Here is a 56,169-nt window from a genome sequence, read left to right as displayed (position 1 = left end):
GTACTGACACTGCTGGGGCTGATCGGGGCGTTCGTCCTGATCTCGGCCGCCCCCGCACGTGCCGGTGAGAACACCTTCGTCGAGGTGACACCGAACAGCGCCCAAGCCGGCAGTCGGGTCACCGTCCGGGCGAACTGCGACAACGACAACAACAGCCGGCAGTCCAGCGTCCACTCCGACGCGTTCGGGTCGGTCACGCTCAGGCCGGACAAGGGCTTCCTGACCGCGCAGGCCTCCATTCCGCGGGACAAGCAGGCCGGTGACTACCCGGTCGACCTGCGCTGCGAGAACGGGCAGACGGCCTCGACCACCCTGACCGTGCTGAACATGGCCTCGCCCAGCAAGGGACCGGCGACCGGGGGCGGCGGGACGGCCGGCGGTCGCGGCACCGGCTCGCTGCTGGTGCTCGGCGGCGTGGCGCTGGTGGGCACCGCCATCGCGCTCGGCATGGCCGGCGGTCGGCGTCGGACCGGAGCCGGCTCCTGAGCCGGACGACCAATGACCCGCAGATCCGCGCGGGCGCGGCCGAACCGCCGCGCCCGCCTCCGGGCCGGACCGGCGCTGCGCGCGTCCGGCCGGCTGGTGGCCCGTGCCTCCCGCCGACTGCAACGGGTCGCCGGGCAGGCCGGGTTGGCCAGCGTCACCACCACCGATCCGGCCGCCCAGCCGCTGCCACCGAGGCGTCCGGCCGGAACACCGTCGCCGTTGACCCGACGCCGCTTCGGTACGGGCCCGGGGCTGCCGGTGCTTGCCGTCGCCACCCTGATGGTGCTGATCGTGGCGATGCTCGGCGTCGAGCAGGTGACCGGCATGAGTCTGTTGCCGGACCGGATCAGCGCCGGCCTGCGCCAGCCGCCGAAGAAGTTCCCGGTGCTGTCGTCGAGCCGTCCGACCAGCCTCGCCATCGAGAAGATCGACCTGCGGGCGCCGGTGCACGACGTGGGCATCGCCCCGGACGGCACCATCGCCGTACCGGACGCGACCCGCGCGCAGGAGGCCGGCTGGTACGACCAGGGACCCACCCCTGGCCAGTACGGCCCGGCGGTGATCGTCGGACACGTCGACACCACCAGCGGGCCGGCGGTCTTCCACCAGCTCCGCGAACTGCGCTCCGGTGACCAGATCGAGGTCACCCGCACCGACCAGAGCGTGGCGGTCTTCGAGGTGGATTCGGTGGAACGGTTCGACAAGGGTCGACTGCCGGTGGACGAGGTGTACGGCGACTTCAGCCGCCCGAGCCTGCGGCTGATCACCTGCGGCGGTCAGTGGGTCGGCGGTGAGACCGGCTACTCGGACAACGTGGTGGTCTTCGCGTCGCTGGTCAAGGCACGGAATGGCTGAGGCCCGCCGTCGAGGTAGTCGGCGAGCCGTCCGGCGCCGGTGAGCATGGCCTGACCGCGCTCGGTGAGTCGTTTCCGCCACTGGCTCAGCGATCCGGCGAGTGCCTCGGTGCCGCCGGCTTCGCGTACCCGACGCAGCACTGTGGCGATGTGGTCGAGCCGGTAGCCGCCCCTGCGGAGCAGGTGGGCGAGTTCCGCGTCGCGGACGTCGTCGGGTGCGTAGACGCGGTGCCGGCTCCCGGGGTCGCGCTGCGGACGCAGAACTCCGGCCAGCTCCCACTTGCGCAGGGTCGCGGGTCGCAGACCGAGCCGGTGTGCCACCACGCTGATCGGTACGGCAGCTCGACTCTGCGGTGGGGACTCTGCCCCGACGAGCGTCGCGACCGCCGTCTCGACCGCGTCCAGGGTTTCCCGGTCCCGGTGCAGCAGGCGATGACTCTGGTCGATCGTGCGCAGAGCCGTGTCGATCTCGCCCCGGTTGACGGCGCGCATGATGTCGCCGCTCGCCGCATGACCGTGGCCCGCGATCAGCGCCAGGTAGGCGCTCAACGCCTTGGCGTGCGCCTCCGTGAACCGGCGGTAGCCGTTCGGGGTGCGTTCGGCGGGCGGCAGGACGCCCTCCCGCTCGTAGTTGCGGACCGCCTGCGCGGAGAGTCCGTGCCGACGCGCCAGGTCGACCGGCCGGTACATCGTGCCGTTTGAGGGTTCGTCAGCCTCCACCGCGCTCCTTCGCTGGAAAGCTTAAACGGGTGGTTCAACGATACGGTTGATGCAATGACCACCCTTCTCGACCTGCTCGTCGGGTCACCGTCCCTGCTGGCGCTCGGCGAGCCGACGCACGGCGAGTCCGCCTTCCTCCAGCTGCGCAACGAGGCCTTCCTGACGCTGGCCGAGCATGGCTACCGGTCCATCGCGCTGGAGAGCGACCGGGCGGCGGGACTGGTCGCTGACGAGTTCGTCCAGGGCGCGGACGTGCCGCTCGACCGGGCGCTCACCGAGGGTTTCAGCCACGGGTTCGGCAGCGCACCGGCCAACCGTGACCTGCTGCTGCGCATGCGCGAGTGGAACGCCGGGCGGCCGGACCGTGAGCGTCTGAGGTTCCACGGCTTCGACGCCCCGCTGGAGATCGAGGGCGCCCCGAGTCCGCGACGCCACCTCACCCGGGTGTGCCACTTCCTCGGTATCGACCGGGAACAGGAGATCGATGCCCTCGTCGGGGACGAGGCGCGGTGGAGCGACACTGCCGCGATCTGGGAGCCGGGCAGGTCGGTCGGGCGCTCGACCGACGCCCAGCGGCTGCGGGTGATCGCCGACGACCTGCTGACCGAGCTGTACCTCCAGGCGCCCCGGCGAGCCGAGGGCTGGCGGGCCGCATTCGTCCACGCCACGTCCGCGGTCGCCCTGCTGCGCTACCACGCCACGGCTGCCGCGCCACTGCCGCCGGGGGAGCGCTTCGCCCGCCTGGCCGGGGTGCGGGACGCGCTGATGGCCGAGAACCTGCTCGCGATCCGGGCGGCCGAGGCAGACCGTGGGCCGACGCTGGTCTTCGCGCACAACACGCACCTCCAGCGTCACGGAAGCACGATGACGATGGGCGGAACGGAGATGTCGTGGGCGGGTGCCGGGGCGATCGTCGCGTCGCTGCTGGGTGACCGGTACGCGGTGATCGTCGGCAGCGTCGGCGTGAGCCCCGCGCTCGACATCGCGGCACCCGCCGCGTCGACCTACGAGGGCAGGCTCCAGCAGACGGTCGGCCTCCCCGGCTATGTCCGAGCCTCCGACATCGGTCCAGCGGAACGGCGGGAGCACGACTACCGCTACTTCCCACTGGATCAGGCAGCCGTCGAGAACGCCGACGCCGTCCTGCACATCCCGACCGGCGTCGACCCGAGCGTGCTGGCCGCTCGCATCCTCGCGCTCCCCGGCGCCGAGCAGGTGGTGGCGAGCGAGGAGAACGGCTCGCCGGAGGGCGCCTGGGGCGACCGGTTCTTCTACGTCGGTCCGGACCGACGTCAGCCGTTCGCCACCATCGTCGAGCACGACGTGCCCGGCTTCGACGAGGCCTCCGAGCTGGACCGACCGGGGGTCTTCCGGCTCAACCTGGACCTGGGTCGGGCCGAGTTCGAGCGGCTGTTCGGCTTTCCGCCCAAGGCGTTCGAGGACCACCGGGACGCGTTCGACTTCGCCCGGCTGGACACCCTCCTGCCGCACCCCTCCTACGCCCTGTACGCCTTCGGCAGCGTCGTCATGCCCGGCCCGCAGATGCTGCCCGAGATCGACCGGCTGCTCGCCGTCGCGCACGCCCGCGCGGCAGAGCGGCACGAACGCGCGGCACGCCGGACGGTCGACCGGCAGGAGTGAGCCGGTGGGTATTCGCTTCGATCCGGGCCGCGACGAGGGATCAGGCGGCGGCTTCGGGCTCGCGCAGGTCGAGCCAGTCGGCCCAGCGGGGGTCGGGCGCGCGGTGCCCGAGGACCCGCCAGGCGGTGCCCTTCGGCGCGGCCGGCAACGCGTGTAACCGCCAACCCATCTCGGCCGGGGTCTTGTCACCCTTGGTGTGGTTGCAGCGGGCGCACGCTGCCACCACGTTCTCCCAGGCGTGCCGGCCACCCCGGCTGCGCGGGAAGACGTGGTCGATGGTCTCTGCCGGACCTCGGCAGTAGGCGCACCGCCACCCGTCCCGGGCGAAGATCGCACGTCGCGACAGCCCGACGTGCGTGCGGTAGGGCACCCGGACGAAGCGCGTCAACCGGACCACTGACGGCACCGGCAGCGCGTCGCGGGCGCTGTGCAGGATGCCGTCGCCGTCGGCGACGCAGACTGCCTTGGCGGAGAGGACGAGGATCGCGGCGCGGCGCACCGACACGACACACAGCGGCTCGTAGGTGGCGTTGAGGACCAACGCGCCGGAGCCCACCGTGGGTCGTATGTCAGGCATCGCGATCACCCTCCCGGTTCAGCGGCTGCTGGGAACCGCCGCCGACCGGGGCAGGGCACAACGGCCCAACCGGTCGACGTCGGGCCGATCACCGACGTCCGTTGCGCCAATAGTCCCTGATCGGACCCCGGATTGCACGTACTAATCCCGCATGAGGTATGAGGATCATCCGCGTTGGACCCCATCGCCACGCCGACCTGGGAGAAGTCCGGCGTTGCCGGGTACTTTCCGAGACCGTGGTCAGCCTCCGTACCGCCGGATCCACGCCCGACGGCCGTCGCCGACCACTCCCCTCCTGGCTGGCCGGCGGTGTTCGCGACAGCGGCCGCATGCCGAGCACTGCGACAGGTCACCCGGCCGGTGGGTCGGCGGCGGACCCTCCGACCCCTTGCGGTACGAAGACAGGGTGAGTGCCGCCAGCGTGACGCCCCTTGCCCTGTCCGACACCGTTTCGGTGAACTGCCAGGGCAGTTCCTCCTGCGAGTTCCTGTACGAGTTGACCAGGTCGGCGTGGTTCGCCGAGGGCAGTTACTGGATCCTGCTCAAGCCGCTACGGGTGCTGCTGATCCTGGCGCTGGCGATGGTGGCCCGCTGGGCGGTGCACCGGACGATCAACCGGCTGGTCCGGACGACCACCGACGGCGCGGTGCCGACGATGCTGCGCCCGCTGCGCGAACGGGTGCCCAGCGCGGCGGTCGACCCGGCCGAGTTCGTGCCCGAACGGCGACGGCAGCGGGCCGAGGCGATCGGATCCGTGCTGCGCAGTCTGACCACCGCGTTCGTCTTCGGCATCGCCCTGTTGATGATCCTGCGCGAGTTCAGCTTCGACCTGGCTCCGTTGCTGGCCAGCGCGGGGATCGCCGGCGTGGCACTGGGCTTCGGCGCGCAGAGCCTGGTGAAGGACCTGATCGCCGGCCTCTTCATGCTGATCGAGGACCAGTACGGCGTGGGCGACAACGTCGACCTGGGTGAGGCGATGGGCGTGGTCGAGGCGGTCGGTCTGCGCGTCACCACCGTCCGCGACGGTCGCGGGGTGCTCTGGTACATCCGCAACGGCGAGATCATCCGGGTGGGCAACAAGAGCCAGGGCTGGGCCCTGGTGGTGGTGGACCTGCCGATCGGGTTCAACAGCACCGAGGAGGCGACCGCCGTCCTGCGGACCGCCGCGGCCTCGGTCGCGGTGGACCCGGAGCTCTCGCCGGAGATCGTCGAGGCGCCGGAGGTGCTGGGTGTCGAGCAGGTGACCGTCGACGGGGCGGTGATCCGGACGGTGGTGAAGACGACAGCGGACGGGCAGTTCGCGGTGGGCCGGGAGCTGCGTCGGCGGCTCGCGGAGGCGCTGGAGAACTCGGGGATCACCGCGCAGATCGCCGCCGCCCGCATCTTTCCCGGGCTGCCGACCCGGCCGTTGTCCGACAACGAGACCGGTCAGGGCGGCGCCACCTGACCCAGGCGACACTGGCCGCCGATGCAGGGGTCGCGAGCCGCCTGGCCCCTCAGGTATCGTCCGTTCGTTCAGTCGGGGAAGCGACGATCGATCCGTTCGCCCTAGCTAGTTGTCAGACGATCGGGCAGAATCCGGGGCACGCGTTCCCGCCGGGGCGTGATCACATCCTCGCTGATCCGCAGATCTGACGAGTGCTTCCGGCCGGGCTGCCACGAGCGGCCGACCGGGGCCGATGGAGGCGACGGTGCCCGACGAGCGACCTTCCGCGGAAGGCCCCGCCACATTTCGCGAGGTGTTCGCCCAGCACGAGTTTCGGGCCGTCTTCGTTGCTGGCGCGCTCTCCTGGGTCGGCGACTACGTCGCGAAGGCGGCCGTCACCCTGCTGGTCTACCAGCAGACCCGGTCCGTCGCGCTCTCCGCGACCGCCTTCGCCGTCAGTTTCCTGCCCTGGTTGCTCGGTGGTCCCGTGCTCGCCGCGCTCGCGGAGCGATACCCGTACCGACGGGTGATGGTGACGTGTGACGTCATCCGGATGGCGTTGATGCTGCTCATCGCCATCCCCGCCCTGCCCTACCAGGTGGTGCTGGCGCTGATCTTCGCGGCGACGTTGGCCAATCCGCCGAGCCAGGCGGCGAAGTCCGCCCTGATGCCGCAGATGCTCAGCGGTGACCGGCTGGTGCTCGGGCTGTCCCTCAACAGCAGCATCGGGCAGGCCGCCCAGGTCGTCGGGTACGTGTTCGGCGCCGCCGTCGCCTCGATCGACCCGGAGGTCGCGTTGCTGTTCAACGCGGCGACGTTCGCGCTGTCGGCGCTGCTGGTGCGCCTCGGCGTTCGGGACCGGCCGGCGTCCATGGCCCCCGCACACCGCACCCATCTGCTGCGGGAGACCCGCCAGGGTTTCACCATCGTGTTCGGCACTCCGGTGCTGCGGTCGATCGCGGTGCTGGTGTTCAGCGCCATGCTCTTCTCGATCGTCCCCGAGGGCCTCGCCGCAGCCTGGGCCAACGAGGGTGCCAAGGGTGGTCTGAGCACGGGTGCGGCCCAAGCGGTGATCATGGTGGCCAACCCGGTCGGTTTCATCCTCGGCGGGTTGCTGGTGAGCCGGCTCTTCGGGCCGACACGCCGGATGAAGCTGATGCGGCCGCTCGCGGTCTTCGCCCCGCTGGCGCTGGTGCCGGCGCTGTTGAACCCGCCACCGCTGGTGGTGGCGTTGCTGGCCGCCCTCTGCGGCTTCGCGGTCGCCGGCATGCTGCCGATGGCCAACGGGCTGTTCGTCCAGGCACTGCCCAATGGCTTCCGCGCCCGCGCCTTCGGTGTGATGGCCACCGGCGTGCAGGTCATCCAAGGTTTCGCGGTGCTGGCCACCGGGCTGCTCGCCGATCGGTTCCCCATCCCGGTGGTGGTCGGGCTCTGGAGTGCGGCCGGCGTCGTGCTCATGGCGGTGGCCACACTGAGGTGGCCGGACCGGCAGACCGTGGACGACGCGATCGCCGAGGCGTCGGCGGCCAACACCGAAGCACCTCACAGCACGGGGCGCCCCGGCGACGGTGGCACGGCCGGCGCTCCCGAGCCGCGTTCCGGCGACGGACACCGCCGCCACGCGGTCACCTGATTCGCCGGGCCGACGCGACCCGGCCGGGCCAGCAGTCCAGGGCATCCGGGTCCGTCGACCCGGCGTGATCCGACGCACGCCGTGCGGGTCGGGTCGGCTCGGAGCGCACCTGGCAGGATGGAACGGTGAACCCCGCAGGTGAATCCGACCGTCCTGGTGCGTCGATGACCCTCTTCGAAGCGGTCGGCGGCGAGCCCACCTTCCGCAGGCTGGTCGACGAGTTCTACGCCGGTATCGCCACCGATCCCCTGCTGCGGCCCATGTATCCGGAGGAAGACCTGGGGCCGGCCGCGGATCGGATGACCCTGTTCCTGATGCAGTACTGGGGCGGCCCCAACACGTACTCCGCACAGCGCGGCCACCCGCGGCTACGGATGCGGCACGCGCCCTTCCGGATCGGCGCGGCCGAGCGGGACGCCTGGTTGCGGAACATGCGCCGCGCGGTGGACCGGCTCGACCTGGAGCCGGAGATCGACGCCACGCTCTGGGACTACCTGGAGCGGGCCGCGTACTTCATGGTCAACGTCGAGGACGACCCGGCGAACGGCGTCTGACCCGGCCGGCGCGCCCGCTCCGTCAGAGCAGCGCGCCCTCGTCGTGCAGCCAGTCCACGAAGCTGGTGGCCACCGCCGCGCCGCAGTCGAGCATCTCGACCAACAGCGCGTCGTGGGTGCCGGCACCGAGCGGCACCTGGAGCTCGGCGTAGATCGGCAGCTGCCCCCGCTCGGTCGGGTCGCCGATGTACGCCTTGCAGAACCGGCGGGTGTGGTTCCACTCGTTCACCACCCGGTACGCCCGGTCAGCCCAGTCCGGCGGAACCGTGGCGTGCGGGCGTGCCCGCATGACCAGGATCTCGTCCTCCGGCCCTTCGAGGGTGACCAGCACGGCGTGCCGCTCCCACATGGCCAGCAGGTTGCCGTCGCCGTCGGCCAGATAGCGCACGTCGAGCAGGTCGAGTGCGTCGCAGACCCGGCGCAGACTCACCGGCTCGACGGTGGCGGGCATCTCGGTCAGTAGGGGCCGCTCGTTGGCCGGGCAGTCGTCGCCCGGTTGGCGAGGGCTGGGCGGCCCGATTCGGACCGCGCTTTCCATCGTGATCCCGCTTCGGGTTTCCGGATCGCCGCCGTCGGCGGGACCGGGGCGCCATGACCACCACGGCATCGCTCGCGCACCTCACTCCCCAGCGGATCCAGCCGCCTACGGTGCGTTGGATCCGAGGATGGACGGTACCCGGACAGCCGAGTTGAGGCACCCCCCCAACGACCGCCCCAGCCCAGAAGAATGACCAGGGGTCATCCGTTCGGACGAGTACTCAGGGGTGTTACGGCAAGATCCGTGGCCTTCTGCGACCATGCGGCTCCGTATGGTCCCACCAGCCCGACCCAGCGACCCGCCACCCGCACCTGAACGTTGGGCTCGCCGGAACCGGCGGACGGGCCGTCAGCGGCGCCGAGGAAGCCCATCCGAACCACCGCCTGCACCAGCCGCTGCGGCACCTCCACCGGGACGGCGGGTGCGTCTTCCGGAGTGACCACCACCGCCACATGGTCGAGCAGCGCGTCGCGTAGGGCACGCTGGCCCACCGCGCGGCCCGCGACCCCCTGCTCGCTGGCCGTCCGCAGGGTGCCCGCCGCCGCCTGCGCGATCCGGCGCAGCTCGCCGACGGGCAGCACCTCCACCTGCCTGCTCCGCGCCGGGGGCAGCGGCCACCGCCACTGCGCGTCCCGACGCGTCGGCAGAGCCGCGCCACCACGCTCCAGCTCGGCCAGCAACTCGGCGGCGGCCACCGTGACGTCCTCGGCCGGCCCGCCGGTCACCGTGCGGACCACCAGGACCTGCCAGGGCAGCCGGGCCCAGAGGGCGACCCGGTCCGGGCCGCCGGCCGGCCGCAGCCGGACCGGTGCGAGCGGATCCAAGCGGACCAGACGAGCCAGAAAGGCGCCGGCGTCCGCCACCCCGGCGACCCCGTGTGTCGGAGTCACCCCCGCCCGGCCCGGCTCCGCCGTGCCCGGCCGGGTCACACCGGACCTCCGCCCTGCGGGGCGTACGTGAGCAGGAAGTCCCGCTCCTCCGGAGTGATCCGCCGGGGCACCTGTCGGGTCAGGTCGAACGGCACCAGCACCGAGCGGGCACGGCTGGCCAGCACCTCACCGTCGTACAGCTCGTAGGCGACGGTGAACCGGGAGGCCCGGATCTCCTCCACCCACAGCTCGATCCGGACGGTCGGCGCGGCCTCGGCCGTGGCCCGACCCAACGCGTAGTCGACCGGGCGCAGGTAGTCGACCTCGTGCCGACGGATCACCACCCCGTCGGCGAACGAGCCGACCCCCCAGGCCCGGCCGCCGGCGAACATCAACGCCACCCGCGCCTCCTCGTACAGGGTGAGGAAGCGCGAGTTGTTGACGTGGCCGTACGCGTCCAGGTCGGACCAGCGCAGCGTGCAGTGGTAGACGAACCGGTCGGACACCGTTTCCGCCGGTCAGTCGCGGGTCAGCTTGCGGTAGGTCACCCGGTGCGGCCGGGCGGCCTCCGCGCCGAGGCGGTCGATCTTGTTCTTCTCGTACGCCTCGAAGTTGCCCTCGAACCAGAACCACCTGGAGGGGTCCTGGTCGTCGCCCTCCCAGGCCAGGATGTGCGTGGCGACGCGGTCCAGGAACATCCGGTCGTGCGAGATGACCACGGCGCAGCCGGGGAACTCCAGCAGGGCGTTCTCCAGGCTGGACAGCGTCTCCACGTCCAGGTCGTTCGTCGGCTCGTCGAGCAGGATCACGTTGCCGCCGATCTTCAGGGTCAGCGCCAGGTTGAGCCGGTTGCGCTCACCACCGGAGAGCACCTTCGTCGGCTTCTGCTGGTCCGGTCCCTTGAAGCCGAACGCGGCGATGTACGCCCGCGACGGCATCTCGACCTTGCCCACCATCAGGTAGTCCAGCCCGTCGGAGACGACCTCCCAGACGGTCTTGTCGCCGTTGAGGCCCTCACGGTTCTGGTCGACGTACGACAGCGACACGGTGGGGCCGACCCGGACCTGGCCGCTGGTCGGCTCCTCCAGCCCGACGATGGTCTTGAACAGCGTGGTCTTACCGACGCCGTTGGGGCCGATGATGCCGACGATGCCGTTGCGCGGCAGCGAGAACGACAGGTTGTCGATCAGCAGCCGGTCGCCGAAGCCCTTGCTGAGGTTCTGCGCCTCGATCACCGTGCTGCCCAGGCGCGGGCCCGGCGGGATCTGGATCTCCTCGAAGTCGAGCTTGCGGGTCTTCTCCGCCTCGGTGGCCATCTCGTCGTACCGGTCGAGGCGGGCCTTCGACTTGGTCTGCCGGGCCTTGGCGTTGGAGCGGACCCACTCCAGTTCCTCGGTGAGGCGCTTCTTCATCTTGGCGTCGCGGCGGCCCTCGACGGCCAGGCGGGCGGCCTTCTTCTCCAGGTAGGTGGAGTAGTTGCCCTCGTACGGGTAGGTCCGGCCACGGTCCAGCTCGAGGATCCAGTTGGCCACGTTGTCGAGGAAGTACCGGTCGTGGGTGATCGCCATGACGGTGCCCGCGTACTTCGCCAGGTGCTGCTCCAGCCAGGAGACGCTCTCCGCGTCCAGGTGGTTGGTGGGCTCGTCGAGCAGCAGCAGGTCGGGCGCCTCCAGGAGCAGCTTGCAGAGGGCGACCCGGCGACGCTCACCGCCGGAGAGCTGGGTCACGTCGGCGTCCGGCGGCGGGCAGCGCAGCGCGTCCATGGCCAGTTCGAGCTTGGAGTCGACGTCCCAGGCGTCGAGGTGGTCGAGCTCCTCCTGGAGCTTGCCCATCTCCTCCATCAGCTCGTCGGAGTAGTCGGTCGCCATCTGCTCGGCGATCTTGTTGAACCGCTCCAGCTTGGCCTTGGTCTCGGCGACCGCCTCCTCGACGTTGCCGAGCACGGTCTTCGCCTCGTTGAGCGGGGGCTCCTGGGCGAGCATGCCGACGGTGTAGCCGGGCATGAGCCGGGCCTCGCCGTTGCTCGGCTTGTCCAACCCTGCCATGATCTTGAGAAGGCTGGACTTACCGGCGCCGTTCGGACCGAGCACACCGATCTTGGCCCCCGGCAGGAAGCTCAACGTCACGTTGTCGAGCACGACCTTGTCGCCGTGCGCCTTGCGCGCCTTTTCCAGGACGTAGATGTACTGGGCCACGGTGCGGGCTACCTCCGTCGGTTGCTGTCGCTGATCGGCGGCGCGGCGCGGGCTGCGAGGACCGCCCGCCGCCGCCGGCCGGGAGCCGGCCGCGCGCACGCCATCGTCAATCCTGACAGGTACGACGCGCTTCGCCCACATCACCCCGCCCCGGGAGTACGCAGGCGCGCCTCCTTGCCCGGCCCGGTATCACCAACTAGCGTTTCGAGTATGACCAAGAAGATCGCCATCAGCGTTCCAGATGACGTGGCCGAGCGACTGGCCGAGGAAGCCAACGTCTCCGCCTTCATCGCCGACTCCGTTCGTCAGCGGATGGCCAGCGAGCGCACACGACGGGCGCTTCGACAGGTGGGCTTCCGGCTTACCGACGAAGGCCTCGCCGAGGCGGGCAGAAAGCTCGACGAGGCACACGCGAAGATCACCCCTGAACTGCGCTCCAAGGCGGCCGCCCTGCTGGCCGAGGCGTCTCGCGGACAGATGGTCATTCGTGACTGATGCCGGCCTCGTCCTCGACACCGGATGTCTCCTCGCCTACTCGGAAGGCACGGAGGCGGTCGGGGAGCAGATCGCGAAAGTCGCGGACAAGGGGCAGCGCGTGATCATCCCGGCGCTGTGCCTGGCAGCCGCGTACCGCCAGGTCACCAGCGACGGCTGGCCACTGCTCGACATCCTCGGCGACCTGGGGCAGGTCCTGGTCACTCCGGTGGAACACGACATGTGCGCCATCCTGGGCGGCTGGTCGCGGACCCTGGGCGGCATGGATCTGGCCCAGGCCGCGATGGAGGCGGCTCGGGCACTGACGCCGATCATGACGGATCGGCGGGAACTGCTGGGCGAGGTGCTGCCGAAGGAATGGCCGATCATCGACCTCTGACCAGCTCGGCTGTCGAGAAGATCACCTTAGGGGTTCGGTCAGACGGAGGCGGGTAGGAGACTCCGGCACTAGGCACAAGACGCCGCAGCTACGCTCAGTACGCTCATCGCGGTGGACCCGTCAGTACCTGGAGGTGGCCGATCGTGACCGTCCGTAGCTCCTTTGTCGTAGTGGCGAACCGTCTGCCGGTCGACGAGGTGAGCACACCCGAGGGACGGCAGTGGCGGCGTAGCCCTGGTGGGCTGGTCACCGCCCTGCATCCCGTACTCGCCGAGCACCAGGGCACCTGGGTCGGCTGGGCCGGCGGCACCGGCCCGGCCCCCGACCCGTTCGACCTGGAGGGGATCCGGCTGCACCCGGTTCCGCTCAGCGCCGAGGAGCTGGAGCGCTACTACGAGGGCCAGTCCAACGCGACGATCTGGCCGCTCTACCACGACGCGGTGGAGACACCTGCCTACAAGCGCCGGTGGCGGGAGGCGTACCGCCTGGTCAACGCCCGGTTCGCGGAGGCCGCGGCGGACGTCGCGGCCGAGGGCGCCACGGTGTGGGTGCAGGACTACCAGCTGCAACTGGTCCCGGCGATGCTCCGTGAGCTGCGTCCGGACCTGCGGATCGGGTTCTTCCTGCACATCCCGTTCCCGCCGATCGAACTGTTCATGCAGATGCCGTTCCGTACCGAGATCCTGCGCGGCCTGCTCGGCGCCGACCTGGTCGGCTTCCAGCAGCGGTTGGCCGCGCAGAACTTCGTCCGGCTGGCCCGGCACCTGCTCGGGCTGCGCTACGAGGGGCAGATGATCCAGGTCGACGGTCGGCAGGTGAAGGCCGGCGCCTTCCCCATCTCGATCGACACCCAGGAGATGGAGCGGATGGCCGCCGACCCGGCCATCCAGGCGCGGGCCAAGCAGATCCGCGCCGAGCTGGGCGACCCGAAGACGATCATCCTCGGGGTGGACCGGCTGGACTACACCAAGGGCATCGAGTTGCGACTCAAGGCCTTCCGCGAGCTGCTGGCTGACGGAAAGTTGACAGTCCCCGACGCGGTCATGGTCCAGGTGGCCACACCCAGTCGCGAGCGCGTGGAGCACTACCAGGCACTTCGCGTGAAGGTGGAACGCGAGGTCGGTCGCATCAACGGCGAGTTCGGCAGGGTCGGCGTGCCGGCCGTGCATTACCTGCATCAGTCGTACAGTCGCAGTGAACTGGCCGCGATGTATGTTGCTGCCGACGTCATGATGGTGACCCCGCTGCGAGACGGGATGAACCTCGTGGCGAAGGAATACGTAGCATCACGTGCCGACCAGGGTGGCGCGCTCGTGCTCAGTGAGTTCGCCGGCGCCGCCACCGAGCTTCGCCAGGCATTTTTGTGCAACCCGCACGACCCGGACGCGGTCAAAGACGCCCTGCTCCGGGCAGTGCACGTGGAGAAAACCGAGGCGCGCCGCCGGATGCGGACAATGCAACGTCACCTGCGTACCCACGACGTGGGCCACTGGGCCAAGTCCTTCCTCTCCGAGCTCGGAGTTCCGGAGGCGGAGGCCGAGTGAACACGTCCGTCAACGATGGGGCGGCGATCGCCACCGGGGTGATGGACCCCGAGCTGCGCGCCGCCATCGGGCGGATCGCCCGGGTCCCCCAACTCCTGGTCGCCTGCGACTACGACGGCACACTCGCGCCGATCGTGGAGGACCCGAGCACCGCCGTCCCACTGCCCGAGGCGGTCGCCGCCGTCCGCGCGCTGGCCGCGCTGCCGCAGACCACCGTGGCGGTGGTCTCCGGCCGGGCACTGCGCGACCTGGCCGCGCTCTCCCGGCTGCCCAGCGAGGTGCACCTCGTCGGCAGCCACGGCTCCGAGTTCGACATCGGCTTCGTCGAGCGGCTCTCCCCCGAGCTGGTCGCGGTGCGTACCCGGGTCCGCAACGCGCTCCGCGACATCGCCGCCGACCACCCGGGCATCCGGTTGGAACGCAAACCCGCAAGCGTCGCGATGCACACCCGCGGCATCGACCCGGAGGTGGCCGCCGCCGCCATCGAGGCGGTCCGCAACGGCCCGGCCACCTTCGACGGTGTCACGGTTACCCAGGGCAAGGAGGTCATCGAGCTCTCCGTCGTGGCCACCCACAAGGGCACCGCCGTCGACCAGCTACGCACCCAGCTCGCCGCCAGCGCGGTGCTGTTCATCGGTGACGACATCACCGACGAGAACGCGTTCGGCCACCTGCACGGCCCCGACCTCGGCATCAAGATCGGCCCCGGGGACACCCAGGCCGGTTACCGGGTCGGCGACCCGCTGGAGGCCGCGCGGGCGTTGGCGCTGCTGCTGGAGACCCGACGGCACTGGCTGTTCGGCGAACGGGCGGTGCCGATCGAACGGCACTCGATGCTGTCCAACGGTCGTACCGTCGCCCTGCTCACCCCCGAAGCCAAGGTGAGCTGGCTCTGCCACCCCAAGCCGGACTCGGCGGCGATCTTCGCCGACCTGGTCGGCGGCAGCCCGGCCGGTCACTTCAGCGTCGCCCCGGAACGCGGCGGCATCCCGCTGGGCCAGCGCTACCGCTCCGGCACGATGACGGTGGAGACCCGGTGGTCCGGGCTCACCGTCACCGACTGGCTGGACAAGCCGGCCCGGGAGACCACCCCGGACGACAGCCCGGCGGTCATCACCGGCGACTCGACACTGGTCCGTGTGCTCACCGGCAGCGGCAAGGCGCGTGTCGAGTTCGCACCGCGGCCCGAGTTCGGTCAGGTCGCCGTGCAGTTGCAGCCGATCGGCGACGGTCTGCTGGTGCTCGGCTCCAACGAGCCGGTCGCGCTCTACGCGCCCGGCCTGCAGTGGGAGGTCCGCAACGACGGTGGGTACGAGACCGCCAAGGCGGTCGTCGACCTCTCCGCCGCCGGCGGGCAGGTCGTGCTGGAGCTGCGCTTCGGCACGCACAGCCTGGAGCACCACCGGGTTCCGATCCACGAGCGGCAGGCCGCCGCCGAACAGCCGTGGAAGGACTGGGTGGCCTCGCTGCGGCTGCCGTCCACCTCCCGCGAGCTGGTCGCGCGCAGCGCCCTCACCCTGCGCGGGCTCTGCCACGAGGCCACCGGCTCGATCCTGGCCGCGGCGACCACCTCGCTCCCCGAGGAGCTGGGCGGCGTCCGCAACTGGGACTACCGCTACTGCTGGCTGCGCGACGCCGCGCTGACCGCCCGCTCACTCGTCGACCTGGGCTCCATCGAGGAGGCCGAGGCGTTCCTGCGCTGGGTCGACGGCTGCATCGAGCGCACCGGCGGTCACCCCGAACGGCTGCACCCGCTCTACACCATCGACGGGTACGAGCTGGGCGCGGAAGCGGTCATCGACACGCTGCCCGGGTACGCCGGCTCCCGGCCGGTCCGGGTCGGCAACCTCGCCAACCACCAGCTCCAACTGGACGTCTTCGGGCCGATCGCCGACCTGATCGCGGCCGTCGCCGACGCTCGTGGCTCGGTACGCGACGACGAGTGGCGCGTCCTGGAGAACATGGTCGAGGCGGTCCGTCGGCGCTGGCACGAACCCGACCACGGCATCTGGGAGGCGCGGCTGCCACCCCGGCACCATGTCTTCTCCAAGGTGATGTGCTGGATGACTGTCGACCGCGCGTTGCACGTGATGCGCGAGCACGGTGGCGAGGACCGGCCCGAGTGGAAGGACCTGCGCGACCGGATCGGCGCCAACGTGCTGGAGCACGGCTGGCACGAAGACGTCGAGGCGTACAGCGTCGCGTACGGGGACGAGGACATGGACGCCTCGTCGCTCTGGATCGGGCTCTCCGGCCTGCTCCCGGGTGACGACCCGCGCTTCCTGTCCACGGTCCTGCGGATCGAGGCGGACCTTCGCAGCGGCCCGGTCGTCTACCGCTACCACTGGGACGACGGCCTGCCCGGCCGCGAGGGCGGCTTCCACATCTGCACGGCGTGGCTGATCGAGGCGTACCTGCGCACCGGCCGCCGCACCGACGCCGAGGAGTTGTTCGCGCAGATGGTGCTCACCGCCGGGCCGACCGGCCTGCTCCCCGAGCAGTACGACCCGCTCGCCGAGCGCGGCCTGGGCAACCACCCGCAGGCGTACAGCCACCTTGGGCTGATCCGGTGTGCCCTGCTGCTGGACAACATGCTCAAGCAGTAGTTCGCCGTACGCGTGACGGACGGGGCCGGAGCGCAAGCGCTCCGGCCCCTTGTCGCTTCGGCTCCGCCAGTCCGTGGCTTCACCGGCTGGAACCTGCGACCCGAGCGGGCTGCCGCTACGTCGCAAGCCTCCAGATAAGCCAGAGTTTGGCGTCAAGCTGGGTCGGCCGATCCTCGTCCCCGAGCCCGTCATCCAAGACGCATCGGCCGGCTGAGGTCCAACGGGCACACCCTGCGCGCCATCGGTGACCAGTTCAACGTCGATTGGGTGCCGACCGTCCACAGGGGGCGACCGCTGGCACAGCTCAACGGTCCGAGGCGTTCTCAGCCGGCTCGGAGGCGACCCACGCGCCCAGGGACAACATGCGGGGCGGCCCGTCTATACGGCTTAGGCTGGGAACCCTCGTCCGCCCCGATTGCCCGCCCGTCACGGGTGCCGGGGCCGACCGCAGTCCGGCCTTCATGACGAAGATTGATCGGCGGGCCACCGCGTCGCCCTTCTTATTGATCTCGTATCCGTCGAGCCAGACCCACCCGTCGTAGGTAATCCAGTCGAGCACGCGGATCACGCGGAATCTGATCGGGTGGATGAACTGCACGCTGGCCTCTCGGGTGACGTAGAGCAAGTCACCCGCTTTCACGGCAGCCACCCCACGAACCTCCGATGCAGCAGCCCTGCGGGGGCCCAGCCCATGTCCTGCGAAGCAGAGACCAGACACGAACTCATGTAGAGAACCAAGGACACGGGGGCTCGGTCGTACTCGGCTTGCAGCTCAGCGCGACGGGTACGACATGGCCAAGGCGCACCACACCCGCCACAGGTCCAGATCGGCAGAATCGGCCCATGGGTGGTCACGAATTCTCTCCCGGCCAATGGCCCCGGTTGATCGGGATCTTGTGTTTCGCCCGGCACGGCAGTTCGTTCCCGCATTGGCAGACGTTCCGCCATCTCTGCCACGACCACACCCGGCGATGTCGTCTTGCCAGGGTCAGAGCTGCTGCCATGACGTACTCGTCGTAGGTAACGCGCCTGCGCATCCGCCCCTCCTCGCGTGAGGGGCATGGCAGCCGGGCCACGCACGGTCATCCGGCCACCACACCCAACGTCATCGTTTACTCGCAGCGAGAAAGATGCAATATTACATTTTGGATGAAACGCAAGAGCAGGTTTCATCTTGATAGATTCCGTTGCTAAGCGTGGCCGACAGGTGTTACATATCGAGCGCAGGTTCCGCCCGGTATGTAGTCACGGAGAGGAAGTAGTCAGTGACGACTGACACCGGCTCGACAGTTCCGAGGCGGCAACTCGGGCGGCATCTGCGGCAGCTCCGCGAGGAAGCGCGCATGACCGTCAAGGCAGCAGCCGACTCGCTGGAGTGGTCGACCCCGAAGATTTGGCGCATCGAGACCGGCGCTACTTCGATGCGGTCGCTCGACGTGGAGGCGATGTGCAAGGTCTACAGAGCGTCACCAGAACTGACCGAGGCTCTGATGGGTCTTGCCAAGGAGACCAAGGGGCGGGGCTGGTGGCACTCCTACGGCGACGCCATCCCCGAGTGGTTCGAGCTGTACGTCGGACTCGAAGCCGCCGCGACTCGTCTGCGGAAGTACGAAGCGCAGTTGATTCCGGGCCTGGTTCAGACGAAGGCTTACGCCACCCGCGTCTACCAGGTCGCACGGCCCGACATGACCGCCGAAGAGGTTGACCGAGGCGTCGCGGTGCGACTTGGCCGGCAAGCGCTGTTGACCCGCACCACACCCCGCGCGCCCCAAGTCGACATCATGCTTGACGAGGCTGTCCTACGCCGAGGAGTGGACGCTGAACAGTTCGGCCACCTGGTGACGGTCAGCCGTCAGCCCAACGTGTCGCTGCGGGTGGTGCCGTTCAGCGTCGACCTGCACCGTGCCAGCATGACCAACGGGGCGTTCACGATCCTCGACTTCGACGGGGGCAGTGAGCCATCGATCATCTACTCCGACGGACTGACCGGTGCCCTCTACCTCGACAAGCCTGCGGAGGTCGAGGCGTACGGAGACGTATGGTCCGCCACCGAAGAGAAAGCCCTCAGCGAGGCGCAGTCTCGCAAGCTCATCGCATCAATCGCAGAGGAACAGACATGACCACGCTCGACTGGAAGAAGAGCACGCGGAGCAACGGGGGCGGAGATTGCGTCGAGGTCGCCGCCCCGCCCCAGGTCGTCATGGTCCGCGACAGCAAAGACCGGCAGGGACCGGTGCTGTCCTTCAACGCCGACCAGTGGGCCGGCTTCGTTCGCGGCGTCAAGGCCGGCAAGTTCGACGCCTGAACATCGGTGCCGGGTGTGGTGACCGTCAGTGACCACACCCGGCTCTCGTGGACGTCCGTTGGCTGTCAGGGCGCACGGCGGAACCATGACCCGATGCGGAACAGTTCCCCGAGCGCCTTCAGTACCGCCGGAAGTCGCTCCGGCGGGATCTTGAACAGTGCAACCACGGCCACGATTAGCCTCGGCACGGCGTACACCAAGGCAAGGATTACCAGCGCCCAAGGCCCCGCGGCTAGAACAGGCTCAAGGATTGAGAGCCCCACGATTCTCTGCCCCTCACTCCGGTCGAGTGAGGCACGCAGGGCTCAGCTCGACCAGTACGCAATGACTGGTGAAGCTGAGTTCCTGCACCGACTGCACAAGATCTCAGGTGTTACTGAGTGCCTTCAGGGCACCCGATGTATCGCTTTGACCACCTTGAGAACGGCGAACAGGCTTAGTTAGGTGAGCGTCCGTCGGCGACTCCCACCCCAGGGCTTCCAGCTTCCAAAATTGCATTTACACATTTAGGGAAGGCCCTGTGCCCTACTGCCGGTTGCAACCGGCGGCAAGACCTGCACAGAGTAACCGATCCACGCAGCGTGAGGCCAACGCGAACACGTCTCAGATCGCTCCACAGGCGCGGACGCGGCCCGGCGTTAGTGGGGGTACCAATCGAACCCCATCACATCTGTCTTGGAAGATGTGGTCGTCTTCCTGGCGTCGTGCAGGGGTTGGAGCATCATCCCTTCCGAACCTGAGAATGGCTGCGCCAGAGGCACGACCTCATCCTCGCTGGAGTAGCGCCGAAGCCCGCCCGCCCCTCAGCCGTCGAGCGCGTTCACCACATTGCCAAGCACGACTACGGCGGGTGGGCGTAGGTCGGCCGCGAGCACGTCGGCGGCCACCGCGCCCAGCGTGGACCGTAGGACCCGCTGGGTGCCCGTCGTGGCCTCCTGCACCACCGCGGCCGGCGTCTGCGGCGGCCGGCCGTGGGCGACCAGGGTCTCGCTGATGGCGGCGAGGTTCTTCAACCCCATCAGGATCACCAACGTGCCGCGTAGACCGGCGAGGGCGTCCCAGCGCACCAGCGACGCCGGCGCTTCGGGTGCCAGGTGCCCGGAGACCACAGTGAACTCGTGCGCCACCCCCCGGTGGGTGACCGGGATCCCGGCCGCCGCCGGGGCGGCGATCGAGCTGGTCACCCCGGGCACGACGGTCACCGGCACGCCGGCTTCCGCGCAGGCCAGCAGCTCCTCACCGCCCCGACCGAAGACGTACGGGTCGCCGCCCTTGAGCCGCACCACGAAGGCGCCCGCCAGGGCACGGTCGACCAGGATCTGGTTGATCTCCTCCTGGGCCCGCGACGGCCCATAGGGGATCTTCGAGGCGTCCACCAGCTCCACGTCGGGGCGCAACTCGTCCAGGAGCAGCCCGGGCACCAGCCGGTCGGCGACCACCACGTCGGCCTCGGTGAGCAGCCGCCAGCCCCGCACGGTGATCAACTCCGGATCACCCGGCCCCGATCCGACCAACGCCACCCGGCCGACAGAACCAGCGGTCGCCGCCCCGCCACCAGCCGTGTCGGACGCCAGAGCGGCGGCACCGGCTCCGCCCGGCGTCAGAGCCTCGCCACCAGCACCGCCCGCCGTCGAAGCGGCGGCACCGAGCCCGCCGAACGTCGGGGCGTCGGCAGCAGGCCGGTCGGGCGTCGGGGTCGCGGCGGCAGGCGACAGGCGGGCGGCGAGCAGGTCGCGGATCGCGTCGCGGACGGTCATCGCCCGGCGGGGGTCTCCGCCGCCGAGCACCGCGACAGTGACCGGGCCGTGGCGGGTCACCGCCGGAGTCCAGGCGGTGGCGGCCGACCGGTCGTCGGCCCGGACGCAGAAGATCCGTCGCTCGGCGGCGAGGGCGCTCACCGAGGCCGCCGCGATCGGGTCGTCGATGGCGACCTGGACCAGCCAGGCGCCGTCCAGGTCCTCGGGCGCGAACCGGCGCGGCACCCAGTGCAGCCGACCCGCGTCGGCCCGGGCGCGCAGCGCCGGGGTCAGCTCCGGTGCCACCAGCAGGACGTCCGCACCGGCGTCCAGCAGCGCGGGTACGCGCCGGGTGGCGACCGCGCCACCACCCACCACGACCACCCGCCGCCCGTCGAGCCGCAGACCGAGGGGGTACGGGTTGGAGGTCACGCCACACCACCGAGGCGGGCGGCTCGTTCGCTGCGCGTCGTCACTTCTCGGCCACACCGGCGGAGTCGAAGGTGGCGACCTCGTGCAGCACCCGGACGGCACCGGTGACCACTGGCAACGCCAGTAGCGCGCCGGTGCCCTCGCCGAGGCGCAGCCCCAGGTCGACGAGGGGTACGAGGCCCAGGTGCCGCAGTGCGACTGTCGCACCCGGTTCGGCCGAACGGTGGCCGGCGACCATGGCACCGACCGCGTCCGGGGCGAACGCGGCGGCGGCCAGCGCGGCGGACACCGCGATCACGCCGTCCAGCAGCACCGGGGTACGGCGGGCCGCCGCACCCAGGATCAGCCCGGCCAGGGCGGCGTGCTCCAGGCCGCCGACAGCGGCCAGGACACCGAGCGGGTCGCTCGGGTCGGGTGCGTGTCGGGCCAACGCCGCGCGCACCACTCCCACCTTGTGGGCGTACGTCGGGTCGTCGACCCCGGTGCCCCGACCGGTGGCGTCCAGCGCGTCGACACCTGTGAACGCGGCGATCAGGGCGGCGGCCGGGGTGGTGTTGCCGATACCCATGTCACCGGTGAGCAGGATTCGGGCACCCGCGTCGATCAGCTCGTCCGCGATCCGGATGCCGGTCTGCACCGCCGCCAGCGCCTCGTCCCGGGTCAGCGCGGCGGTCACCGCGAGGTCGCGGGTGCCTCGGCGGACCGACGCGACGACCAACCGGGGCACGGCCGGGTCCAGCACGGCCGGGTTGGGCACCGGTCCGGCGGACAGCGGGGTGGCCACCCCGACGTCGACAACTGTGACCGACGCGCCGGCCTGCCGGGCGAACGCGTTGACCACTGCCCCGCCGGCCAGGAAGTTGCCGATCATCTGCGCGGTGACCTCCTGCGGCCACGGGCTGACCCCTTGGGCGTGCACCCCGTGGTCACCGGCGAAGATCGCCACCGCGGCCGGCTCGGGCAACGGCGGCGGGCAGGCTCCGGCCAGGCCGGCGAGGCGTACCGAGAGGTCCTCCAAGGCCCCCAGCGAGCCCGCCGGTTTGGTGAGCCGGCCGTGCAGCTCGCGGGCGGCGGCCATGGCCGTCTCGTCAGCCGGGCGGATCGCCGCGATCGTGGTTTCCAACATCATGCCTCCATGATCTCGCGCAGCACCTCGGTGAAAGCGTCGGTGGTGTTTCGGTCCCGTACCGCCACCCGCAACCAGTCCGGCCCGAGGCCGGGGAACGTGTCGCCTCGGCGGACCGCCCAGCCGCGCTCACGCAGGGCGGCTCGGACCGCGCTCGCGCCCGGCAGGTGCAGCAGGACGAACGCGCTGGCGGGACGGCCGACGACGCGTACACCGGGCAGGTCTTCCAGGCGGGCGACCAGGTGGTCGCGGTCGGCGGCGAGGTCGGCGGCGATCGCGCGTTCGGCCTGGACCGCGACGGTGGTGGCGCAGGCCGACGCGGCGGCCAACGCCGGTGTGGAGACGGCCCAGAGCGGCTGGACGGCGGCCAGCCGGGACAGCAGCTCCGGCGCGCCGAGCAGGTAGCCGATCCGGAGGCCGGCCAGGCCCCACGTCTTGGTGAGGCTGCGCAGCACGAGCAGCCCCGGCAGGTCGCGCCGCTCGGCCAACGACTCCGGTTCGCCCGGGTGCCCGGCGGCGATGGTGGTGTCGGCGAACGCCTCGTCGACGACCAGCACCCGGCCGGGGCGGGCCAGCGCTGCGAGCGTCTGCGCGGGGTGCAGCACCGAGGTCGGATTCGTCGGGTTGCCGATCATCACCAGGTCCGCGTCGGCGGGCACCCGGGACGGGTCGAGCCGGAAGTCGTCGGCGGAGTCCAGCACGACGCGCTCGACCGGGTGCCCGGCGGCCCGCAGTGCCGCCTCCGGCTCGGTGAACTGGGGGTGCACCACCACCGGCCGCCGTACGCCACGAAGTGCCTGCGCGATCAGTACGAAGCCCTCGGCGGCCCCGGCGGTGAGCAGCACCTCGTTCGGGTGACGGCGGTGTCGGGCGGCGACCGCGGCCCGGGCCGGCCCCGGGTCCGGGTAGCGGGCCAGGTCGGACAGGGTGGCCGCGATCGGGGCGGCCAGCCAGGTGGGCGGCCGTGCCTGGCGGACGTTGACGGCGAGGTCGATCAGGCCGTCGCCGACCTCGACGTCACCGTGGTGCGCCAGGTCGGGCTCGGAAGCGGCGATCGGCTCGGACATGACCGCGATCCTTCCGGGAAGGCGGCCGGTGGGACAGACGATCTCGACGTAAGCCACGTCACCACTCGTCGGTTTATGAGTTCTTCTCAGGTACGAATCGGAAATGTCATAACTTGGCCATGTGAGTAACCGACCCCTTACTGCCGCAGGTCGACTCGTCCCTCTTCTCCGCGCCGGGCTGATCGCCGGAATCGTGATCGCCGCCGCCGCGTACCCACTGGTCGCCGTCACCGGGCTCGGCGCGAAGGCCACCGCGCACGCCGTGGAGCAGAAGACCAAGATCCTCACCACCGCCCTGCCCGCCGAGACCTCGTACGTCTACGCGCCGGACGGCAAGACCGTGCTGACCATGTTCTACGAGGAGTACCGGCAGTACACCAAGCTGTCGGACATGTCGCCGAACATCCTCCAGGCGATCGTCGCCGCCGAGGACAACCGCTTCTACCAACACCACGGCGTCGACCCGAAGGGCGTGGCACGCGCCTTCGTGGCGAACGCCCGGTCCAGCGGCGTCTCCCAGGGCGCGTCCACCCTGACCATGCAGTACGTCCGGATGGCCCTGCGCGACAGCGCGACCACCCCCAAGGAGGTCCAGGAGGCCACCCAGCAGACCAGCCTGCGCAAGGTCAAGGAAATGCGGATGGCGCTGGACCTGGAGAAGGAGATGAGCAAGGACCAGATCCTGGAGCGCTACCTGAACTCGGCGTACTTCGGGCACCGGGCGTACGGCATCTACGCGGCCAGCGAGATCTTCTTCTCCAAGACCCCGAAGAACCTCACCCCGGTCGAGGCCGCCACCCTCGCCGGCCTGGTCAAGTCCCCGTCCGAGTACGACCCGGCGGACTCCGACCAGAAGGAGGCCACCGGGCGACGCAACTACGTGCTGGACCAGATGAGCCGACTCGGGTACCTCTCCCCCGACTCGGCCGCCGCGGCCAAGTCCGAGCCCATCCGGCTGAAGCTGACGACCCCGCCGCACGACTGCGCCGCCGTGTCGGAGAAGTACAACAGCTGGGGCTTCGCCTGCGACTACCTGAAGAACTGGTGGAGCGCGCAGCCCGCGTTCGGTGCGAACCGACTCGAACGGATGGACAAGCTCCGTCGGGGCGGCTACCGGATCGTGCTCAGCCTCGACCCGAAGATCCAGGCGGCGGCGGAGAAGAACGTCGGGGCCAAGGAGGCCACCGGCAGCCCGTTCGCCAACGGGATCGTGGTCTCCGAGCCGGGCACCGGGCGGGTCAAGGCAATGGCGGTGAACCGGACGTACTCACTGGACCTGGCCGAGAACCCACCCAGCTCCAACCCCGAGGCCGGGCCGAAGGTGAAGGCCAACTACCCGAACACTGTGGCCCCGCTGCTCGGCGGCGGTGACCTGGCTGGCTACCAGGCGGGGTCGACGTTCAAGATGTTCCCGATGCTCGCCGCGCTCGACGCGGGAATGCCGCTCTCCACCACGTTCAACGCCCCGCACCGCTACCGGTCCGAGGTCTACGACGGCTGGTCGCCCTCCAACGCCAGCGGCGCGATGACCGGCCAGCAGACCATGTGGTCCGGCTTCGGCAAGTCGGTCAACACGTACTTCGTGTGGCTGGAGGAGAAGGTCGGCGCGGACCGGGCGGTCCGGTTGGCCGAGCAACTCGGGCTGCGCTGGCGTACCGACGTGGACCGGGACCACGCGTCCCCGGACAAGGCGAAGAAGTGGGGTGCGTTCACCCTGGGCGTCTCCGACGCCACACCGCTGGAGATGGCGAACGCGTACGCCGCCATCGCGGCCGACGGCCGCTACTGCGAGGCGATCCCCGTCTCGGCGATCATGAACCGGGACGGCACACCGGCCACGTACGCCACCCCGGGCGGTATCCACCGTGAGGTGGCCAAGCCACGGTGCCGGCAGGTGGTCAGCGCGGACGCCGCCCGGGCGGCCACCGACGCGGCCCGCTGTCCCACCGGGGACACCCCGGCGCGCGGAAGCTGCGGCGGCTGGTCCACCGCCGACAGCGTGCGGGGCACCGTCGGACGCCCGGTGGCCGGCAAGACCGGTACCACTGACAGCACCCGGTCCGCCTGGTTCGTCGGCTACACCCCGGAGTTGGCCGCGGCGAGCTTCATCTCCGACCCGGACAACCCGTTCAACGCGGTCGGTGACGGGCAGTCCCAGATCCCCATCGCGGCGGTCGCCGAGACCCTGCGTGACGGTCTGAAGGGCACACCGACCCGCCAGTTCACCCCACCGTCGGACGCGATCGTCGGCTGACCGACCACGCGCGGGCCGGCGCAGGTCAGCGCAGGTCAGCGCAGGTCAGATCGAGTCAGCGCAGGTCGGCGGCGACGAACGACCAGAGTTCGAGGTCCACGCGGCTGCCGCCGACCAGCCCGGCGTTCCGCAGCAGACCCTCGTAGCTGAACCCGGCCTTCTCGGCGACCCGACGCGAGGCCAGGTTGCCGGGCGCCACCCGCAGCTCCACCCGCTGGAACCCGTGCTCCAGGATCAGCGCGATGGCCACCGCGTCGACGGCCTCGGCGGCGAAGCCGAAGCCCCGCGCGTGCGGCGCCATCGCGTACGAGATCTCGGTGAGACGGGCACCCCAATCGGTACGCCGAGTCCAGAGCGAACCCACCATCTGGTCGTCCTCGCGGCGGAGCACCGCGTAGTGGTCACCGTCGCCACTGTCCCGCCGCTGTCGGGCCAACTCCGTGCACCACGCGTGGCCGTCGATCGGGCCGGAGTCGTCGGGCAACGGCAACCAACGCCGGGTCAGCTTGTCGGCGAAGATCTCCCCGGCCGCCTCCGCGTCCGCTGCGGTGAGCCCACGCACCTCGGTGCGCGGCGTCGAAACGGTCAACGCCGGAAAGCGGCGTACCGCCACCTGACCGATCACACCGGCACCCCGGGTTGCGCGGGCACCGCCTCGGCCGTCGGATCGGCCGCAGCGGCGGCGACCAACCGCGCCGCCGTCGCCGGGTGAGCCGCCCAGTGCAGAGTGAGCTGTGAGGCGTGCACGTTGCGCCAGACGAACCCCTCGGGCGTGCCGCCGTCCCAACTCCACGCCGGGCGCTGACCAGCGCGCGGAGTGAGGACCGCCCGGTGCGCCTTGTGACCCACCAGCACCGTGCCCTGGGCGGCGACCACGCTGTCGGTCTGGGCGGTGGCCTCCCGGTAGCCGGCCACCAGGCCGTCCCGGCTGACGCCCACCGCGTCCAGGACGCCGCACATCGGCAACCCGTCCAACTCCCGGGCCAGCCACAGCAGGCCGGCGCCCTCGGCGACCACCGGCCGCCCGGTCCGCGCCAACTCGGCCACCGCGATGCAGAGCCGCCGGTTGGCCGACAACTGCTCGGCATACGCCTCGGGAAGCGCGCCACCGACGACCAGCGCGCGGGTGCCGACCGGCAACGCCTCGTCGCGCAGTGGATCGACGACGACGACCTCGGCACCGGCGGCCCGCAGCAACTCGGCGGTCTCCGGGTGGCTGAAGCTGCCGCCCGGTCCACCGGCCAACGCCACCAGCGGACGGTCCATCGGGGCGGTGAACGCACCGAGGGCCTCCTCGGGAGACCAGGCCGGGGCGGGTAGCGGCGGAGCGGAACGGGCCAGCCCGAGCAGACGTTCCAGGTCGACGGTGGCGGCGACCGCCTCGCCCAGCCGACGGACCGCACGAGCGGCATCGGCGGAGCCGTCCACCACCGGCGCCACACCGTGCCGACGCGACGGCAACACCGCCGGCAGGTCCTGACGGCGCAACGCCCCGTAGACCGGCACCCCCACGTCGTCCAACGCCTCGCGCAACAACGCTTCGTGCCGCGACGACGCCACCCGGTTGAGGATCACCCCACCGAGCCACAACTGCTCGTCGTACGAGCGGAAACCGTGCACCAGGGCCGCCACCGACTGACCCATGGCGGCCACGTCGACGACGAGCACGACCGGGCTGCGCAGCGCGGCGGCGGCAGCGGCGGTGGACTCCTGCTCGGGGCGACCGCCGACCGCGTCGTACAGCCCCATGCTGCCCTGGACCACGGCGAGCCCGGCACCGGCGGCGCCGTGCGCCACCAGCGGGGCGAGTCGGTCCACGCCGACCAGGCGGGGGTCGATCACCCGACCCGGGCGACCGGCGGCGAGACCGAGGTACGCGGCGTCGACGGGGTCCGGCCCGAGCTTGAACCCGGCGACGTCGACCCCACGCTCGGCCAGGGCGGCGAGCAGCCCGATCGCCAGCGCGTTCTTACCGTGCCCGGAGGACGGCGCGCTGAGCACCAGGCGCGGCACGACGGTCATCATCGACTCCTCGCGAGCGGCGGCGGGTACGCGACGGGACGACCGGGGCCGATCCGTCGGCGTGACGATACCCGCCCGGCTGCGGACGCGAGCACCGCCAACCGGGGCCGGCGACGCGACCGTGCCGCCGATCCGGCCCGGTGCAGGTCAGTGGCGTCCGTCATACGGGTAGCCTCGGTGCCGTGTACCGGTTCCTGCTGAGCCCACGCTGGCTGGGCGCTCTCGCGCTGACCCTGGTCGCGGCCGCCGTCATGGTGTTCCTCGGCAACTGGCAGCTGGACCGCTACCGGGGGCGTACCGAGGTCAACGAGCGCATCGACGCGGGCCAGCGGATGGCTCCGAGGCCGCTCGCCGACGCATTGTCCGCCCCCACCGGCGGGGCGGGGACGGTCGGCCCGGCCCCCGCCGAGGAGAAGGTCTGGACCCGGGTCACCGTCACCGGCAGGTACGACCCGGCGAACACCGTGCTGGTCCGCGGCCGGACGGTGGACAGCCGGGTCGGCTTCGAGGTGCTCACCCCGTTGGTGCTCGCCGACGGCACGGCGCTGCTGGTGGACCAGGGTTGGATCCCCCCGGCGCCGGGTGGGGCGGCCACCGCCCAGCCGACGGTGCCGGCGGTGCCGACCGGCGACGTGACTGTCGTCGGCCGAGTGCACGAGACCGAGAGCGGGGCCCGCGCCGCCGAGCGGCGTGACGGGCGACTGGAGATCCGACGGATCGGGGTGTCCCGGCTGGCCGCCGAGCTGCCCTACCCGGTCTACGGTGCATACCTGCTGCTGGACGAGCAGACGCCGGCGGCCGACCCGGTGTTCAAGGCGGTGCCGGTCGGGCACGCCAACAACTGGCAGAACTTCGGCTACGTCGTGCAGTGGTGGCTCTTCGCGGTGATGGCCCTGTTCGGCTACGGCTGGGTGGCCCGCCGCGAGGCACGTCGAGCCGCCGGTCTCGGCGCTCCCGAGGCACCGCTGGACCGGGCGGCCGAGCCCGCGCCGAGCGCGTCCGTCTGACCGGGCCCGCGCCGGCGTCTCGACCGGACCCTCGGGGGCACCCGGGACACCACGGCAGCCGGTAGTCTCCGCCGGGTGATCACGTCACGTTGGGGGTGCCGATGAGCGTGGATCCCACGGCACCACTGCCCGAGCCGGTTCCGGGTCACCAGACGCAGCCGCCGACCGACCCGTGGGCCGCCGAGCAGCCGACCGCGCCGTTCGCCACGCCACCGCCCACGACGCCGTTCCCCGCCGCGCCGCTGTCCGGGCCACCCGCGCCGTTCTCCGGGCCACCAGCGCCGCTCTCCGGGCCTCCCGCGCAGCCGGCTGGGGCGTGGCCGGCGGTCGGGCCGTACCCACCGACCCCGATGGCCCCGAACCCGGCCCTGGCCGCCTACCCGGGCGGGGCGGAGGTGGTGGCGGTGCAGATCGCCGAGATCGCCGTGTGCCCACCGGTCATCCGCACCCCGGCCGGGGTGCTGCCGTTGGCCGGCGCCACCTGGCACGTGGCCGACTACTGGCAGCGCGAGGAGAAGGTGGCGACCTGGGCGCTGGTCTGCGCCATCGTCGGTTTCTTCTGCCTGGCCTTCTTCAGTCTCCTGTTCCTGCTGGTGAAGGAGACCCGGCACCACGGCATGGTGCAGGTGACGGTCACCAACGGCGCGCAGCAGTACGTGGCGCGGATCGCGGTCAGCGACCAGACGCAGGTGCAGCACCTGAACAACCAGGTGAACTACGCGAGGTCGCTGTCCGTCAGGTGAACCGGGTGGGCGTGGTCGGTCAACCGGTGGGACGGCCGGCATGGATGGCCCTTACGGCGTCGATGGTGTCCGCCTCGGCGGCGGACTTGTCGTCGCGGTAGCGCACCACCCGGGCGAAGCGCAGCGCCATGCCGCCGGGATAGCGGGAGCTGGTCTGCACCCCGTCGAAGGCGATCTCCACAACCTGCTCGGGTCGGACCCGCACCACCCAGTCGCCGCGCTCCACCGCCAGGTCGAGGAAGCGCTCGGTCTGCCAGCGCAGCACCTCGTCGGTGAGCCCCTTGAACGTCTTGCCGAGCATGACGAAGCCGCCGGTCTGCGGGTCGCGTGCGCCCAGGTGCAGGTTGGACAACCATCCCTTGCGCCGGCCGCTGCCCCACTCGACGGCGAGCACCACCAGGTCGAGGGTGTGCCGGGGCTTGACCTTGACCCAGGCGGCACCACGCCGACCGGCGTCGTAGGGGGCGTCCGGGGCCTTGACCACCACGCCCTCCTGCCCGGCGTCGAGTGCGGCGGCGAACGCGGCGGCGGCCTGCTCGGGGCCGTCGACCTCCATCCGGCCGACCAGCAGTGACGAGTCCACCGCCCCGGCGAGGGCAGCCCACCGCTCCCGACCGGGCAGGTCGATCAGATCCTCGCCGTCGAGGTGCAGCAGGTCGAAGAAGTACGGGGTGAGCACCGTCGCGCCGGTGGTGGCGGCTGCCGCGAGCACCGCCGGGGCGACAGGTGTGCGCCCGGTGGTGCTGGGGGTGGTGCGTCGGGCGGCCCGGCTCGACGTCTGCTGGAACGGCAGCGGCCGGCCCGTATCGTCCAGGCCGATCGCCTCGCCGTCGAGCACCAACTCGCGGCCCGGCAGGGCACGGACCGCGGCGACCACCTCGGGCACCCGGGCGGTGATCTCGTCGAGGCTGCGGGTGAAGACGGCGATGTCGGCGCCGGAACGGTGCACCTGGATGCGGATGCCGTCGAGCTTCACGTCGACCACCGCCGGCGTGCCGGTCGCGGCGAGCGCCTCGTCGACCGAGGAGGCGCTCTGCGCGAGCATCGGTGCCAGCGGACGGCCGACCTGGAGGCCGAACCCGGCCAACTCGGCGGCTCCTCCGGTGAGCGCGGCCACCGCGACGACGCGCAGGTCACCGGCGAGCAGCAGGGCCCGCCGGACGGTCGCCACCGGCACGTCGGCGGCCCGGGCCACCGCGTCGGCGAGCAGCCCCGCCTGGGCGCCCTGGCGCAGCTCACCGCTGAACAGACCGGTGAGCAGTCGCTGCTCGTCGGCGGTCGCCGCCGCGTAGAGAGCCCCGAGCAGCGCCCGCCGCCGGGACTGCGAACCCGATCCCCGCGCGGCGGAGATCTGCTCGATGGCCGCGTCCACGCCCGCCACCGTCAACGTCGGCTCGGCGGCCGGTGCCGGCAGGTCACGCAGGCTCGCGTAGCCCACCCCGGTCTGCCGTTGGCGCAACTCACCGGCGAGATAGCCGGCACCGGGCTCGACCTCACCCGGGTCGAGCCGGCGCAGCGCATCAGCGAGCAGCTCCACCTTGGCGCGCCGGCCGCTGGTGGCGGCGACGGCGGCGGAGGTGGCTGCCAGGTCGAGGAACCGCACGCAGCTCATCCTGCCAGTCACCTCCGACACCGCCCGGGCATTGCCGTGCCCGGGCGGTGTCGGGAGGGTGCCGTCCGCGCGCGCGGACGACGATCAGTGCCTGTTTCCCGAGGGCGATCGAGCCGAGGCGGAGTCCGGGCGGCGATCCGGCAAGGGGCGGTCCGTCCGGATACAACACCGGGTATCCGGACGGACCGCAACGCCGCCGGTCGTCGTCCGGACCCGCCACTCCTCTTGGAACAGGCCCTACGCGGAGACGGGCTCCTCGATGCGCAACCCCCGGGCGCGGACCTCGCCGGCGACGCGGGAGAGCACCGAGTCGAGGGCGACCAGTGCGGCGGAGAGCTCACCGAGCTGTTCGTTGAGCGTGTCCTCGGACCATGCGGAGACATCGACGTCCCCCAGTGCGCTGACAGCGGCCCCCAACCGGGCCATCACCTCGTTCGTACTCATGTTCGAAACGCTATAACAGATGACCGTCCGACACGCCGTAAAGCGCCAGATCAGGCGCAAAGTTGCCGTGTCGGTACCCAACTGCCCCCGCGCGGAGCGCCCCACCCAGCCCCACCCCGCCCCGCCGCCAAGATCCGCGCAACAACACTGTTGTCGGTGCCTCCCGCTCGTCGGAGGCAGCACCATCCGGGACGTTGCGCGGATCTTGGGTGTGTGCCGGCCTAACGGCCCGCGTCTGCCGCAGCGGCGACGTTGCCCAACAGCAGGGCCTCGGCGAGGCAGACCCGGGCGAACTCCCCCAGGTGCAGGCTCTCGTTCGGACCGTGTGCGCGGGCGTGCGGGTCCTCCACACCGGTCACCAGGATCGCCGCCTTCGGGAACATCTCCTGGAACGTGGCGATGAACGGGATCGAACCACCGATGCCGATGTCCACCGGGTCGGTGCCGTCCCAGGCCGTCCGGAAGGCCGAACGGGCGGCGTCGAACATCGGCCCGGACGCGTCGATCACACACGGGTTGCCGTCGTGTTCGAAGCTGACCGTCACCTGGGCGCCCCACGGCGCGTGCTTCTCCAGGTGCGCGCGCACCGCCGCGTACGCCCGCTTGGGGTCGTCGCCCGGGGCCAGGCGGATGCTGAGCTTTGCCTTCGCGGCCGGCACCAGGGCGTTCGGCGCCTCGCCGGTGGACGGCGCGTCGATGCCGAGCACCGCCAGCGCGGGCTTGGTCCAGATCCGGTCGGTGATCCGGCCGGTGCCGATGAACTGCACGCCGTCGGCCAGCCCGGCCTCGGCCCGCACCCGGTCCTCGGGGTAGTCGACGGTGGCGCCCACCTTGGCGACCAGCCCCTCCACGGCCACGTCACCGGCGTCGTCGTGCAGGGTCGCCAGGAGCCGGACCAGCGCGGTGAGCGCGTCCGGCACCGCACCGCCGAACATGCCGCTGTGCACGGCGTGGTCCAGCGTGCGCACCTCGACGAAGCAGTTGACGATGCCGCGCAGCGAGGTGGTCAACGCCGGTACGCCGATGTCCCAGTTGCCGGAGTCGGCGATCACGATGACGTCCGACGCGATCTCGTCGCGGTGATCGATCAACAGTTGTTCCAGCGAGTCGGAGCCGTACTCCTCCTCACCCTCGATGAAGAGCACCACGCCGACCGGCAGCGCGTCCCCGTACGCCCGCAGTGCGGCGACGTGCGCCATGATGCCGGCCTTGTCGTCGGCCGCGCCCCGGCCGTAGAGCCGGCCGTCGCGCTCCACCGGCTCGAACGGGTCGGACTCCCACAGCGACCGGTCGCCGACGGGCTGCACGTCGTGGTGGGCGTAGAGCAGGACGGTGGGCGCTCCGGGCGGGGCCGCCCGACGGCCGATCACCGCGGGCTGGCCGCCGGAACGCACGATCTCGACGTCCAGGCCGCAGCCGCGCAGCAGCTCGGCGACGGCCTCGGCGGAACGTTCCACGTGCGAGTGGTCGAAACCCTCGAAGGCGATGCCGGGAATGCGGACGAGGCGTTCCAGGTCGGCGCGTACCCCGGGCATCTCCCGCTCGACGGCGGCCCGCACCTCGGACTCGGACATGATCGGTGAGGTCATGACCGGCATCGTATGCCGGCCTTACCGAGGTGCGCCGCCGGAGCCGGTACCGTCACCGCCACCTGTCGTCCCGGTTCCTGCCCGCGCGCCGGGGGCGGCCCGGCCGGCGCGGTGTGCGCGGCCGGCGGCCTCGGTGGCGGCGTCCATCCACGAGCGGGCCCGCCCGGCGGTGCCGCCCACCCACTCCCCGACGTCGCTGGCGCCGTCGCCGAGCCGGCGCAGCAACCCGACCAGCGGGTCGGTGGATCGGCTGAACTCCTCCCGGTACGAATCGGCAGCCGCCTTGATCTCCTCGGTGAGGCTTGTCGAGTCGTCGTCGGCGCGGCGCGGATAGTCCCCGGCCAGCACCTGCCCGTACGCACCGGAGTCGATCCACTGCCGCAGCTGCGCCGCCCGGGCCACCGGCGCCGGGTGGGTGCTCCACGCCGTCATCCGGATCTTGTGCAGGCTGTCGCGCAGGTCGCCGCCACCGGCGTATTCGGCGGCCTGTTCCAGGAACGCTGTCGTGTCGACCTGAGACAGGTCACCGCCGCCGGCGAGCTTCATCAGCAGCCGCAGCGCGGCGGCCGGGTCCTGCCCGGCGAGCAGACCGGCGCGGTCGGCGGAGAGTTCCGCCTTGCGCCACCACTCCAGCATCGCCGCGATGATCGCCCGCAACGCGATCGCGCCCACCGGCAACCAGCTCAGGTTGGCCGCCCACCGGGTCAGGATCATGAGCATGGTCTTGTAGACAGCGTGCCCGCTGCCCACGTGCCCCAGCTCGTGGCCGAGCAGGCAGCGCAGCTCGTCCTCGTCGAGTTGCTGCACGCACGCGGAGTTCAGCACGATGAACGGCCGTTCCAGGCCGACCGCCTCGGCACCCAACCAGGGCGACTGGGTCACGTACAGCTCGGGCAGTTCGGCCACGTCCAATGCCGCCGCGGCCTCGGTGTAGCGCTGCCACACCGCCGGGTACTGCCGGTGGTCGACCCGGATCCCCGAGGCCAGGACGGACAGTCGGAAGCCCCGCTCGTTCCACATGCCGAAGAACGACCGCAGCACGTCGTCGAAGCCGCGCAGCTCCCGCAACGCGACCAGGGCGCCCCGGTCGGCGGGATGCTCCCAGGCCCGCGAGCTGATGCCGGTGAGAGTGATCCGGCGCCGCGCGGGCGTGTCCGTTGCCGACATGATGAGTCCCCCGATCGCCGTGCCCTGGGTGTTCCCGCGCCGCGCCCACCGGGCCGTGCCGATGGCGGCCATCTCGCATCGTGCCGTAGCCGATGGCGGACGTCCATGCCCCGCTCAGCGAACGCGCACGTAGTACCGGTCCGCGTCGTGCGGCAACGCCGGCGCGCCGTCCACCAGCAGGTCCGCCCGGGAAGCCGTGTCGTCGGCGGCGAAGTGCGCCCGCTCCCCGGCGTGCCACCGACGTAGCTCGGGCAGGATCTCCGGCCCGTCCCGGGCTACCGCGCGAGCCAGCCGCAACGGCGCGGGCGCGGTGACGAAGACGGCCAGGGTCAGCTCCGGCCGGATCACCGCCCGCGCGGCGCTGACCCCCTCCAGCACCAACACCGGCGCCACCGGAACCGGAACCGGCCGCGGCAGGAACCGGTGCCGCACCCAGCTGTACCGCTGGTAGGCCCCCGACCTACCGGCCCGCAGCGGGGACAGCACCCACTCGTCGAGCCGGGGCCAGAAGGTGACCTGGTCGTCCCACCCGTCGAGCAGGTCGTCCGTGTGCACCACCGGCGGCCGGCCGCCGGGCAGCACCGCCAGGGCGTCCGCGAGGCGCGCGGCGAACCGGCTCTTGCCCGCGCCGCTCGGCCCGTCGACAGCGACCAGCCGGGTCCGCCCCAACCGCGCCGGGCCCGCGAGAACCCGACGGGCCAGTTCGGCGTACGCCTCGACAACTGCCACGGTCGGCCGGCCAGTTTCCGGGTTCAGCGCGGCCTCGCGTGGCGAAGCCCCGGGTTGTGCGGCGTCGCGTGGTGCATGTGCGCAGTATGCCGTCACGGCCGTTGGGCAGGAGGATCGACTCCGAATCATCGAAGTCGCGGCATCCCTCTCGCCGGGGCACCGCGATGACCGTGGATTCCGGGTGGATCATGCGGTGTTCGGGGCCTGGGAGCCCAGACTGACACGTCCGGCTGACCGCCCCTGACCGGCCACCGTCACGTCCGGGGGAATTGGGGCGGCGACGGGTGACGGGCGGCCCGTTCGCCGTCGTGGCTGCTACCGAATCGGCATCATCGGGTGGTGCTCCGAGACGTGATGAGCCCCGGTATCGACGCCCTGCTCGAACAGGCCCGAGCCGGGCTGCACCGACTGACTCCGCAGCAGACCGTCGAGGCGGTCCGCGGCGGCGCGCTGCTGGTCGACACCCGCACCGAACCGCAGCGCCGCGAACAGGGCGACCTGCCGGGCGCGGTCGTCATCGACCGAACCGTGTTGGAATGGCGACTCGATCCGGCCAGTGCCTGGCGGATCCCCGAGGCCACCGGCTACGACCGGGAGATCGTGCTGGTGTGCCGGCAGGGCTACAGCTCCAGCCTGGCCGCCGCCAGCCTCCAGACCCTCGGGCTGCGCCGCGCCACCGACATGATCGGCGGTGTCGACGCCTGGCTCGCCGCCGGTCTCCCGACGACCGACCGCCCCGCCGACGTCCGCCCCTGATTCCGCTACCCCGCCCAGCCGGTCGGATCCACGGCGCGACCGGGTCAACATCTGCTCGATCCAGGAAAGAGTCCCCTCCCGTTGCCGACGAGGCCACTACAACAAGGATCGAGCACGATCATGCCGCGCTGCCCCACCTCACACTCCACATAGGACGGGGCGCCCCCAGAACGGCGGCAAGCCGGACGGGACAGCGGGCCGCCAGGATCGTGCACGGCCGGGAGGAACGAATTCCTTCAAGGCCGCGGCCGGGCCGGGCGGGACGGAATGCCCTCAAGACCGCGGCCGGGCCGCGCTGGACAGCGCGCGGTCAGGTCGGTGGCGGGCCTGGTGGGACGAACGGGAGCCCTGCGGGTGGACCGGTCTCGATGAGGTGCCAGAGCGCGTCGGTGTCCAGGTGTTCCTCGACCAGGTCACCGAGCAGGTCGAGTGAGCGTTCCCGGGCGGCGGCGAAGCTGGTGGCCGGTGCGACCCGGAAGCCGGTGCGGCCGGCGAGGCGGGCCGCCTCGGTAAGGAACCACCGGCGGAACCCGTCGGACTCGAACGCCCCGTGCCAGTGTGTGCCGTGCACAGTGCCGAGCACAGCACCTTCGCCGACACCGTCGTCGCCGGTCAGCAGCGGGGTCAGGGCGGGGTCGGTCTGCGAGACGTACCCGTGGTGGATCTCGTAGCCGCGTACCGGGATGCCGCCGTGCGCGGTACCCACGGACTGCCGGACGGTCTTGCGCGGATCGAAGGTAATCTCGATCGGCAGCAGACCGAGCCCCGGCACACTGCCCCGCCGGCTCTCCACCTGGTCGTGGATGGCCCGGCCAAGCATCTGGAAGCCGCCACAGAGGCCGAGCACCGGTTTGCCGGCCACCACGTGCGCGGTCACCGCGTCGGCGAGGCCGGTCTCCCGCAGCCAGGCGAGGTCGGCGACGGTGGACTTCGAGCCGGGCAGGACGACCAGGTCAGCGGCGGCGAGTTCGGCTGGTTCGATGGTGAGGCGTACGCGGACACCCGGCTCGGTGGCCAACGCCTCGACGTCGGTGGCGTTGCTGATTCGGGGCAGTCGGACGACGGCCACGTCCAGCCAGTCGGTGCCGTGGGGGGCGGCGGGACGGCCGAGCACCCGGCCGTAGGCGAGGGAGTCCTCCGCGTCGAGCCACAGGTCCAGTGCCCAGGGCACCACCCCGTACGTCGGTCGGCCGGTGACGTGCCGCAGCATGTCCAGCCCGGGCTGGAGCAGCCCGCTGTCACCCCGGAACTTGTTGATCACGAATCCGGCGATCAGCGCCTGGTCGGCGGGGTCGAGCAGTGCCACGGTGCCGAACATCGAGGCGAAGACACCGCCCCGATCGATGTCGCCGACCACGATGGTGGGCAGGTTGGCGTGCCGGGCCAGCCCCATGTTGACGTAGTCACCGGCCCGCAGGTTGATCTCGGCGGGGCTGCCGGCGCCTTCGCAGATCACCACGTCGTACGTGTCCCGTAGCTCGGCCAGCGCCGCGTACGCGGTCTCGGCGAGGCGGGGACGCAGGTGCCGGAACGTGCCGGCGGTGATGGTGTCGACGGCCTCGCCGAGGAGCACCACCTGACTGGCCAGGTCACTGCCCGGCTTGAGCAGCACCGGGTTGAACCGCAGGTCGGGTGCGAGCCCGCAGGCTGCGGCCTGCATGGCCTGGGCGCGCCCGATCTCGCCGCCGCGTCCGTCCGGCCCGACGACCACCGCCGAGTTGTTCGACATGTTCTGCGCCTTGTACGGGGCGACCTTCACGCCTTGCCGGTGCAGCCAGCGGCAGATCCCGGCGGTGAGCACGCTCTTGCCGGCGTCGGAGGTCGTGCCGGCGACCAGCAGGCCGCCGCTCACCGCCCGCTCCCGTGATCGGCCACGGCGGCCGACCCGCGCCGACCCGCGACATCGAAGCCGTGTCGCCGCACGGCCCGAAGCCCGTGCCGGCCGAGCGCTGCGGCCAGACGGCCGACGGTCACCGGGTACGCGGCGGCCAGCCCGACCGCCGCCAGCCCGACCGCGCCGGAGATCCGGGCGGCGCGCTTCAGGTGTCGTGCCTCCGGACGGGGGCCGTCGCCGAGGAACGGCCGCACCTCGGAGTGCCCGAAGTAGACGTTGCGGCCACCGAGGCGGACGCCGAGCGCTCCGGCCATCGCCGCCTCGCACTGCCCGGCGTTGGGACTCGGGTGGTCGTTGCGGTCTCGCCGCCACACCCGCCAGGCCCGCTGCCGATCCCCGTGCGCGACGGGCGCGACGGCGATGGTGAGCAGCCCGGTCAGCCGGGACGGCACCAGGTTGAGCACGTCGTCCAGGCGCGCGGCCGGGGTGCCGAACCGCGCGTAGCGCGCCGACCGGTGCCCGACCATCGCGTCGAGGGTGTTCGCCGCGCGGTAGCCCAGCAGCCCGGGTAGGCCGGCGACCGCACCCCAGACCAGCGGGGCGACGACAGCGTCGGAGGTGTTCTCGGCGACCGACTCGACAGTGGCGCGGGCCAGCTCGGACTCGTCCAGCGTCGACGGGTCGCGCCCGCAGAGGTGACCGAGACGTCGGCGCGCGGCGGGCAGGTCACCGGCGCGCAGCGTCCGACCCATGACGGTGGCTTCGTGGCGCAGCGTGCGCCCACCCAGCACGCTCCACGTGCCGGCGGCCACGAGCACCGCGCGGGTCACCGGCCGATGCCGGGTAGCCGCTACGGCAGCGGCACCGAGCAGAACCGGAGCACCGACGGCCAGCGCGGTGAACGCCGTACCCGCCGTTCGGTCCGGTCGGTAGAGGCGACGCTCCAGCGCGCTGGCAGCCTGACCGAAGCCGGCCACCGGGTGCCACCGGCGCGGGTCACCGAGCAGCCGGTCCAGCGCGTACCCGGCCACCAGCCCCACCGCGTTCGCCACCGGCGCTGTCCGTCGCACCCGCACCACCTCCGGCCGGCCAGCCTAGACGAGCACCCCGTGAACCAGCCCGGCCCACGATGCTTCACCACCCCGAGCGGCCGTGCAGCGCCGAAGCCGGATCAGCTTCGCGGCTGCCGCCACGCGGGGTGACGACGCCGCTCACGCCGCCACCCCGCCCCCGTCGTGCCGCGCGCCCGCCAGCCGGTCAGGCCGGCTGCGGCACCCGACCCCGGCCACGCCGCCCCCGACCGGTCTGCGCCGGCTGGCCCTCGTCGGGTGCCGAGCCCAACTCGTCGTCCGAGTCGTCGTCGGTGTGGTCGTCGTCCTCTCCCGGCGGAGGGGCGAACTCGTCGTCGAGATCCGGTGGGGCCTGCCCGATCTGGCCGCCGTTCAGGGCGACATCGGCGTCGAGGAACGGGCTGGTGCGCACCGCTACGTAGTCGGGCAGCTCGAACTCGTCGTCCAGCGCACGGTCGTCGGGCAGCACTGGTGCCTGCTCGGTCGGCACCGGCTCGGTCGGTTCGCCGTGCACCCGGCTCTCGGCCTCCGCGTCTTCCACGGTGCTGGTCGTGACGCTGGGCCGGTTGCGCAGGAACCGGGCCCGACCTCGGGACAGGTCATGGCCGACGGCGACCGCCTCCAACTCGTAGAGGGTGCGGTGGTTGCCGGCGTCGTCGGTCCAGTCGCGGGTGTAGAGCCGGCCGCAGACCACCACCGGATCGCCGACCATGACCGAGGCGGCCACCCCTTCGGCGAGTTTGCGCCAGCAGTTGACGCGGACGCGCAGCGAATTGCCGTCCACCCACCGGCCGGTGTCGCGGTCGAGCCGCCGGGCGGTCGAGGCGACCTTGAAGTTGGCCACCAGTGTGTTGCTCTGGGTCGTGCGCCGCCATTCGGGCACGGTCAGCACATTACCGACGATAGTTACATAAGTGTCGAACATCGTCCCTCCAGGGGGATCGGGGCCTGCCAGCGCGAGTCGACTCGACACCGAGCCTGTGCGCTCGGGACGGCCGCCGCCAGCGCGCATCTACGACCTGTGGACGACGAACGCACCTGTGGACAACGCCCTGATCATGGCCGGATGTGGTACGGCCGACCCGCCCGAATGAACGTCGGCGGTTTCCGGGGCTGCCCGAACTGGGTATGGATTTGATCAACGCACCACCGACAGCTCCACGTCGACGAGAGGTCAGCGCCATGATGATCACTACCATCGGCTCCGCGAACGCTTCCGAGGCGCGGCGATGAGCGCCGTGGCCAACCCCGCCACCGTGGCCGAGTGCCTGCGGGTCGGTGCCGGGTTCTCGCAGGGCGACCGCAACTGGATCGCCGAGCAGTTCGCCACCCTCGACGCCCGGCTGGCCGGCTTCCACGCTGACGCCACCGAACTGGAGGTGTCGGTCAAGGACCGGGAGGCACGTGGCCAGAAGGTCACCCTGGAGTGCTGGATCGCCGGCCGACAGAAGATCGTCACCACCTCCGCCGAGGAGGACCTGCACGCCGCGCTCAACGACGTCCGCGACGACCTGCGCCGCCGGCTCAACGACGCGAAGACCCGCCAGGAGCCCCGGCACAACAAGCACCTGCGCGACATCCCGCAGCCGCAGAGCGAGCTGAACCCGGCCGACGACGAGGAGCAGATTCCCGCCGCCGATCCGAGCCGCGCCGACGCGGAAACGGTCTGACCCCACCCCATCGAGTCGATCATGGACTCGTGGTGAGCGCTAAATCCGTAAGAATCCCTTTTGCGGGTCACCACAACTCCATGATCGACCGGGGAGGGGGCGACGGGCGCGGAGACGCGGGCTACCGCTGGGTAGGTTGGCGGCGTAGCGTCGCGCTCGTGGAACCGGACGTGTTGGGGCCGCCGTACGAGCGGCAGACAATCGACCTGGGCACCGACGACGAGGGCCCGGTCGTCGCGACAGTGGTCCGGCGGCGCGCCGAGCGCCCCACCGGACGGGCCGTGCTCTACGTGCACGGGTTCGTCGACTACTTCTTCCAGACCCACCTGGCTGACTTCTTCGCCGAGCGCGGCTGGGATTTCTACGCGCTCGACCTGCGCAAATACGGTCGCAGTCTGCTCCCCGGCCAGACCCCGAACTTCTGCCGCGACATCAGCGACTACTTCCCCGAGCTGGACGCCGCCGCCGAGATCATCCGCAAGGACGACGGCCACGACACCCTGTTGGCGATGGGCCACTCCACCGGCGGCCTGATCCTCTCGCTCTGGGCGGACGCCCGCCGCGACTCCGGCACCGTCGACGGCCTGGTCCTCAACAGCCCCTTCTTCGACCTGAACGCACCCTGGGCGGTCCGTCGACCCCTCGCGGCCGCCGTCTCCCGGCTGGGCCGCAGGGCGCCGCACCGCATCCTGCCGTTCGGGCTCGGCACTGTGTACGGCGAGAGCCTCCACTCCGACCACCGCGGCGAGTGGACCTATGACCTGGCGTGGAAGCCCCTCGCCGGTTTCCCGGTCCGGGCCGGCTGGCTGAACGCGATCCGCACCGGTCAACGCCGCCTCCGCGCCGGTCTGGACATCCAGGTGCCGGTGCTGCTGGCCTGCTCGACCCGCTCCTTCCGGGGCACCCGCTGGCACGACAACGCGACACTGGCCGACGCCGTGCTGGACGTCGAACACATGGTCAGGTACGCGCCCCGTCTCGGCCGCCACGTCACCCTCGCCCGCTTCGACGGCGGGCTGCACGACCTCACCCTCTCCGGCCCCGCCGTACGGAAAAAGGTCTTCGACGAGGTGGGCCGCTGGGCCGAGGCGTTCCTCGCCGCCGGCCCCACCGCCCCGGCCACCACTGACCCGGCCACCACTGACCCGGCCACCACTGACCCGGCAGCCGCTGACCCGGCAGCCGCTGACCCGGCGGGCACGACAACGCCCGGCGGCTGACCGGGCTGACCGGCGTTACGAGTCGCGGCTCAGACGTCGCCCGGTGTCACCGGGAGGACCGCGCGGATCCGGTCGAAGGTCGCCACCGGGTGACCGTCGACGCCGGGTAGCACCAGCCCGAGGCAGTACGGCGAGACCTCCCCCGTCGCGTCGGGCTGGACGACGAAGACCGGCGCGCCGACGTACCCAGGTGGCAGTTCGGTAGTGATCCGCACGGCGTCGGCATCGCGGACGACACGCTCGATCGCGACCTCGAGCGGCCGGGAGCCGTCTTCGCGTACCCCAAGGGCCAGCACGAAAGCGGAACCGGCGTCGGCGCCGAGGCGGGCGACCACCTCGGGCCCGGCGGCGATCCCCGCCGGCACCGGCTGGACGCGCCAGCGCCAGCCGCCGTCGCCGGCGTAGCGGTGCAGGCCGCCGGTCGGCAGTACCGCGACCCCGTCACCCGGGAAACGGGCCCAACCGGGCACGATCTCGGCCTCGGACACGACCGCCGGGGCGACCCCCGCCGGCTCGGTGACGCTCGCCCGCAACCCCAGCTCACCACCCGACGCGCCCACCAGGTCGGCCGCCGTCAGCAGCGACTCCCCCACCGGGTCGTCGCCGTCCCGGAAGAAGAAGGCGGTGCCGAAGGCGTCGCCCGACCGGTACGGCAGGATGGCGCGGCCGACGACCTGGCACAGCTCGTAGGCGACGTCGCTCTCGGAGTCAGGATCCAGCAACACGAGGCAACGGTACGGTCCACGGTCACGTCGGTTCCGGGTAACCCGGATGCCCACCGCACGGCCGACGTGAGACCCTGCTCGGCAACGTGGACGCGGGCACCCTTTACGCCGCCGGGCAGCCGGACGGCGGTACCCTCTGGGCGCGACACCCACGCCACACGCGCCCGTAGCTCAGCGGATAGAGCAGGGGACTTCTAATCCCAAGGCCGCAGGTTCGAATCCTGCCGGGCGCACAGGCAACTTCCTCAGCGCGGGAGCCCGTGGGATGCGCGTGCGGCCACCCCGACAGTTCCCACCCGGAGAGAAGGTTTCGTCAATGGCATGCCGTATCAGTGAACTCGTGCTCAAGTGCCGCGACCCCGAGGTGCTGGCGCGGTTCTGGTGCGAGGTCCTGGACTTCGTCGAACTCGATCGCGAAGCGGATGTCTACATCGAGATCGGTCCGCGCGAAGGGTTCGGCGGCGCGCAGCCGACGATCTTCCTCATCCGCGACGACGAGCCGAAGAACGGTCCTGCCCGGCTGCACATCGACGTCAACGCCACCGACCGCGATCAGGACGCCGAACTGGAGCGCCTCCTGGCTGCCGGGGCCAAGCCGGTCGACATCGGTCAGCCCGCGGACGCGTCCTGGCACGTCCTCGCCGATCCCGAAGGCAACGAGTTCTGCCTCCTCAGGCGTCGCCTCGCCCCGCTCTGACGGCCGTCAGTCACCGCCGTCGGGGCGGACACGGGAATCAGCGGTATACCTGAGAGTCATAATTATGACTCTCAGGTATACCGCTCAACTCACACATGCCGTCGAGCTGCGACAGGAGTTGGCGTCCGTAACCGACGCGGGAACTTCGCTGTGGATGTCTACGCGCCGGTTGGCCTACGGCGTTGATAGGGCGTGACGTTCGAGGAGTACGCGTTCGCTCGCACTTCGGCGCTGGTGCGGCTCGCCCGACTGCTGACCGATGACGAGCACCGGGCCGAGGACCTGGTCCAGGAGGTCCTCGCCAAGGCGTACGCCCGCTGGGGGCGGATCTCCCGGACGGACCGGCCCGACGCGTACGTCCGTCGGATGCTCGTCAACGCCCACCACTCGTGGTGGCGGCGGCGGAGCAGTCGGGAGGTCTCGGTCGCGGCGGTGACCGACCGGGCCGGCGCGGAGGACGAGGCGGCGGTGGTGGCCGAGCGCGACGCGTTGTGGCGACTCGTCAGTGAGCTGCCGAGGAGCCAGCGCACGGTGATCGTTCTGCGCTACTACGAGGATCTCGACGACTCGTCGATCGCGGAGATCCTCGCCTGTTCGGCCGGCACCGTCCGCACGCACGCGAAGCGTGCCCTGGCGACGCTGCGCAAGCGGCAGGAAGCACTGACCCTGGCACGGACAGGAGACTTCTGATGTTCAGCGATCTCGATCAGCAGCTCACCGCGACTCTCCAGCACCGCGCGGGCGGCGACGTCGACCCGACGCCGATCGTGGAGCAGGCCCGTCATCGCGGTCGCCGCCTCAGGATGCGTCGGCGTGGGTTGATCGCCGGGGGCGTGGCGGCGGCGTGTGTCGCCGTCACCTCGGTCGTCCTGGCGTTCCCTACCGGTCGGGGCAGCGACGATCCGATCATGCCGGCGGCGGCGCTCATGTTGCCCGAGGCGTCGGAGCAGAGCGGTGCCATCGCACGCCCCGACGACGTCGGCGTCGATCCGGCAACTGTGCACTTCTCGACCGAGGCCCTGGTCGACGGCGCCGAGTGGGCGACCTGGAACGCCGGGCGCGGCACCGAGAGCGTCGAGTTCCGGGGCCCGAAGGGGCAGGCCCGTTTCGCCTTGGCGCGCAGCACGACGGCGCTGGACGGGTTACAGCAGACGTTGTCCTCGGCCGGGCGACCGCAGCCACGCACCAACGTCCACGTCGGCGACCGTCCGGGGGTTGCCTGGTTCGATCCGTCCGGTGACCGGAAGCTGTGGTTCGTGCGGTGGCAACCCGCCGACGGGCTCTGGGCCCAGTTGGACATCTACGCGACCACCCAGGACGAGGCGACCGGCACCGCCGCCCGGGTCCGGTTCGACGGCGCACACCGCTGCGTCGTGCCGTTCCGCCTGGGGTCACTGCCGCCCGGTGGACGGCTGCTCGGATGCTCGGTCACGCTCGGCCGCTCGCGGGACAGTCGCTTCGTGGACGGTGCACTCGTGGTCGGCGACGACGCCGGCCGCTGGCTGACCGTGCGGGCGCAACGTGCGCCGGACGGCTACGAAGCCAGATCCGGTGACCTCGTCGCGGGCCCCTACCGGGCCCGCAGGCAGGGCAGCGACGTGCTGGAGATGGGCGTCAAACCCTGCGTGGTGGAGGCGTTCCGGGACGGTTGGGGCAACGGCTACACCGAGGCGGAGGGCCTGACGATCCTCGGCGGTTACCAACCGACAGGCGACGTCGACCGCCCAGACACCTGGTGACACCGCAATCAGGCGGAGGCTGCCGCCACGCAGAACTCGTTGCCCTCCGGGTCGGCCATCACCACGTGGTGCAGGTCGTCCTCCCGGAGCACTGTCCCGCCGGCCTGCACCAGGCGATCGGCCTCGGCAGTGATCCGCGCCCACCGCTCGTCGGGGCTGCCGTGCCCCGGCACCCGGATGTCGATGTGCAGCCGGTTCTTCGCGGTCTTGGGCTCCGGGACGTTGAGGATGGAGAGGTACGGGCCGACACCGTCCGGGTCACACAGCCACGCCCCGTCCTCGGGTACGTCGTCCTCGGGTAGGTCGTACTGCGCCAGCCACTCCTCGCGCGTGGCGAAGGGCGGTGGTGGTGGCTCGTCGATGTAGCCCAGGGCGGTCTTCCAGAACGCGGCGAGCACCTGGGCGTCGGTGGAGTCGAGGGTCAGGGAGATTCGAGCTGCCATGAACGGGACGCTAGCGCGACCCTCCGACTGTCAGAGCGGCCCCAGCAGCTTGGCCAGCGCGTCGTCGCCCTGACCGAGCTGCGCCCCACCGGTCGGGAGCGTGACCAGGAAACGCCGGCAGCCGTCGAGTTCCACGTACCGCTCGGGTCCCTCGGTGGTCCCGTCGAGCGGGCGCAGCACCGCGAACCGGGTCGCCGGGGTGGCGCAGTCGGCCACCGCCCGACGGTTGGACAGGCCCCGGAGCACACCCGCCTGACGCTCGGCGGGTAGCGGCCCGCCGTACACGAAATCTCCCGCCGGCTTGCCCCCGCCCTGTTCCGACGCGGGCACCTCGTAGACGCAGAGGCGCAGCGGCCCGGCGGCCGGCGGCACGGCCGACGCGGGCGGCTTGGGACCTCCGTTGCGGGTCTCGACCCACACCATGTCCGACCACCGCTGTGCGCATCCGGCGGCGTCGGCCGCCGGGGATTCGATCTGCCCGACGGTACGGGTGGCCACCGTCTTCCACTGCAGCCCGGCCAGTGCGGCGGTCACCTCGGTACGCGGTTTGCGGCAGGAGTCCGTCGGCAGGTACGGGCGCAGCCAGCGGCCCTGCTCGTCGACGAGGGCCAACCAGGGCGGGATGACCATGTCGAGGGTGCAGGCGTGCTCCCCGTCGGCCTGCTGGTTGGGCAGCCGTAGCGCGGTGAGCAGCGCGTCGATGTCCTCGGCGCGCCGCTCGGTCGCGGTCTGGTCCTGGCCTCCGTTGGTACGCGGCCGGATCTCCCGCCCACAGAGCACCACGGCGACCGGTGTGAACGCCGGGTCGATGCGCCCGATTCTCGGCTCGGGCACGGTCGGCGCCGATGTCTGCGTGTTCGGCACGGTGATCACCTCGCCGGCCCGCGGTGCCGCCTCGGCGCAGGAGGTCCACTCATCGACGATCTCGGCCGGGCCGGGATCCTCGCCCCCGCCCGGTGGCGTTGTCGTGCCACCGCAGCCAGCCAGGGCCACGCCGAGCAACGCGACCGCCAGTGCCGTCCGGGACGAGCGCATCCGGCTCACCACCTCTCCACCCGAGGATGGGACGGCCGACGGGCACGCTCGGTTCCGCCGACCACCAACGGAACCGACGGCAACCGTCGGCCGTCACAGCGGAATGGACCGACTGCGTGCCGCGACCCTCACCGTGACGGCGCTCCTTGCCACGGCGGGGTGCACCGAGGCAGGCGTTCCCCCGCCGCCGCCGAGTCCCGCCGTGTCGCTGAGCCCGGACGCCTCGGCCGTGCGCCTCGTAAGGACGGACCAGGCGAACCTGCACCTCTGGGTGAGCAACCAGTCGTTCACCGACGACCTGGTCGCCCTCACCGTCAGCATCGACGGCACGACGGTCGTCGATCGGCTCTTCGCGGTCGGAACCCAGCACAACTGGGTCCTGTTCCCGGTGCGGGTCGCTCCAGGCCACCATGTGGTGCGCATCGTCGCGGGCACGGGGGTCGAGAAGCAGGCGAGCTTCACGATGCCCGAGACCGGGCGTCAGTACGCGGCCGTCGACTACGGCAACGCCATGGACGAGCGTCAGCGGCACGTCAACTGGTTCATTCGGTCCACCCCGATCGGGTTCGCCTGACGAGCGGCAGGGTGACGCGGGCGAGCGCGGTCGACCGGCGGCGTGACGTGAGCGACCGGGGGGCATGCCGCCGGTCGGGCCCGCGACGCCCGCCGTCATGATGTCCGAATGGCACATCTGGGACTTGTCACGCTGCTGGTCACCGAGTACGACGAGGCGATCGACTTCTACGTCGGCGGCCTCGGTTTCGAGTTGGTGGAGGACACCGCCCGGCCGGACGGTTCTCGGTGGGTGGTGGTCCGGCCGGCGGGTGCCCGGGAGACGGCGTTGTTGCTGGCCCGGGCGAGCACCGCCGAGCAGCAGGCTCGGGTCGGCGACCAGACCGGCGGCCGGGTCGGGCTGTTCCTGTACACCGAGGACTTCGCCCGGGACCACGCCCGGATGGTGGCCGCCGGGGTGCGTTTCGTGGAGGAGCCGCGCCACGAGGCGTACGGATCCGTAGCGGTGTTCGTCGATCTCTACGGGAACCGTTGGGACCTACTCCAACCCCGCAGCACAGAGTGACACATTAGCGACACTATGCACTCAAGTGGTCGGCGCTCGCAGTAAAGCATGCTATTGTCCGATGTCGATCTCCGCCCGCGCGGACCCGGACCGGGTCGTTGTCGGAAGGACACTTCCCGATGACGGGCACTGCCACTTCTTCCGTGCCGCCGACCACGCTGGACAACCCGGCCGGCGGGGCGCTCGGCCTCATCTTCACCACGTTGCCGGCGATCCTGCGGCTGACCTGCGGGCTGGTCGGCGCGGCTGTGGCCCTCTCGGTGCAGACCCCGCCGGTCGAGCCGGCCGTGCTGCTGCCCGGTGTGGCAGCGCTGACCGGCTGGTCGATCTGGTACGCGCACCGCGCGCTACGCCACGGCATCGGCCCGAACCTGGTCGCCGGTGACGTGGCCGTCACCGCGCTGACCTGCCTCTTCATCCCCGTCCTGGTGGCACCCGGCGTGCTGCCCGGCGAAGGCAGTTGGATCGCCGTGCTGGCCAGCACCACGGTGATCAACACGCAGGCCACCGCCCCGGCGCGCTGGTCCATCCCGGCCGGGCTGCTCGTCGTCGCCACGTACGTCACGGGCGCGCAGGCGGCCGGCAATCCGACCGAAGCCCGGGCGCACGCCGCCACCCTGCTGATGCAGACCCTCTGCACCGCCATGATGGCGGGGGTGATGCGCCGACGGATCGGCCGAGCGGACCGTGCCTTCGTCGAGCACCAGCTGTTGACCCGGGAGTCGTTGGTCGCGCGAGCCGCCCGCGACGCCGAACGCCAGCAGAACCGCGACCTGCACGACACAGTGCTCGGCACGTTGACCATGGTGGGGCTGGGCGCGGTGCCCGGCCCCTCGTCCGCGTTCCGTGAACGGTGTGCCGCCGACCTGCGTACCCTCGTCGCGCTCACCGACGTCAGCCCGGTGGCCGGCGACGGCCCGGTGCCCCTCGACGGCCGGTTGCGGGCGGTGCTCAGCCGCCTGCCCGAGCTTCCGGTGCGCCTGGCCCTGGAGTCGTACGCGGTCCCGGCGGGGGTTGCCGACGCGATCAGCGAGAGCGCCTACGCAGCGCTGTCCAACGTGGTCCGTCACGCGCCGGGCGCGCAGGTCACGGTGGGGATGAGCCGGGACGCGGTGGGCGTCGTGGTCGAGGTAGCCGACGACGGTCCCGGCTTCGACCCGGCCACCGTCCCACCCCACCGGTACGGGTTACGCGAGTCGATCCGCGGCCGGATGGTGGCGATCGGCGGGCGGGCCGACGTGCACTCGGCACCCGGCGCGGGTACCCGGATCCGACTGGAGTGGCCCGGTGTCGGCTGACCTCGGCGCGCCGACGCAGACCACCGGCGAACCGGAGGCACCGGACCGGACCAGCGTGCCGGCACCCCGGGAGCCGGTCGCCGCCGAAGGGCCGGCCGCGCCGGCGGCCGTCGCGCGCGCGTCCGACCGGGGTGCCCGGATCGCCGCCGTCGCCATCGCGCTGGTGTGGCACGTCGCGATCGGGTTGCCAGCGGTGGTGGCCGCCCGCTCCGAGTTCGCCGCTCCGGCCGCGGTGGTCGGCGCGTGGGTGCTGGTCGCGGTCGTCGGCGCGGCGGCCGGGGTGCGCCTGTTGCGTGGCTCGCCGCTGCCGTCATGGCCGTTGGCCGGCTTCTTCCTCGTCGTCGACGCGGCTGTCTTCGCCGCCGCCGGCGAGGGGCAGTTGTTCACCGCCGCCAACTGGGTGTGGGGCACACTCGGCTGGTTCTTCGTGCTGGCCGTATGGGGGCGGCGGGTCGTCGGGCTGATCGCGTTGCTGAGCACGCATGCGGTGATCGCGTTGGTCGCCGTGCTCGGGCACGGGGCCGATCCGACCGACATCGCCCGCTACGTGATGTACGTCTACGGCACGTTCTCCCTGCCGGTGGCGGTGTTCGTGGGCAGCACCGCGATCGTCGCCCTGGCTCGGGAACGGGCCGCCGTCTCGGCTGCCGGCCATGCGCTGGCGGCCGAGCGCGACGCCGCGGAACGTGGCCGCCGGGACCGCCGGGACCGGCTCGCGCTGGTCAGCTCGGCAGCCGGGCGGGTGCTCGGGGAGTTGGCCTCCGGTAAGGCCGATCCGAACGACCCGGAGGTGCAACGCCGCAGCGTGTTGGCTGCCGCCCGGCTACGCCGGCTGATCGCCGAGTCCGACGACGTGCCCGACCCGCTGCTGCACGAGTTGCGGGCCGCCGCCGACCTGGCCGAACGGAACGGCCTACCGATCGACCTGGTCACCATCGGGAACCCTCCGCCGCTGCCGGTCGAGATCCGACGTCGGCTGGCCGACCCGCTCACCGCCACCCTCGCCGACGCCCACGGCTGGGCCCGGCTGACAGTGGTCTCCGGGCCGAACGAGGTGGTGGTCAGCCTGGTCACCCCGGACCGGGAGGGGCCGGAGGCGACCGGGCCGCCGCTCGCGGAACACGACGGCGGGCCGGTGGAGCACCTCTACGAACGGGACGGGGACATCAGATGGGCGCAGACCCGGTGGCGGCGATGACCGGCGAACGGCCGATCGGAGTGGCTATCGTCGACGACCACCCGGTCGTGGTCGAGGGGGTCCGGGCCTGGCTCGCCACCGAACCACGGCTGACCGTGCTGGCCACCGGCGACGACCCGGACGCGGTGCTGCGGGCCGCGCCGGACGCCGACGTCGTCCTGCTCGACCTGCGACTGCACGGGCGGATGGCGCTGGACAAGTTGGCCGAGCTGAGCGCCGCCGGGCGGCGGGTGGTGGTCTACTCGGAGCACACCGACCCGCAGACCATGCTCGCCGCGCTGGACGCCGGGGCGGCGGCGTTCCTGGCCAAGCACGAGGGACGGGAGCACTGCGTGGCGACAGTGCTGGCCGCGGCGAGTGACCGGCCGTACGTGCCACCGGCGTTGGCCGGGGCGATGGTCGGCGACCCACGGCCGGATCGGCCCATGCTGTCCGACAAGGAACGTGAGGCGCTGCTGCTCTGGTTCCAGTCCATGTCCAAGGCGTCGGTGGCCCGCCGGATGCAGATCAGCGAGCACACGGTGAAGCAGTACGTCGACCGTGCGCGGATCAAGTACACCCGGGCGGGGCGGCCGGCCGCCACAAAGGCGGCACTACTCGCCCGCGCGATCGAGGACGGCCTCGTCCGCCCGGAGGAGATCGGCATCTACCGGTCACAGGCGACGCACGACCGGCCGACCCCCTAACAGGCGTCATGACAGCCGGCCTCCGATCCGACAGGCTTCTCATCACAGCCAGTCGAACGGGAGGTCGTGACGATGCACGCCGACGCGTCCCCCTTTTTCATCGGTCCCCACCGGTTCGACGCGCACGACGACGATGTGGGGCCGATCCTGGATCGTCGTTACAGCCTGCGTCCGGTCCCCGGCGAGCGGGTCCTCGGCCACCACCGCCTGCTGGTGGCGGGTTACCTGCTCGGGCCGAGCGAGGCGCGGCGCCGGTGGCAGCTACCGGAGCCGGTCGCGGTGACCATCACCGACCAGCGGATCTGCTGGGTGGGCAGCGGGTCGCACCTGTCGCTGGTCGTGGCCGACACGACCCGGGCACGGCTGCCCGCCCGCCCCAACGGTCTGATGAGCGGCCAGATCCGCTGGCAGTGGCCGTCCCGGTTGGAGCTGCCGGCGGCCGAGCAGGGCACACCCTCGCAGTTGCTGATCGTCTGCGACGCGTTGCGCACCATCCAACAGCCGGCGTTGGCTCTCGGTGGGTCACCGGCCGAGGTCGCGGCACTGGCTCAGCAGATCCGCCGGGCGGTGGCCATGTTCCGGCTCACCCATCCTCAACTGGTCGACCTGTCGGCGCAGGAGCGCGACGTGCTGCTGCTGCGGGCCGGCCCCGCCCTCGTCGCCGGGGAAACCCGAGTCACGCTGCCCGGCTCGCTGCCGGTGGAGTTCCACTCCCGCGACGACTACTACCGTTCGGGGCCGGAGCCGACCTCGTGGGGCGGGCTCGCAGGCGGCGCAGCATCCGGGCATCGCTGAAGCCGACGGTCCGCGCTGCGGCCTCCACCGTCGCGCCGTGCCCGATCAGGTGCTCGGCACGTTCCACCCGCAGCAGTTGCTGGTAGCCGAGCGGAGTGAGCCCGGTGGCCGCCCGGAACAGCCGGGTCAGCGTCCGCTCCGCGAGGCCTCCGGCGGCGGCCAGGTCCGCCAGAGGCAGTGTCTCGGCGTACCGGCTGTCGATCAGGTCCTGCACCCGGTGCACGGAGTCGGACAGGTGGGAGCGGTGCCGCATCATCGCGCTGGCCTGCTGCTCGTGCCCATGGCGGCGGGCGTACACGACGAGCGTGCGGGCGATCTTCGCGGCGGCCCCGGGCCCGTGCCGGGTGGCGACAAGGTGCAGTGCCACGTCGATGCCACTGGCGATGCCGGCCGAGGTGACCACCCGCTCGTCGACCACGTACAGCACGTCGCGGACCACCTGGGCCGCCGGGTGACGGCGGGCCAGGTCGTCCTGCACCTCGTGGTGGGTGGTGCACCGTCGGCCGTCGAGCAGCCCGGCGCGGCCGAGGGCGTACGCACCGGCGCAGACACTGGCGACCGTGCCGCCGGCCGCGTGGTGATCGGCCAGCCGCCGCAGGTCAACGGGCGACACCGGCCCCTCCGGTCCGTGCGCCGCCGGCCGCCAACCCGGCACGATCACCAGGTCGTCCGGGGTCAGCTCGGGCCACCGGGTCTCGGCGACCAGGGGTACGCCCTGCACGGTCGGCACCTGCTCCCGCTCGGCGACGTAGTGCAGGCGGTAGTCGAATCCGAGGTCGGCGGCGCTGGAGAAGACCTGGGCCGGCCCGGCGAGGTCCAGCAGGTGCACCTGCGGGACCAGCAGGAAGACGACCCGGGTCATCGCGTCAGCCCCGGGCACCGGCGAGGGTCGCGCCGGTCACCTCGTCCACGGTGCGGATGGTCGCGAAGCGGCCAGCCAGCGCGTACTCGGTGCGGGTGACGATCTCCTCGTTGGTCAGGGTGCGCGGGTCGGCGAGGATGTCCGCGACCGTGGCGGTCTCCGGGAGGTCCCGGTGTGGGATGGGGAAGGTCAACGTGGCGTCGGTGACGAAGGTCATCCGGTAGCCGAGGTCCGCGCCGACCCGGGTGGTGGTCTCCACGCACTGCTCGGTGCGGATGCCGCAGACGGTGAGGTCGTGGATGCCGGCCTGGGTGAGCACCTGCTGAAGGTTCGTGGTGGTGAACGCGTTGTGCGCCGTCTTGACCAGCGTCGGCTCACCGTCGACCGGGACGAGCCCGTCGATCAGCCGCACGTGCCCAAGGTCGGGGTCGAACAGCCCACCCGTGCCGGGCTCGGAGTGCAGGACCCAGACCACCAGGTCGCCGCGCTCTCGGGCTGCGGCGACCAGTCGTTCGACCTGCCGGACCAGGTCGGGGTTCGAGCCGTACGCCCAGATCGGGCGTTGACGGAAGGATTCCTGGACGTCGATCACGACGAGTGCTGCTCTGCTCATGACTGAATCCTGACCGGATGACGACCACACCGGGAGTCACCATCATGCCCAGGTGCGGAACGATCCGGCCACGTCGGCGTCAGGCGCTGGGAGTGCTGTGCTCGGCGGCGTCGTCCAGGGCGGCGGCCTCCTCCGGCGTGGGCGCGGTGCCGCCCAGGTGCGCCGGCTGCCACCAGGAGTCCTCCGGGCCGGCCGGCTTCTCCGGATAGTCCCGCTGGGCCCGGTCGACGAGAGCGCTGAGCCGGGTGGTCAGCTCGGCGGCCAGCACGTTCGGGTCCGGGAAGTCCGCCGGGCTGATCGGCTCACCGATCAGGATCGTGATCGGCGTGTGCCGGCGCGTCAACGTGCGGGGCCGGCCCTTGGTCCAGAGCCGCTGGGTGCCCCAGAGCGCGACCGGCAACACCGGCACCTTCGCCGAGCGGGCCATCCGGACCGTGCCGCTCTTGAGTTCCTTGACGGTGAACGACCGGCTGATCGTCGCCTCCGGGAAGACGCCGACGACCTCCCCCTGCTTGAGTGCGCTCACGGCGGCACGGAACGAGGCCGCGCCGGCCTGCCGGTCCACCGGGATGTGCCGCATGCCGCGCATCAGCGGGCCGGAGATCCGGTGCGTGAAGACCGAGTCCTTGGCCATGAACCGGACCAGCCGACCCGACGCGTTCGCGCCCAGACCGGCGAAGATGAAGTCGAGGTAGCTGACGTGGTTGCTGGCCAACACCGCCCCGCCCGTGCGGGGCACGTGGTGGGCGCCCTCGATGGTGATCTTCAGGTCGAGGAGACGGAACATCGTCTTGGCGGTGGCGATAACGGGCGGGTACACGAGCTCCGGCATCCGCAGAATCTACCCTGACCGGCCGCGGTTCGGCTCGGTGGCGAACCGGCGGCGACACGACCCGCGTGCCACCGCCGGTTCGTCGGCCGTTTCCTCAGCCGTCGAGGTTGTCCAGGTCCAGTCGGCCGCGGGCGAACGCGTCCACCCGACCCCACCGACCCGGGATGTCCAGCACCTCGATCCGCCCCATGCCCACCGGCAGCCGTGGCTCGACCGCCAGGTGCCCCTCGTGCGGCTCCAGACCGAGCATGGTGCGCAACAACAGCAGCGGCGTACCGGTGGACCAGGCCTGCGGGCTGCACGCCGTCGGATACTCCACCGGGAACTTCGTCAGCTCCCTCGGGTAGCCGCCGAACGCCTCCGGCAACCGGCCGTCGAAGTACGTGGCCGCGTCCAGGATGCCGTTCGCGATGGTGGCAGCCTCCTCGGCGAATCCGTACCGACGCAGACCCCAGGCGATGAAGGAGTTGTCGAACGGCCAGATCGTGCCGTTGTGGTAGCCGATCGGGTTGTACCTGGTCTCCCCCTCGGCCAGGGTGCGTACGCCCCAACCGGAGAACAGTCGCGGCCCCACCAGGTGCTCGGCGAGCTTCTCCGCCCGCTCGGCGTCCACGATCCCGCTCCACAGCAGGTGGCCGATGTTGGAGCTGAGGATGTCGCACTGCCGGCCGTCCGGGTCCAGGGCCAGGGCGAAGTAGCCGCCGTCCTCCACCCACCAGTCCCGGTTGAACCGTTCCTTCAGCTCTGCCGCCTCCCGCTCCAACTGGTCGGCGAACTCCGGGTCACCCCAGAACTCGCGGGCCAACCGTGCCCCGCGGACCTTCGCGTCGTACGCGTACCCCTGCACCTCGCAGGTGGCGCGCGGGAACGGCGGAAGGGTGCCGTCGGAGTACGAGATCGAGTCCCAGGAGTCCTTCCAGCACTGGTTCTCCAGACCGGTGTCGGTGTTGCGCCGCTCGTACCAGATGTAGCCGTTGCCCACCAGGTCGGCGTAGTTGTCGATCCACTTCAGCGCCGCCCGGGACTCCTGCTCCAACTCCTTGACCAGCGCGACGTCCCCGCTCCACCGCTCGTACTCGTCGAGCAGGATGACGAACAGCGGCGTCGCGTCCACCGAGCCGTAGTACGGCGAGTGCGGCTGCTCCTCGAACGCCGCCGTCTCGCCGTAGCGCATCTCGTGCAGGATGCGACCCGGGTCCTCGTCCCGGAAGTCGTCGAACCGGCTGCCCTGGAGCGAAGCCAGGATGCGCAGCGTCGTCTTCGACAGCTGCGGGGTGAACGGCAGCGTCTGGAGGCAGGTCAGGATGCTGTCGCGCCCGAACATGGTCATGAACCAGGGCAGACCCGCGGCCGGCAGGGTGGCCCCACCCAGCGACAGCGGCGAGAAGCGCAGCGCGGCCAGGTCGATAAGGCTGCGCCGGTACGTGCTGGCCACCCGACCGTGCTCGCTGTTGACCTTCGGAGCGTCGGCGATCCACTGCTCCAGGTCGTGCTGGAGGGCGAGCCGCTCGGTGTCGCGCATGCGCAGCCCGAAACGCAGGTCGCGGCCACCGGGCCCGACCGCGTGCGTCTCGACGTGGATCGAGGCCTCCCACTGCTCGTTGGGCTCCAGGTGCACGGTGTACGTGAGCCCCTTGCTGTCGTACCGGGGTGACATCGACGAGGAGATGGTGGTCTCCCGCCGGAAGTTGCCCCGCCGGTACCCCAGCCGCAGCCGGTCCGACTCGACCTCGGTGTAGATCTCGCCCTTCTTGTTCAGGATCTCGTCCTTGACCTGGAACAGGTCGGCGAAGTCCGACGCCGCGTCCATCCGTACTTCCAGGTCGACCGGCTTCTCGTCGTGGTTGAGGATGGTGAGCTGCTCCCGGAAGCTGCTTCCCACCGCCCGCTCCCGGATGATCGACAGCTTCGCGTCCACGTAGTGCGTGGCCATGCCCGGCACCAGGAAGAACCGCGACTCGAAGTACTGCAGGTCGTCGAAGGACAGCGAGTTGAGGCGCTCACCGTTGACGGTCAGCACCCACGTCGACAGGAACCGGGTGTCGATGGAGAAGAGCCCGGTCGGCTCGCTCGGCGTCGCCTCGATGTCGCCGGTGTCCTCGCAGACGACGAACGTGTTGCCGTCCAGGATCCGGATCGTGTTGCTCTGCCCCATCAGTGCACCTCCCCGACGAAGCGGCGGCGGGGCCCACGGGCGTCCGGGGAACCCGGGAAGATCCGCTCGACCTGTACGACCAGCCGAGCGTCACCCGACACGGTCATGTCCCCCCGCAACAACGCGGCCAGGCCGTGCTCACGCCCGGCGGCGATGTCGTCGAACAGGACCGGATCGGCGCCGATGACGGTGTCGGCCTCCTGGTCCTCCTGGCTCACGTTCAACCGGCCGTGGTCGATCCTCAGCAGCCAGTGCCGGGTCTGCGCCCCCTCGTGCAGGTCGATACGCAGTGTCCCGGAGGTCTTCGCCAGCAGAGGCTCGTACCCCCGCCGGTCCAGGTCCTCGAAGAACCTCGTGGTCGCGTCCACCATCGGGTCCACTCCTCCCAGTTGCCGGGCCCGGGATCCCACCCACCGCGCTCACCTCGCGCGGACGGCCGGCGTCGAACGTCCCCGCACGGGTCCCCGCACCACCCCCACCCAACCTCGCCCAAAAAGGGTGAACCCCACCCCACCCCACCCTCTCCCCCTCCCCGGTCCCCGCCTCCCCCGGTGATCAAGAGGTTTGCGTCACGACACGCCGGGCGGGCTGACGCAAACCTCTTGATCACCAGCGCGGGGCGGGGCGCGGGGCGGGGGGGGGCAGGGCCGGGCGGGGCGGGGGGCAGCGCAGCGCCGGCCCTTCCCCTCTTGGGGAAGGGCCGGCGCGCCCGC

At 71.5% G+C, this 56,169-nt stretch carries 55 protein-coding genes and 1 tRNA gene (1 of these 56 only partly in view); 28 read left to right on the top strand and 28 right to left on the bottom strand.

All coding sequences use genetic code 11. From position 1 onward, the window contains the following. A protein-coding gene (locus tag O3438_RS28600; protein ID WP_269682699.1) for a hypothetical protein crosses the window boundary here: on the top strand, positions 1 to 486 show its 3' portion. 39 nt of this gene lie to the left of the window's left edge; only the last 486 of its 525 coding nucleotides appear in the window; the start codon falls outside the window, past its left edge; it ends in the stop codon at positions 484 to 486. A gap of 75 nt (positions 487 to 561) precedes the next feature. Beyond that, positions 562 to 1,341: a class F sortase gene (locus O3438_RS28595; RefSeq protein ID WP_269683786.1), complete on the top strand. Its 780-nt coding sequence runs from the start codon at positions 562 to 564 to the stop codon at positions 1,339 to 1,341. Here the strand turns inward: O3438_RS28595 and O3438_RS28590 are convergent. Beyond that, positions 1,287 to 2,030: a MerR family transcriptional regulator gene (locus O3438_RS28590; RefSeq protein WP_269683785.1), complete on the bottom strand. Its 744-nt coding sequence runs from the start codon at positions 2,028 to 2,030 to the stop codon at positions 1,287 to 1,289. The genes O3438_RS28595 and O3438_RS28590 overlap by 55 nt on opposite strands. 84 nt (positions 2,031 to 2,114) lie before the next feature. Between O3438_RS28590 and O3438_RS28585 the strand changes: the two genes are divergently transcribed. After that, the gene (locus tag O3438_RS28585; protein WP_269682698.1) at positions 2,115 to 3,701 is read left to right on the top strand and encodes a DUF6194 family protein; all 1,587 of its coding nucleotides are present in this window, start codon (positions 2,115 to 2,117) and stop codon (positions 3,699 to 3,701) included. Between the two features lie 40 nt (positions 3,702 to 3,741). On the opposite strand, the gene O3438_RS28580 is transcribed toward O3438_RS28585, so the two are convergent. Beyond that, positions 3,742 to 4,278, bottom strand: coding sequence for an HNH endonuclease (locus tag O3438_RS28580; RefSeq protein WP_030333470.1), 537 nt, complete (start codon positions 4,276 to 4,278; stop codon positions 3,742 to 3,744). 388 nt (positions 4,279 to 4,666) lie between these two features. On the opposite strand from O3438_RS28580, the gene O3438_RS28575 reads away from it, so the two are divergent. The 3 genes from O3438_RS28575 (at position 4,667) to O3438_RS28565 (ending at position 7,891) form a co-directional block, all read left to right on the top strand. Next, a complete protein-coding gene (locus O3438_RS28575) occupies positions 4,667 to 5,725 on the top strand; it encodes a mechanosensitive ion channel family protein (protein ID WP_442929670.1) in 1,059 nt (352 codons plus the stop codon). Positions 5,726 to 5,957: 232 nt separating this feature from the next. Next, a complete protein-coding gene (locus O3438_RS28570; RefSeq protein WP_269682697.1) occupies positions 5,958 to 7,337 on the top strand; it encodes an MFS transporter in 1,380 nt (459 codons plus the stop codon). Between the two features lie 125 nt (positions 7,338 to 7,462). Continuing rightward, entirely contained in the window at positions 7,463 to 7,891 is a 429-nt protein-coding gene (locus tag O3438_RS28565) for a globin (RefSeq protein ID WP_269682696.1), read from the top strand. Positions 7,892 to 7,913: 22 nt separating this feature from the next. On the opposite strand, the gene O3438_RS28560 is transcribed toward O3438_RS28565, so the two are convergent. The 4 genes from O3438_RS28560 to ettA all read right to left on the bottom strand — a co-directional run bounded on the left by O3438_RS28560 (position 7,914) and on the right by ettA (position 11,493). Beyond that, complete coding sequence (locus tag O3438_RS28560; RefSeq protein WP_269682695.1) at positions 7,914 to 8,498, bottom strand: YbjN domain-containing protein; 585 nt, start codon at positions 8,496 to 8,498, stop codon at positions 7,914 to 7,916. 131 nt (positions 8,499 to 8,629) lie between these two features. Beyond that, positions 8,630 to 9,358: a hypothetical protein gene (locus O3438_RS28555; protein WP_269682694.1), complete on the bottom strand. Its 729-nt coding sequence runs from the start codon at positions 9,356 to 9,358 to the stop codon at positions 8,630 to 8,632. Continuing rightward, positions 9,355 to 9,804: an acyl-CoA thioesterase gene (locus O3438_RS28550; protein WP_269682693.1), complete on the bottom strand. Its 450-nt coding sequence runs from the start codon at positions 9,802 to 9,804 to the stop codon at positions 9,355 to 9,357. The genes O3438_RS28555 and O3438_RS28550 overlap by 4 nt, the downstream gene beginning before the upstream one ends. A 12-nt stretch (positions 9,805 to 9,816) precedes the next feature. Then, positions 9,817 to 11,493, bottom strand: a complete 1,677-nt coding sequence (gene ettA / locus O3438_RS28545; RefSeq protein WP_269682692.1) for an energy-dependent translational throttle protein EttA — start codon at positions 11,491 to 11,493, stop codon at positions 9,817 to 9,819. Between the two features lie 210 nt (positions 11,494 to 11,703). On the opposite strand from ettA, the gene O3438_RS28540 reads away from it, so the two are divergent. The 4 genes from O3438_RS28540 to otsB all read left to right on the top strand — a co-directional run bounded on the left by O3438_RS28540 (position 11,704) and on the right by otsB (position 16,517). Further along, positions 11,704 to 11,988, top strand: a complete 285-nt coding sequence (locus tag O3438_RS28540) for a hypothetical protein (protein ID WP_269682691.1) — start codon at positions 11,704 to 11,706, stop codon at positions 11,986 to 11,988. Further along, the gene (locus O3438_RS28535; protein WP_269682690.1) at positions 11,981 to 12,367 is read left to right on the top strand and encodes a hypothetical protein; all 387 of its coding nucleotides are present in this window, start codon (positions 11,981 to 11,983) and stop codon (positions 12,365 to 12,367) included. Before O3438_RS28540 ends, O3438_RS28535 begins: the two co-directional genes overlap by 8 nt. A 143-nt stretch (positions 12,368 to 12,510) precedes the next feature. After that, positions 12,511 to 13,911, top strand: a complete 1,401-nt coding sequence (locus O3438_RS28530) for an alpha,alpha-trehalose-phosphate synthase (UDP-forming) (RefSeq protein WP_088987997.1) — start codon at positions 12,511 to 12,513, stop codon at positions 13,909 to 13,911. 41 nt (positions 13,912 to 13,952) lie between these two features. Continuing rightward, complete coding sequence (gene otsB / locus O3438_RS28525) at positions 13,953 to 16,517, top strand: trehalose-phosphatase (RefSeq protein WP_269683783.1); 2,565 nt, start codon at positions 13,953 to 13,955, stop codon at positions 16,515 to 16,517. A 304-nt stretch (positions 16,518 to 16,821) separates the two neighbouring features. On the opposite strand, the gene O3438_RS28520 is transcribed toward otsB, so the two are convergent. Continuing rightward, entirely contained in the window at positions 16,822 to 17,157 is a 336-nt protein-coding gene (locus tag O3438_RS28520; protein ID WP_442929746.1) for a hypothetical protein, read from the bottom strand. A gap of 625 nt (positions 17,158 to 17,782) precedes the next feature. Here O3438_RS28520 and O3438_RS28515 point away from each other — a divergent pair. Continuing rightward, positions 17,783 to 18,637, top strand: a complete 855-nt coding sequence (locus O3438_RS28515; RefSeq protein ID WP_269682688.1) for a helix-turn-helix domain-containing protein — start codon at positions 17,783 to 17,785, stop codon at positions 18,635 to 18,637. After that, the gene (locus O3438_RS28510) at positions 18,634 to 18,822 is read left to right on the top strand and encodes a DUF397 domain-containing protein (protein WP_269682687.1); all 189 of its coding nucleotides are present in this window, start codon (positions 18,634 to 18,636) and stop codon (positions 18,820 to 18,822) included. Before O3438_RS28515 ends, O3438_RS28510 begins: the two co-directional genes overlap by 4 nt. 803 nt (positions 18,823 to 19,625) lie before the next feature. On the opposite strand, the gene cobA is transcribed toward O3438_RS28510, so the two are convergent. Genes cobA through cobC form a run of 3 tightly spaced genes read right to left on the bottom strand, consistent with a single transcriptional unit; the run spans position 19,626 to position 23,183 of the window. Next, positions 19,626 to 20,990 (bottom strand): uroporphyrinogen-III C-methyltransferase, encoded by a 1,365-nt coding sequence (cobA, locus tag O3438_RS28505; RefSeq protein WP_269682686.1) that lies wholly within the window; start codon positions 20,988 to 20,990, stop codon positions 19,626 to 19,628. A gap of 40 nt (positions 20,991 to 21,030) precedes the next feature. Continuing rightward, on the bottom strand, positions 21,031 to 22,116 hold the full coding sequence (gene cobT / locus O3438_RS28500; protein WP_269683782.1) for a nicotinate-nucleotide--dimethylbenzimidazole phosphoribosyltransferase: 1,086 nt from the start codon (positions 22,114 to 22,116) through the stop codon (positions 21,031 to 21,033). Beyond that, a complete protein-coding gene (cobC, locus tag O3438_RS28495; RefSeq protein WP_269682685.1) occupies positions 22,116 to 23,183 on the bottom strand; it encodes an Rv2231c family pyridoxal phosphate-dependent protein CobC in 1,068 nt (355 codons plus the stop codon). Before cobC ends, cobT begins: the two co-directional genes overlap by 1 nt. A 121-nt stretch (positions 23,184 to 23,304) precedes the next feature. On the opposite strand from cobC, the gene O3438_RS28490 reads away from it, so the two are divergent. Next, a complete protein-coding gene (locus O3438_RS28490; RefSeq protein ID WP_269682684.1) occupies positions 23,305 to 25,437 on the top strand; it encodes a transglycosylase domain-containing protein in 2,133 nt (710 codons plus the stop codon). A gap of 55 nt (positions 25,438 to 25,492) precedes the next feature. Here O3438_RS28490 and O3438_RS28485 read toward each other — a convergent pair whose 3' ends face one another. After that, positions 25,493 to 26,062 (bottom strand): GNAT family N-acetyltransferase, encoded by a 570-nt coding sequence (locus O3438_RS28485; RefSeq protein WP_269682683.1) that lies wholly within the window; start codon positions 26,060 to 26,062, stop codon positions 25,493 to 25,495. Continuing rightward, positions 26,059 to 27,459, bottom strand: coding sequence for a cobyrinate a,c-diamide synthase (locus tag O3438_RS28480; RefSeq protein WP_269682682.1), 1,401 nt, complete (start codon positions 27,457 to 27,459; stop codon positions 26,059 to 26,061). Before O3438_RS28480 ends, O3438_RS28485 begins: the two co-directional genes overlap by 4 nt. A 182-nt stretch (positions 27,460 to 27,641) precedes the next feature. On the opposite strand from O3438_RS28480, the gene O3438_RS28475 reads away from it, so the two are divergent. Beyond that, a complete protein-coding gene (locus O3438_RS28475) occupies positions 27,642 to 28,466 on the top strand; it encodes an SURF1 family cytochrome oxidase biogenesis protein (protein ID WP_269682681.1) in 825 nt (274 codons plus the stop codon). Positions 28,467 to 28,567: 101 nt separating this feature from the next. Further along, entirely contained in the window at positions 28,568 to 29,209 is a 642-nt protein-coding gene (locus tag O3438_RS28470) for a hypothetical protein (protein ID WP_269682680.1), read from the top strand. Positions 29,210 to 29,228: 19 nt separating this feature from the next. Here O3438_RS28470 and O3438_RS28465 read toward each other — a convergent pair whose 3' ends face one another. From O3438_RS28465 to O3438_RS28445, 5 genes are all read right to left on the bottom strand, one after another. Next, positions 29,229 to 30,821: an ATP-dependent DNA ligase gene (locus O3438_RS28465; RefSeq protein ID WP_269682679.1), complete on the bottom strand. Its 1,593-nt coding sequence runs from the start codon at positions 30,819 to 30,821 to the stop codon at positions 29,229 to 29,231. Positions 30,822 to 31,058: 237 nt separating this feature from the next. Then, positions 31,059 to 31,265 (bottom strand): hypothetical protein, encoded by a 207-nt coding sequence (locus O3438_RS28460; protein ID WP_030333429.1) that lies wholly within the window; start codon positions 31,263 to 31,265, stop codon positions 31,059 to 31,061. Positions 31,266 to 31,486: 221 nt separating this feature from the next. Further along, the gene (locus O3438_RS28455; RefSeq protein ID WP_269683781.1) at positions 31,487 to 32,839 is read right to left on the bottom strand and encodes a dipeptidase; all 1,353 of its coding nucleotides are present in this window, start codon (positions 32,837 to 32,839) and stop codon (positions 31,487 to 31,489) included. 36 nt (positions 32,840 to 32,875) lie between these two features. Beyond that, positions 32,876 to 34,021 carry a M48 family metallopeptidase gene (locus tag O3438_RS28450; RefSeq protein WP_269682678.1) on the bottom strand — a complete coding sequence of 382 codons (1,146 nt, stop codon included), beginning with the start codon at positions 34,019 to 34,021 and terminating at the stop codon, positions 32,876 to 32,878. A gap of 114 nt (positions 34,022 to 34,135) precedes the next feature. Continuing rightward, positions 34,136 to 34,777, bottom strand: a complete 642-nt coding sequence (locus O3438_RS28445) for a uridine kinase family protein (RefSeq protein ID WP_442929745.1) — start codon at positions 34,775 to 34,777, stop codon at positions 34,136 to 34,138. Positions 34,778 to 35,104: 327 nt separating this feature from the next. On the opposite strand from O3438_RS28445, the gene O3438_RS28440 reads away from it, so the two are divergent. Next, positions 35,105 to 35,506, top strand: a complete 402-nt coding sequence (locus O3438_RS28440; protein ID WP_269683780.1) for a rhodanese-like domain-containing protein — start codon at positions 35,105 to 35,107, stop codon at positions 35,504 to 35,506. Positions 35,507 to 35,816: 310 nt separating this feature from the next. Here O3438_RS28440 and O3438_RS28435 read toward each other — a convergent pair whose 3' ends face one another. The 3 genes from O3438_RS28435 to O3438_RS28425 all read right to left on the bottom strand — a co-directional run bounded on the left by O3438_RS28435 (position 35,817) and on the right by O3438_RS28425 (position 39,335). Beyond that, positions 35,817 to 37,358 carry a cobyric acid synthase gene (locus tag O3438_RS28435; RefSeq protein WP_269682676.1) on the bottom strand — a complete coding sequence of 514 codons (1,542 nt, stop codon included), beginning with the start codon at positions 37,356 to 37,358 and terminating at the stop codon, positions 35,817 to 35,819. After that, on the bottom strand, positions 37,355 to 38,410 hold the full coding sequence (locus O3438_RS28430; RefSeq protein WP_269682675.1) for a cobalamin biosynthesis protein: 1,056 nt from the start codon (positions 38,408 to 38,410) through the stop codon (positions 37,355 to 37,357). The genes O3438_RS28435 and O3438_RS28430 overlap by 4 nt, the downstream gene beginning before the upstream one ends. Positions 38,411 to 38,597: 187 nt before the next feature. Further along, positions 38,598 to 39,335 carry a single-stranded DNA-binding protein gene (locus O3438_RS28425; protein WP_269682674.1) on the bottom strand — a complete coding sequence of 246 codons (738 nt, stop codon included), beginning with the start codon at positions 39,333 to 39,335 and terminating at the stop codon, positions 38,598 to 38,600. A 304-nt stretch (positions 39,336 to 39,639) separates the two neighbouring features. Between O3438_RS28425 and O3438_RS28420 the strand changes: the two genes are divergently transcribed. Further along, a complete protein-coding gene (locus O3438_RS28420; protein WP_269682673.1) occupies positions 39,640 to 40,080 on the top strand; it encodes an HPF/RaiA family ribosome-associated protein in 441 nt (146 codons plus the stop codon). Positions 40,081 to 40,238: 158 nt separating this feature from the next. Further along, the gene (locus O3438_RS28415; protein WP_269682672.1) at positions 40,239 to 41,300 is read left to right on the top strand and encodes an alpha/beta hydrolase; all 1,062 of its coding nucleotides are present in this window, start codon (positions 40,239 to 40,241) and stop codon (positions 41,298 to 41,300) included. Between the two features lie 29 nt (positions 41,301 to 41,329). Here O3438_RS28415 and O3438_RS28410 read toward each other — a convergent pair whose 3' ends face one another. After that, positions 41,330 to 42,025: a hypothetical protein gene (locus O3438_RS28410; RefSeq protein WP_269682671.1), complete on the bottom strand. Its 696-nt coding sequence runs from the start codon at positions 42,023 to 42,025 to the stop codon at positions 41,330 to 41,332. A 160-nt stretch (positions 42,026 to 42,185) separates the two neighbouring features. Between O3438_RS28410 and O3438_RS28405 the strand changes: the two genes are divergently transcribed. The 4 genes from O3438_RS28405 (at position 42,186) to O3438_RS28390 (ending at position 44,461) form a co-directional block, all read left to right on the top strand. Then, positions 42,186 to 42,258, top strand: a tRNA-Arg gene (locus O3438_RS28405). Positions 42,259 to 42,290: 32 nt separating this feature from the next. Continuing rightward, the gene (locus O3438_RS28400; protein ID WP_269682670.1) at positions 42,291 to 42,722 is read left to right on the top strand and encodes a VOC family protein; all 432 of its coding nucleotides are present in this window, start codon (positions 42,291 to 42,293) and stop codon (positions 42,720 to 42,722) included. Positions 42,723 to 42,914: 192 nt separating this feature from the next. After that, positions 42,915 to 43,412 carry a SigE family RNA polymerase sigma factor gene (locus tag O3438_RS28395; protein WP_269682669.1) on the top strand — a complete coding sequence of 166 codons (498 nt, stop codon included), beginning with the start codon at positions 42,915 to 42,917 and terminating at the stop codon, positions 43,410 to 43,412. Then, positions 43,412 to 44,461, top strand: a complete 1,050-nt coding sequence (locus O3438_RS28390; RefSeq protein ID WP_269682668.1) for a hypothetical protein — start codon at positions 43,412 to 43,414, stop codon at positions 44,459 to 44,461. The genes O3438_RS28395 and O3438_RS28390 overlap by 1 nt, the downstream gene beginning before the upstream one ends. A gap of 8 nt (positions 44,462 to 44,469) precedes the next feature. Here the strand turns inward: O3438_RS28390 and O3438_RS28385 are convergent, their stop codons facing one another. After that, positions 44,470 to 44,904, bottom strand: coding sequence for a VOC family protein (locus O3438_RS28385; RefSeq protein ID WP_269682667.1), 435 nt, complete (start codon positions 44,902 to 44,904; stop codon positions 44,470 to 44,472). 30 nt (positions 44,905 to 44,934) lie between these two features. Further along, entirely contained in the window at positions 44,935 to 45,939 is a 1,005-nt protein-coding gene (locus O3438_RS28380) for a hypothetical protein (protein ID WP_269682666.1), read from the bottom strand. Between the two features lie 202 nt (positions 45,940 to 46,141). Here O3438_RS28380 and O3438_RS28375 point away from each other — a divergent pair, with 202 nt between their 5' ends. The 6 genes from O3438_RS28375 to O3438_RS28350 all read left to right on the top strand — a co-directional run bounded on the left by O3438_RS28375 (position 46,142) and on the right by O3438_RS28350 (position 50,994). Then, positions 46,142 to 46,513: a hypothetical protein gene (locus O3438_RS28375; protein WP_269682665.1), complete on the top strand. Its 372-nt coding sequence runs from the start codon at positions 46,142 to 46,144 to the stop codon at positions 46,511 to 46,513. Between the two features lie 108 nt (positions 46,514 to 46,621). Further along, complete coding sequence (locus tag O3438_RS28370) at positions 46,622 to 47,017, top strand: VOC family protein (protein ID WP_269682664.1); 396 nt, start codon at positions 46,622 to 46,624, stop codon at positions 47,015 to 47,017. A 119-nt stretch (positions 47,018 to 47,136) separates the two neighbouring features. Further along, positions 47,137 to 48,315 (top strand): sensor histidine kinase, encoded by a 1,179-nt coding sequence (locus tag O3438_RS28365; protein ID WP_269682663.1) that lies wholly within the window; start codon positions 47,137 to 47,139, stop codon positions 48,313 to 48,315. Then, positions 48,305 to 49,513, top strand: coding sequence for a hypothetical protein (locus O3438_RS28360; protein ID WP_442929669.1), 1,209 nt, complete (start codon positions 48,305 to 48,307; stop codon positions 49,511 to 49,513). Before O3438_RS28365 ends, O3438_RS28360 begins: the two co-directional genes overlap by 11 nt. Next, a complete protein-coding gene (locus tag O3438_RS28355) occupies positions 49,486 to 50,199 on the top strand; it encodes a response regulator (protein WP_269682662.1) in 714 nt (237 codons plus the stop codon). Before O3438_RS28360 ends, O3438_RS28355 begins: the two co-directional genes overlap by 28 nt. A 72-nt stretch (positions 50,200 to 50,271) precedes the next feature. Next, entirely contained in the window at positions 50,272 to 50,994 is a 723-nt protein-coding gene (locus O3438_RS28350; protein ID WP_269682661.1) for a hypothetical protein, read from the top strand. On the opposite strand, the gene O3438_RS28345 is transcribed toward O3438_RS28350, so the two are convergent. From O3438_RS28345 to O3438_RS28325, 5 genes are all read right to left on the bottom strand, one after another. Next, the gene (locus O3438_RS28345; protein ID WP_269682660.1) at positions 50,876 to 51,856 is read right to left on the bottom strand and encodes a GlxA family transcriptional regulator; all 981 of its coding nucleotides are present in this window, start codon (positions 51,854 to 51,856) and stop codon (positions 50,876 to 50,878) included. The genes O3438_RS28350 and O3438_RS28345 overlap by 119 nt on opposite strands. 4 nt (positions 51,857 to 51,860) lie before the next feature. Then, the gene (locus O3438_RS28340; protein ID WP_269682659.1) at positions 51,861 to 52,469 is read right to left on the bottom strand and encodes an isochorismatase family protein; all 609 of its coding nucleotides are present in this window, start codon (positions 52,467 to 52,469) and stop codon (positions 51,861 to 51,863) included. Between the two features lie 79 nt (positions 52,470 to 52,548). Next, the gene (locus O3438_RS28335; protein ID WP_269682658.1) at positions 52,549 to 53,301 is read right to left on the bottom strand and encodes a lysophospholipid acyltransferase family protein; all 753 of its coding nucleotides are present in this window, start codon (positions 53,299 to 53,301) and stop codon (positions 52,549 to 52,551) included. 94 nt (positions 53,302 to 53,395) lie between these two features. Next, complete coding sequence (locus O3438_RS28330; RefSeq protein ID WP_269682657.1) at positions 53,396 to 55,456, bottom strand: amylo-alpha-1,6-glucosidase; 2,061 nt, start codon at positions 55,454 to 55,456, stop codon at positions 53,396 to 53,398. Further along, on the bottom strand, positions 55,456 to 55,827 hold the full coding sequence (locus O3438_RS28325) for an SCP2 sterol-binding domain-containing protein (protein ID WP_269682656.1): 372 nt from the start codon (positions 55,825 to 55,827) through the stop codon (positions 55,456 to 55,458). The genes O3438_RS28330 and O3438_RS28325 overlap by 1 nt, the downstream gene beginning before the upstream one ends. Between the last annotated feature and the right edge of the window lie 342 nt (positions 55,828 to 56,169).

This window comes from Micromonospora sp. WMMC250, assembly GCF_027460215.1.
GTDB classification, from domain to species: Bacteria; Actinomycetota; Actinomycetes; order Mycobacteriales; family Micromonosporaceae; genus Micromonospora; species Micromonospora taraxaci.
The sequence above is the reverse complement of the archived record's forward strand: the minus strand, read 5'-3'. Positions and strand labels throughout refer to the sequence as shown.

What these genes read in the sequence shown, in the direction of transcription:
- O3438_RS28335 (WP_269682658.1), bottom strand. Translation starts at nt 53,301, where the DNA reads ATGCCGGAGCTCGTGTACCCGCCCGTTATCGCCACCGCCAAGACGATG.
- O3438_RS28385 (WP_269682667.1), bottom strand. Translation starts at nt 44,904, where the DNA reads ATGGCAGCTCGAATCTCCCTGACCCTCGACTCCACCGACGCCCAGGTG.
- O3438_RS28345 (WP_269682660.1), bottom strand. Translation starts at nt 51,856, where the DNA reads ATGACCCGGGTCGTCTTCCTGCTGGTCCCGCAGGTGCACCTGCTGGAC.
- O3438_RS28580 (WP_030333470.1), bottom strand. Translation starts at nt 4,278, where the DNA reads ATGCCTGACATACGACCCACGGTGGGCTCCGGCGCGTTGGTCCTCAAC.
- O3438_RS28380 (WP_269682666.1), bottom strand. Translation starts at nt 45,939, where the DNA reads ATGCGCTCGTCCCGGACGGCACTGGCGGTCGCGTTGCTCGGCGTGGCC.
- O3438_RS28390 (WP_269682668.1), top strand. Translation starts at nt 43,412, where the DNA reads ATGTTCAGCGATCTCGATCAGCAGCTCACCGCGACTCTCCAGCACCGC.
- O3438_RS28365 (WP_269682663.1), top strand. Translation starts at nt 47,137, where the DNA reads ATGACGGGCACTGCCACTTCTTCCGTGCCGCCGACCACGCTGGACAAC.
- O3438_RS28350 (WP_269682661.1), top strand. Translation starts at nt 50,272, where the DNA reads ATGCACGCCGACGCGTCCCCCTTTTTCATCGGTCCCCACCGGTTCGAC.
- O3438_RS28425 (WP_269682674.1), bottom strand. Translation starts at nt 39,335, where the DNA reads ATGTTCGACACTTATGTAACTATCGTCGGTAATGTGCTGACCGTGCCC.
- O3438_RS28460 (WP_030333429.1), bottom strand. Translation starts at nt 31,265, where the DNA reads ATGAGTACGAACGAGGTGATGGCCCGGTTGGGGGCCGCTGTCAGCGCA.
- O3438_RS28450 (WP_269682678.1), bottom strand. Translation starts at nt 34,021, where the DNA reads ATGTCGGCAACGGACACGCCCGCGCGGCGCCGGATCACTCTCACCGGC.
- cobC (WP_269682685.1), bottom strand. Translation starts at nt 23,183, where the DNA reads ATGTCCGAGCCGATCGCCGCTTCCGAGCCCGACCTGGCGCACCACGGT.
- O3438_RS28455 (WP_269683781.1), bottom strand. Translation starts at nt 32,839, where the DNA reads ATGTCCGAGTCCGAGGTGCGGGCCGCCGTCGAGCGGGAGATGCCCGGG.
- O3438_RS28585 (WP_269682698.1), top strand. Translation starts at nt 2,115, where the DNA reads ATGACCACCCTTCTCGACCTGCTCGTCGGGTCACCGTCCCTGCTGGCG.
- O3438_RS28325 (WP_269682656.1), bottom strand. Translation starts at nt 55,827, where the DNA reads ATGGTGGACGCGACCACGAGGTTCTTCGAGGACCTGGACCGGCGGGGG.
- O3438_RS28330 (WP_269682657.1), bottom strand. Translation starts at nt 55,456, where the DNA reads ATGGGGCAGAGCAACACGATCCGGATCCTGGACGGCAACACGTTCGTC.
- otsB (WP_269683783.1), top strand. Translation starts at nt 13,953, where the DNA reads ATGGACCCCGAGCTGCGCGCCGCCATCGGGCGGATCGCCCGGGTCCCC.
- O3438_RS28480 (WP_269682682.1), bottom strand. Translation starts at nt 27,459, where the DNA reads ATGACCGTCGTGCCGCGCCTGGTGCTCAGCGCGCCGTCCTCCGGGCAC.
- O3438_RS28560 (WP_269682695.1), bottom strand. Translation starts at nt 8,498, where the DNA reads ATGCCGTGGTGGTCATGGCGCCCCGGTCCCGCCGACGGCGGCGATCCG.
- O3438_RS28570 (WP_269682697.1), top strand. Translation starts at nt 5,958, where the DNA reads ATGGAGGCGACGGTGCCCGACGAGCGACCTTCCGCGGAAGGCCCCGCC.
- O3438_RS28470 (WP_269682680.1), top strand. Translation starts at nt 28,568, where the DNA reads ATGAGCGTGGATCCCACGGCACCACTGCCCGAGCCGGTTCCGGGTCAC.
- O3438_RS28400 (WP_269682670.1), top strand. Translation starts at nt 42,291, where the DNA reads ATGCGCGTGCGGCCACCCCGACAGTTCCCACCCGGAGAGAAGGTTTCG.
- O3438_RS28340 (WP_269682659.1), bottom strand. Translation starts at nt 52,469, where the DNA reads ATGAGCAGAGCAGCACTCGTCGTGATCGACGTCCAGGAATCCTTCCGT.
- O3438_RS28540 (WP_269682691.1), top strand. Translation starts at nt 11,704, where the DNA reads ATGACCAAGAAGATCGCCATCAGCGTTCCAGATGACGTGGCCGAGCGA.
- O3438_RS28420 (WP_269682673.1), top strand. Translation starts at nt 39,640, where the DNA reads ATGAGCGCCGTGGCCAACCCCGCCACCGTGGCCGAGTGCCTGCGGGTC.
- O3438_RS28465 (WP_269682679.1), bottom strand. Translation starts at nt 30,821, where the DNA reads ATGAGCTGCGTGCGGTTCCTCGACCTGGCAGCCACCTCCGCCGCCGTC.
- cobT (WP_269683782.1), bottom strand. Translation starts at nt 22,116, where the DNA reads ATGTTGGAAACCACGATCGCGGCGATCCGCCCGGCTGACGAGACGGCC.
- O3438_RS28355 (WP_269682662.1), top strand. Translation starts at nt 49,486, where the DNA reads ATGGGCGCAGACCCGGTGGCGGCGATGACCGGCGAACGGCCGATCGGA.
- O3438_RS28590 (WP_269683785.1), bottom strand. Translation starts at nt 2,030, where the DNA reads ATGTACCGGCCGGTCGACCTGGCGCGTCGGCACGGACTCTCCGCGCAG.
- O3438_RS28510 (WP_269682687.1), top strand. Translation starts at nt 18,634, where the DNA reads ATGACCACGCTCGACTGGAAGAAGAGCACGCGGAGCAACGGGGGCGGA.
- O3438_RS28440 (WP_269683780.1), top strand. Translation starts at nt 35,105, where the DNA reads ATGAGCCCCGGTATCGACGCCCTGCTCGAACAGGCCCGAGCCGGGCTG.
- O3438_RS28370 (WP_269682664.1), top strand. Translation starts at nt 46,622, where the DNA reads ATGGCACATCTGGGACTTGTCACGCTGCTGGTCACCGAGTACGACGAG.